The following is a 57,671-nucleotide window of genomic DNA, read 5'->3' on the forward strand; positions in this document are numbered from 1 at the left end:
GGCGTGGTCGACGAGGTCGGCTCGTCGGTGGAGAACCTCAGCGTCGGCGACACGGTGATGGTCCCCTTCGCCATCTACTGCGGCTCCTGCTGGTTCTGCTCCCGCGGCCTCTACTCCAACTGCCACAACGTGAATCCGAACGCCACCGCGATCGGCGGCATCTACGGCTACTCGCACTCGGCGGGCGGCTACGACGGCGGGCAGGCGGAGTACGTGCGCGTCCCGTTCGCCGACGTGGGTCCGACGAGGATCCCCGAGTGGCTGCCGCACGAGGACGCCCTGATGCTCACCGACGCCTTCTCGACCGGCTACTTCGGCGCGCAGCTCGGCGACATCGTCGAGGGCGACACGGTCGTGGTGCTCGGAGCCGGACCGGTCGGCCTGGCCGCCGCGCGGTCCGCCTGGCTGATGGGCGCCGGCCGCGTCATCGTCGTCGACCAGATCGACTACCGCCTCGCCAAGGCCCGCGAGTTCGCCTTCGCGGAGACCATCGACTACACCGAGGAGGACGACCTCGTCGTCACCCTCAAGAAGACCACCGGCGGGCTCGGCGCCGACGTCGTGATCGACGCGGTCGGGGCGGAGGCCGACGGGAACCTCCTCCAGCACGTCACCGGCGCCAAGCTCACGCTGCAGGGCGGCTCGCCGATCGCGCTCAACTGGGCGATCGACGGCGTCCGCAAGGGCGGGACCGTCTCGGTGATGGGCGCCTACGGTCCGCTCGCGAGCGCCGTCAAGTTCGGCGACGCCGTCAACAAGGGCCTCACCCTGCGGATGAACCAGGCCCCCGTCACCCGGCAGTGGCCGCGCCTGTTCGAGCACATCCGGGCCGGGCACATCACGCCCAGCGACCTGATCACGCACCGCATCCCGCTCGAGCACATCGCCGAGGGGTACCACCTGTTCTCGTCCAAGCTCGACGGCTGCATCAAGACCGTCGTCGTCCCGTAGGAGGATCCCGTGCCGTACACCGCCGACCGCCCCGTCCGCGTGCCGACCGCCGAGGAGCTGCGTGCCCGCATCCCGGGCTGGGGCGCCGACCTCGATCCCGCCGACCGGCCCGCCTTCCCCCGCGAGCGCAGCGACCTCGTCTCGGGCGCGCACTGGGAGCGTCCGGAGAGGATGCGGACGCACGGCCGTCGCGAGAAGAGCATCGAGCACCTCGAGCTGCCCGCCGTCTTCGGCACGGCGCAGCCCCTCCACGGGATCTCGGGCGCGATCCGCCGCTACGCCTACGACCGGTTCAGCGAGGGGCGCCACGCGCACTGGCTGCTGCTCGTGCTGGGCGACCGGGTGGAGTCGACCGGGGCGCACCTCCGCTCGCTGCTCACGACACGGCCGGACGATCCGATCACCGAGACCGGTGTGCTGGCCGAGGCGCACGCGCACCCGATCGCCTCGCGCCGTGGCCGGTCCGACGTGCGCCACCAGATCCTCGACCCGCTGCTCGTCGGCGGTCCCTGGGTCCTCGCGGCCCTCGGCGCCGTGGCCGTCGCCCGCCGCCTCCTGCGCTGACGCCCGTTCCCCTCTCGCGAGAGGCCGCTCCGGTACGCCTCCGTCGGCGTGTCGCGGACCGGAGCGGCGTCGCGCGGAGGAGGACGGGGGTCAGCGGCTGCGGGGCGCGGCGCCCGCGGTCGGCGCGGTGCGGGTGTCGACGCTCGCCGTGAGTGCCGCGGAGTAGCCGGACGCCGGGCTGCCGGACATCGTCGCGAGCTGCAGGGCTCCGCCGTCGTCGCCGAAGACGGAGTCCGAGTCCAGGCCGACCCGGGCGAGGTTCGCGGCCGAGCCCGCATACGACTCGAGGGCGTAGACCGCGGTGCACGCCTCCTCCTGCAGGGCGACCTGCGAGGTCGCGATCGCGTTCGACGCGTCGGTGATCGAGTCCACTCCCGGGTACACCTCGAAGTGGATGTGCGGCCATCGGCCGGAGTAGCAGGCCGGGACGATCGAGGCGAAGGAGACGACGCCCGACGCGTCGGCGACCTGCACGCCGCGGAGGTACGTCTCGTCCTCGACGCCGCTGGAGTACATCGAGTAGTCCCCGTGCGCGTCGCAGTGCCAGACGTACACGGCGGCTCCGGCGAACGGCACGTCCCCGTTCGCCGCGTCGAGGATCGTCAGAGTGAGGGTCAGGGGGACCCCGTCGGCCGTCGCGCCGCCGCCGATGCTGGTCCGCAGGTCGCTGCGGACGATCCCGGAGTGCTCGAGGACGTCGACCCCGTTCGAGCCGTCGCCCGGGTAGGGGCCGGCCGTCTCGTCGGGGATCTCGCCGGCGACCGCGGTGCGGGCCCCGGCCGTGGCGGTCGCGGTGGGAGTCGAGGTGGCGGTCGCGGCGGCGGAGGGGGCGGATCCCGATGCTCCGGTGGCGCACGCCGCGAGCCCGAGGGTCGCCGCCCCCGCGCCGACCAGCGTCAGCACGCCGCGCCGCGAGAAGAGGGTGCCCACGTCGAACGGGAGGCCCTGGTCGACCACCTCCTCCTCGGGGCGGTCGAGCCGGCGGCCCTCGTAGGCCGGTCCGTCGGGCGTGCTGCGAGACTCCGGGATGCGGGTCATGGTCGTGCTCCTCGTCGGTCGTGGTGTCCGTCGCGAGCAACCCTGGCGGCCGGGGCTCTGCGCCTCCGATGACCGTCCTACGACCCTCCTATGACCGACCCGCCGACCGTCCTGCCGACCGCCCTGCAGGCCTACTCCGACGCCGCGACGCCTCTCACGGCGCTCCGAACCCGGCCGCCGCGAGCGCCGCGCGTCCGGCGTCGGAGGCGACGTACGCGACGAAGGCCGCCGCCGTGGCCGGGTCGCCCGCTCCAGTCAGCGCCGCGATCGGGTAGGTGTTCACCGCCTCCGAGGCCTCGGCGAAGGGGATGCCGGTGACCGAGCCCGCGGCCCCGCGGACGTCGGTCGCGTAGACGAGCCCGGCGTCCGCTTCGCCCGAGGACACCTTGCCGAGCACGTCGGTGACCGACGACTCCTCGCTCACGGGGGCGATGTCGACCCCGGCGGCCTGCTCGACCGCGGCGGCCGCTGCTCCGCACGGCACCTGCGGCGCGCAGACGACGGTGGCGGTCCCGGGCCGGGCGAGGTCGGCGAGCGAGGCGACCTGCGCCGGGTTGCCGGGGGGCACGGCGATCTCGAGCGTGTTCGTGGCGATGTCGACCGGGTCCCCGTCGACGAGCCCGGCCTCGGCGACGGTGGACATCGTGCGCTCGTCGGCGGAGGCGAAGACGTCGGCCGGGGCGCCGTTGACGATCTGCGTCGCGAGGTCGGAGGAGCCGGCGAAGGAGAGCTCGACCTGCGCGCCGGGCTCGGCGGCCTCGAACCCCGTGGCGAGCTCGGTGAACGCGCCCTTCAGCGAGGCGGCGGCGAAGACCGTGAGGGAGCCGCCGACCGAGGACGTCGCGCCGCCGGTGGCCGCATCGCCGGCGGGGGTCGACGGAGCGGAGCAGCCCGCGAGCAGGAGGAGCGCGGCAGCGGCCGGGACGAGGGGGAGCAGTCGACGACGCACGGGGACCTCCGGATGTGGGCTCCGCAGATGCGGCGGACAGCTGATCCTAGGACCTCAGGTGCGGAGGCGGGCTGGAAGGAGGGCCTCACGTGCGGCGGAGAGACGATCCGAGGACCGGACCGGCCGGGCGACGCACCTGCGCGGGGAAGGACCGCCCGCGCGACGCACAGAGGCGGGCGGACCGCAGCCCTCCGGCTCCGGCCCGCCCGCCGCTCGTCGCGGCCGCCTCGACGGCGGCCCTCCGCTCAGCCCTGCGGCGGCGAGTAGAACTGGAGGTCGTTGCCCTCCGAGTCCTTGAAGGGGAGGATGCGGCCCCACTCGTGGTCGCTGATCTCGCCCTCGATCGACGCGCCCCGCGCCGTGAGGCGCTCCAGCTCGTCCTCGATCGAGCCCTCGGGCTGGAACGAGATGACCGCCCCGCCCTGCTCCGCGACCGTCGCCGACTCGCGGGCGTTCAGGCCGATCATCAGCCCGCCGGCGTCCAGCTCCGACCAGTCGTCCGAGGTGTCCTTGACCTCGAGGCCGAGCGTGTCGCGGTAGAACGCGACCGCCCGCTCCATGTCCGTGACGGGGACCCAGACCGTTGCGACTCCTGATGCCATGTCGTGCTCCTTCGCTCGATGATGCCGATCCTCCGACGCTAGGTCGGGGACGCCCGGAGCGGGGGCCCTTGCGCCGACGCGCGGAGGCTGCTCTCGCGCGGCGCCTCTCCGCCGAGCTGCCGCGCTCACGCGCCCGGCAGCGGTGAGGCGCCGGCTTCCCGCTGCCCGTCAGTGCCGAGACACCGCCCCTCGCCGAGACACCGCCCCTCGCCGGCGTCTCGGCGCGCAGCGGGACGTCTCGGCCCGGCCTCCGCGCGCGAGCGCTCCCCGCCGACGTCACCGACGACGCGGCCGCCGAGGCGGGCGTCGCCTGGATCGAGGAGGCGGTGGGCCCGCTGCGCATCCTGGTCAACAACGCCGGCGTCCAGCACCGCGTGCCCCTGCTCGAGCTCGAGGTCGCCGACTGGGAGCGGGTGCTGCGCACGAACCTCACCAGCGCCTTCGTGGTCGGCCGGGCGGCGGCGAAGCGGATGATCCCGCGCGGCGCCGGGAAGATCGTCAACGTCGCCTCGGTGCAGGCCGATCTCGCGCGGCCGACGATCGCGCCCTACACCGCCTCGAAGGGCGGGATCCGCAACCTCACCCGCGCGATGACGGCGGAGTGGGCGCAGCACGGCATCCAGGTCAATGCGATCGCTCCGGGGTACATCCACACCGAGATGACGCAGGGCCTCGTCGACGACGAGGCGTTCGACAGCTGGATCCTCGGGCGCACGCCCGCCGCGCGCTGGGGCCGCGTCGAGGACCTGATCGGCCCCGCCGTCTGGCTCGCCTCCGACGGCTCGGACTACGTCAACGGGCAGGTCGTCTTCATCGACGGCGGCATGACCGTCGTCGTCTGAGCCACCCCTCGACCCACCGAACGGAACCCGCATGACCGCGCTCGTCCCCGACTCCACCACCCGCGTCGTCGTCCACGCCGCCGGCGACCTCCGCGTCGAGGAGGCGCCGCTCGCGCCGCGCGGCTCCGGCGAGGCCCTCGTCGCCGTCGCGTACGGCGGGATCTGCGGCTCCGATCTGCACTACTGGACGCACGGCGCCGCGGGCGAGTCGATCCTCCGCGAGCCGCTGACGCTCGGCCACGAGGTGGTCGGCACGGTCGTCGAGGCAGCGGCGGACGGCTCGGGACCCCCGGTCGGCGCGGCCGTCGCCGTGCACCCCGCGACCGCTCGCGGCGAGTGGCCCGACGGGCGCCCCAACCTCGCGACCGAGGGCACCTATCTGGGCAGCGCCGCGCGGATGCCGCACACCCAGGGCGCGTTCGCCCGCCACGCGGTGCTGCCGGCGCGCATGCTCCGCGAGCTGCCCGCCGGCCTCGGGCTCCGGGAGGCGGCGCTCGCGGAGCCGGCGAGCGTCGCCTGGCACGCGGTCTCGCGCGCGGGGGAGGTGGCGGGACGGCGCGCGCTGGTGATCGGCAGCGGCCCGATCGGGGCGCTGATCGTCGCCGTGCTGAAGCGGGCGGGGGCGGCCGAGATCGTCGCGGTCGACCTGGCCGAGGAGCCGCTCGCGATCGCCCGCGCGGTCGGCGCGACCCGGACGATCCGCGCGACCGACGCAGCCGCGATCGCCGAGGTCGCCGCCGACGTCGTCTTCGAGTCCTCGGGCAGCCCGCGCGGCCTCGGCTCGGCCGTCCGGGGCGCCGCCCGCGGCGGCACCGTCGTGATGGTGGGACTCCTCCCCTCGGGCGAGCAGCCGGCCCTGATCTCGCTCGCGATCACCCGGGAGCTGCGCCTGATCGGCTCCTTCCGCTTCGTCGACGAGATCGACGAGGTGCTGGCGGCGCTCGCCTACGGGAGCCTCGCGGTGGCGCCGGTGGTCACGCAGGTGGTGCCGCTGGAGCGCGCGCTCGAGGCCTTCGAGCTCGCCCGCGACGCCTCGCGCTCGAGCAAGGTGCTGCTCGACTTCACCCCGTGACGGGCGCTCGAGGCGCCTCCGGAGGGTCGGGATCGCCCGAGCGTTCGGGGTTCCCTCGGACGGCGGCGCCGCCGGAGCACTACCGTTGCACCATGGCGTCCACCGATACCCCCGATTCCGCCCCCGAAGCCGACACCGCTTCCGAGAGCGCCCCCACGCTCACCTTCTCCGACCTCGGTCTCTCCGACCCGGTCCTCAAGGCCCTCAAGGAGGTCGGCTACGAGACGCCCTCGGCCATCCAGGCCGCGACGATCCCGTCCCTCCTCTCCGGCCGCGACGTCCTCGGCGTCGCCCAGACCGGCACCGGCAAGACCGCGGCGTTCGCGCTGCCGATCCTCTCGCGCCTCGACGTCTCGCAGAAGACGCCGCAGGCCCTCGTGCTGGCCCCGACCCGCGAGCTCGCGCTGCAGGTGTGCGAGGCGTTCGAGCGCTACGCGTCCGGCCTCCGCGGCGTCCACGTCCTCCCCGTCTACGGCGGCCAGGGCTACGGCACCCAGCTCTCCGCGCTCCGCCGCGGCGTCCACGTCGTCGTCGGCACGCCCGGCCGCATCATGGACCACCTCGAGAAGGGCACCCTCGACCTCTCGCAGCTGAAGTTCCTGGTTCTCGACGAGGCCGACGAGATGCTCAAGATGGGCTTCGCGGAGGACGTCGAGACGATCCTCGCCGACACCCCCGTCGAGAAGCAGATCGCGCTGTTCTCGGCGACGATGCCCGCGCAGATCCGCCGCATCTCCGGCAAGTACCTGAAGGAGCCGGAGGAGATCACGGTCAAGAACAAGACCACGACCTCCGTCAACACCACCCAGCGCTATTTGATGGTGTCGTACCCGCAGAAGGTCGACGCCCTCACCCGCATCCTCGAGGTCGAGAACTTCGAGGGCATGATCGTGTTCGTCCGCACGAAGAGCGAGACGGAGACGCTGGCCGAGAAGCTGCGCGCCCGCGGCTACACCGCGGCGGCGATCAGCGGAGACGTGGCCCAGGCCCAGCGCGAGCGCACCGTCGAGCAGCTGAAGTCCGGCAAGCTCGACATCCTCGTCGCGACCGACGTCGCCGCCCGCGGCCTCGACGTCGAGCGCATCAGCCACGTCGTCAACTACGACATCCCGATCGACACCGAGTCGTACGTCCACCGCATCGGCCGCACCGGCCGCGCGGGGCGCAGCGGAGCGGCGATCAGCTTCGTCACGCCGCGCGAGCGCCGCCTCCTCGCCGCCATCGAGAAGGCCACCCGCCAGCCGCTGACCGAGATGCGGATGCCGAGCGTCGAGGACGTCAACGTCACCCGCCTCTCGCGCTTCGACGACGCGATCACCGCGGCGCTCGCCGACACCGAGCGCCTGCAGCGCTTCCGCGACATCATCGGCCACTACGTCGAGCACCACGACGTGGTCGAGTCGGACGTCGCCGCCGCGCTGGCCATCGTCGCGCAGGGCGAGGAGCCGCTGCTGCTCTCGCCCGACGACCCCCGCTTCGCCCGTCGCGAGCGCGAGGACCGCGACTCCCGGCCCGACCGCGGCGACCGACCCGAGCGCGGCGACCGCTTCGACCGCGGCGGCGACCGGGGCGAGCGTCCCGAGCGCCGTCAGCGCCCGGCGAACAGCAACCTCGCCTCGTACCGGATCGAGGTCGGCCGCCGCCAGCGCGTCGAGCCCCGCCAGATCGTGGGCGCGCTCGCGAACGAGGGCGGCCTCAACCGCGGCGACTTCGGGCACATCGACATCCGCCCGGACTTCTCGATCGTGGAGCTGCCGGCCGACCTGCCCCAGGACGTGCTCGACCGCCTCGCCGACACCCGCATCAGCGGGCAGCTGATCGAGCTGAAGCCGGACCGCCGTCCGAGCCGCGCCGGCGCCGACCGCGGCGCACGCCCCAGCGGCCCGAGCCGCTCGAGCGAGCGCCCGGAGCGCAAGCCGCGCTACTGACGCCTCCCGCCCCGGCGGACGGGCCTCCACGAGACGCCACTCCGGTACAGCGACCCTCGCGTGTCGCGTACCGGAGTGGCGTCTCGCGTCCGTGCGGGGGCGGCCTCAGCGGCGCAGGACGCGCCGGGCCAGCACGTTGCCGAGCAGCTGCACCAGCTGCACGATCACGATGATCACGAGCACCGCGGCCCAGGTGACGACCGGCTCGAACTGCCGGTAGCCGTACTGGATCGCGAAGTTGCCGAGCCCGCCGGCGCCGATGTATCCGGCGACCGCCGACATGTCGATCACGGCGACGAACACGAACGTGTAGCCGAGGATCAGCGGACCGAGCGCCTCCGGCAGCAGTACCGTGCGGACGATCCGGAACCGGCTCGCTCCGACCGACCGCGCCGCCTCGATCACGCCGGGCTGCACGGTCAGCAGGTTCTGCTCCACGATCCGCCCGATGCCGAAGGCGGCGCCGAGCGAGAGGGTGAAGACGATGGCGTCCGTGCCGATGCCGGAGCCGACCACCAGCCGGGCCAGCGGCTGGGCCGCGGCGATGAAGATGATGAACGGGATCGGCCGGAACACGTTCACGATCACGTTGAGCAGTCCGTAGACCATCCGGTTCGCGTAGAGGGCGCCGCCGCGGGTGAGCGCCAGGCCCAGTCCGATCAGCAGTCCGCCGAGCCCGCCGAAGAGGAGGCTCAGCGCGACGATGTAGAGCGTCTCGCCGGTCGCCTGGACGAGCTTGGGCAGGAGCGGGATCAGCTCGTTCATCGGGGCACCTCCGTGAGGGCGACGCGTCCGCCGAGGCGGGCGAGGAGGGGGTCGACGACGCCGTCCGGCGCGTCGAGGGCGACCGTGAGGTGGCCGAAGGCCCGTCCGCGGACGTCGGTGATGCCGCCGTAGACGAGCTCGAGCGGCACGCCGGCGGCCGCGACCTCGGCGAAGACGTCGCCCTGGGAGGCGGAGTCGTCCGAGAACGAGAGCGTGACCAGCCGGCCGCGGTGGCGCGTACGCAGCACGGCCGCCTCCGCGGGCGAGGGCACCGAGCGGACGACCGTGGAGACGAAGCGGCGGGTGACCGGCTCGCGCGGGGCCGAGAACACGTCGAAGACGGGCCCGCGCTCCACGATGCGGCCCGACTCCATCACCGCGACCTTGGTCGCGAGCTGCTGGACCACGTCCATCTCGTGGGTGATCACGACGATGGTGACGCCCAGCTCCTCGTTGATGCGGCGGAGGAGGGCGAGCACCTCGCCGGTGGTGTCCGGGTCGAGCGCGCTAGTGGCCTCGTCGGCCAGCAGGATGCGCGGGGAGGCGGCGAGGGCGCGGGCGATGCCGACGCGCTGCTTCTGCCCGCCCGAGAGCTGCTCCGGGTGGCTGCGCGCCTTGTCGCTCAGGCCGACGAAGCGGAGCATCTCGTCGACGCGGGCGCGCTGCTCCGTGCGCGGGACGCCCGCGACCTGCAGCGGGTAGGCGACGTTCTGCCCCACGGTCTTCGAGCCGAACAGGTTGAACTGCTGGAAGATCATCCCGATCCCCAGGCGCAGCCGGCGCAGCTCGCGCTCGGGCAGGCCCACGGTCTCGCGGCCGTCGATCTCGATGCTGCCGCTGGTCGCGGGCTCGAGGGCGTTGACGAGGCGCGCGAGCGTGCTCTTGCCGGCGCCGGAGTAGCCGATCACGCCGTAGACGTCGCCCGCGTCGATCTCGAGGCTCACGCCGTCGACGGCCGCGGTCGGGGCGGCGCCGCGCCCTGCGCCGGGGTACACCTTGCGCACGTCGGTCATGCGGATGAGCGGCACGGGGCGCCCTTTCTGTTGCGGGGGAGGCGCGGGACCGCGCCGGAGGGGAGCTCCGCGAGCGGAGGACCCGACCGGCGCGGTGCCGCGGGTGCCGGAGTCAGGAGGCGGCGGAGATGTCGGTCTCGGCGGACTCGAGCGAGGTCTCCAGCTCGGAGGCGGGGGTCTTCAGGAAGACCGCGGTGCCGCCGGACTGCTCCGAGACGCCGTCGAGCACGTCCTGGCTGTCCTGGTAGATCGAGACGAGCTTCGTGTAGGTCTCGTTCTCGGCGTCGTCGGCCCGGGCGGCGAAGATGTTCGTGTAGAGCAGGGAGGCGGGGTCGCTCGGGTCGTCCTGGGCGATCGCGTCCGAGGCCTTGAGGCCCGCGTTCTCGATGAAGTCGTTGTTGATGATCGCGGCGGCCACGTCCGGGAGCGACGTCGGGGTGAGGGAGGCCTCCAGTGCCGTGACCTCCACCTTCGAGGAGGATTCGACGTCGTCGACGTTCGAGAGCACTCCGCCGCCGTCCTTCAGCTCGACGAGCCCGGCCGACTGCAGCACCAGCAGCGCGCGCGCCTGGTTGGTCTCGTCGTTGGGGATCGCGACGGTGGAGCCGGCGGGGATGTCCGCGAGGTCGTCGTACTGCGAGGAGTAGAGGCCGAGCGGGTAGATCGCGGTCGCGCCGATCGGCACGAGGTCGGCGTCGGCCGAGGTGTTGTACTGCGCCAGGTAGGCGATGTGCTGGAACTGGTTGAGGTCGATCTCGCCCTCGGTGAGCGCCGGGTTGGGCTGGTTGTAGTCGCTGAAGTCGACGATCTCGACGTCGATCCCGGCGTCGGCGGCGGCCTTCTCGTAGGTGGCCCAGTAGGGGTCGCTCGCGCCGACCACGCCGATGCGGACGGTGTCGTCGCCGCCGCCCGCGCCGGAGCAGCCGGCGAGGAGGAGGGCGGCGGAGGCGGCGATCGCGGAGGTCGCGAGGAGTCGGGTGCGCAGGGTCATGGCTGTGGGGATCCTTCCGTGGAGAGGATCCGGGCACTCGGCGCCGACCGAGCGGTGCTGGTCACCGCCGGCGCTGCGACCGGCCTCCGGTCGCTCGGCGCCGCGACTGCGCGGATCCCGGGGATCGCCTTACGAAGGCGTTCGGACCCGCGCGGAACCCGCGCGTAACACGGCGACTCGGAGGCAGAGGAGGTGCCCGCTCACCGCCTGAGCGCGCCGTGGCGGCCGCTCAGCGCGGGATCGCGCCGTGCCGCGCGCACGAGCTCTCGAGAGCGCTGGGGCTGCTGCTCAGCGCCAGACCGCGCCGCGCCGGCCGCTCAGCTCGCGAGCGCGCCGTCCTCGCCCGCCGACGCCTCGTGCTTGGCGATCCGCTTCGCGATCGCGTCGCGCTCGGCCCGGAGCGACGCGATGGTCGGCTTGTCCAGGCGGGGGTCGGCCAGGTCGGCGAAGGGGCTCGCGGCGCCGGTGCGCGCGGACACGAGCACGGCGTACGCCTTCGTCGCGGCGCGGAGCTCGGCTCCCGCCCGTTCGACCTTCCGCGGCTTCGACTCCTTGTCCGAGACGAGTCGGGCGTGCTTGTCGAGGGCGTCTACCAGCGCGCGATGCGCGGCGTCAATCTTCTTGCTCATAGGCGCATTATGGCGCAGGATCGGCGCACGGCGCCGAACGCGTCCCGCACCAGCCCTCCGTCCCCCTCCGCGAGAGGCCGCTCGGGTACGCGACACGCAGGGGAGGCGTACCGGAGCGGCATCTCGCGGGGAGGGGACGGGCGGGTCAGCGGGCGACCGGCGTGGAGACGGACGACGCGCCGGCGCTGGTGGCCACCGCGTCGAGGACGCGCTGCACGTCGAGGGCGTCGGCGAACGTGGGCGTGACCGCCGTGCCGCCGGCGATCGCCTCGACGAGGTCGACGACCTGGTGGGTGAAGAGGTGCTCGTAGCCGATGCCGTGCCCGGTCGGCCACCAGGCCGACATGTACGGGTGCGCCGGCTCGGTGACCTGGATGCGCCGGAAGCCCTGCGCCTCCTCGGGGTCGCGGGCGTCGTAGTACTCGAGCTCGTTCATCCGCTCGAAGTCGAACGCGATCGAGCCGAGCTCGCCGTTCACCTCGATCCGGTTGGCGTTGCGGCGGCCGGTCGCGACGCGGGTCGCCTCGAAGACGCCCAGGGCGCCGCCCTCGAAGGAGGCGGTGAAGGCCGCGGCGTCGTCGACGGTCACGGCGCCGCGCGGGGCGTCGGCACCGGCACGGCCGCCGAGGCCGACCTGCTCGCTGAGCACGGGGCGCTCGGTGGTGAAGGTGCGCAGCGTCGCCGAGACCGAGGTGATGCCGCGGCCGGTCAGCCACTGAGCGGTGTCGATGCTGTGCGCGCCGATGTCGCCGAGGGCGCCCGAGCCCGCGCGCTCCTTCTGCAGGCGCCAGGTCAGCGGCGCCTCGGAGTCGGACAGCCAGTCCTGCAGGTACTGGGCGCGCACGTGGCGGATGTCGCCGAGGCGGCCCTCCTCGATGAAGCGCTTCGCGAGGGCGAGGGCCGGGGTGCGGCGGTAGCTGAAGCCGCACATCGCCACCTTCCCGGAGGCGGCGGCCGCGGCGACCATCCGCTCCGCCTCCTCGACGGAGTTGGCGAGGGGCTTCTCGCACAGCACGTGCTTGCCGGCCTCGAGGGCCGCGATGGCGATCTCGGCGTGGGTGTCGCCCGGGGTGCAGATGTCGACGAGGTCGATGTCGTCGCGGGCGATGACGGCCCGCCAGTCGGTGGAGGCCTCGCTCCAGCCCAGCCGCTCGGCGCGCTCGGCGGTCGAGTCGGGGTTGCTCCCCACGAGCACGGCGAGCTCGGGGCGGAGGGGGAGGGGGAAGAAGCGGGAGGCGGTGCGCCAGGCGTGCGAGTGGGTGCGGCCCATGAAGGCGGTCCCCACCATCGCGACGCGCAGGGCTCGGTCGTTCGACATCGTCGTCCTTTCGTCGGCCGTACGACCCTGCCACGGGTCGGGGCGCGGGCGCTACCGCGCTCGGCGAGGCCGCCTCCGGGGCGACGCGCCCGGGCTGCACGGACGTGAGCGCGTTCATAGAGTTCGGAGAGCGCTCTATCACGGACGGAATGTCTCAACCGCCGCCGTCAGATGTCGCGTAATCCCGCGGATCCCAGCCCTGACGCGGTAGCAGGAAGCCCTCGGGGCGACTGGGCGATCACCCGAACCGCCTTCGAATCGGTTCAGAACTTTTGCTTGACCCGCGACGTAAGTGGAAGTAGCTTCATCCGCATGGTCACCGCAGACCCCCGCAGCACTGCTGCACAGCCTCTTCCCCGCACCTCCGACGAGTCTCAGCAGCTGCTTCTGCAGATGCGCGGCATCGTGAAGGTCTTCCCCGGCGCCCGTGCTCTCGACGGCGTCGACCTCGATGTCCGACCCGGTGAGGTGCACTGCCTCCTCGGCCAGAACGGCGCCGGCAAGTCCACCCTCATCAAGACCCTCGCCGGGGCCCACCAGCCCACCGAGGGCGAGATCCTCGTCGACGGGAACGTCGTCACGATCCCGTCCCCGACGGCGGCCCTCGCCCTGGGCATCGCGACGATGTACCAGGAGCTCGACGTCGTCGACGGCCTCTCCGTCGCCGAGAACATCTTCCTCGGCCACGAGCTCTCCCGCGGTGGCTTCACCGCCCGGGCGAAGGCCACGAGGATCACCCGCGAGCTGATGGAGCGCCTCGGCCACTCCGAGATCTCGCCGAACCGCGAGGTCGGCACGCTCTCCGCCGCCGGCAAGCAGATCGTGCAGATGGCCCGCGCCCTCTCGCACGACGCGCGGGTCATCATCATGGACGAGCCCTCCGCGGTGCTCGACTCCGAGGAGGTGGAGAACCTCTTCCACGTGGTGCGCCAGCTCACCGCCTCCGGCGTCGCCATCGTCTACATCTCGCACCGCCTCGACGAGATCCGCGCCATCGGCGACCGGATCACCGTGATCAAGGACGGCGCCACCGTCGCGCAGAACCTCGCGGTCGCCGACACCCCCACCTCGCAGCTCATCACCCTGATGACCGGCCGCGCCGTCGAGTACGTGTTCCCGGACCGCCAGGAGCTCGACGTCGAGGCCGAGACGCTGCTGAAGGTCGAGAAGCTGGGCCTGCAGGGCTCCTTCTCGGACGTCTCCCTCGAGATCCGCGCCGGCGAGGTCGTCGGCCTCGCGGGGCTGGTCGGCTCCGGCCGCTCCGAGATCCTCGAGACCATCTACGGGGCGCGCCGCGCCAGCACCGGGACGGTCAGCGTGGCGGGCAAGCGCCTGCGCGCCGGATCCGTCACCTCGGCGGTCGACGCCGGCATCGGCCTCTGCCCGGAGGAGCGCAAGAGCCAGGGCCTGCTCCTGGACGAGCCGGTCTACCGCAACATCACCCTCTCGACCTTCGACCGCTTCGCCAAGCGCGGCTTCCTCGACGAGCGCTCCGAGCGCGCGGCGGCGGCCGAGCAGGCGGTCTCCCTCGACCTGCGGCCCTCCGGGGTCGACCGCGACGCCCGCACCCTCTCCGGAGGCAACCAGCAGAAGGCGCTCCTCGCCCGCTGGCTCGTGCGCGGCTGCCGCGTCCTGCTGCTCGACGAGCCGACCCGCGGGGTCGACGTCGGCGCACGGGCCGAGATCTACACCCTGATCAGGGACCTCGCGACCAACGGCGCCGCCGTGCTCGTGGTCTCCAGCGAGATCGGCGAGGTCCTCGGACTCTCCGACCGAGTGCTCGTGATCTCCGACGGCGCCGTGGTCCACGAGGGCCCGGCCGATTCGATCGACGAGCACCGCGTGCTCGATCTCGTCATGGAAGGAAGTGCAGCGTGAGCGGACAGCTCGACACCGCGTCGCCGTCGATCGGCGGTCCGCAGGAGGACGCCGCCCGTCACGCGTCGGCCGCGACGGGAGGCTCCTCCGGGGGCGTGCCCTCGAAGGACTCCCGCTCCGGGATGGCCCGCCTCATGCAGGGCTCCCTCGGCCGCAACGTCGGGCTGCTGCTCGCGCTGGTGATCCTCTGCATCGTCGGATTCGCGACCGCGGGGGAGCGCTTCGCCAGCGTCGACAACGTGCTCACGATCCTCCGCCTCGCCGCCGTCATCGGCGTGCTGAGCATCGGCATGACCTTCGTCATCACGTCCGGCGGCATCGACCTCTCGGTCGGCTCCGTGATGGGGCTCGCGACGGTCTGGGCGAGCACGGTCTCGACCCAGTACTACGCGGCGAACACCTCCTGGCTGGTGATCGTGCTCACCGCGGTCGTCGTCGGCCTCGTCTGCGGCCTCATCAACGGCGCGCTGATCGCCTACGGCCGGGTCGTCGCCTTCATGGCGACCCTGGCGATGCTCGTCGCCGCCCGCGGCTTCGCCGAGCTGATCTCGAACCGCCAGACGCAGGTCGTCACGGTCACGCCGTTCCTCGACTTCTTCCGCGCCGACGTGCTCGGCATCCCGGTGCTCGTGCTGATCTTCGTGGTCGTCGCCGTCGCCGGCTGGATCCTGCTCAACCGCACCACCTTCGGCCGCCGCACCATCGCGGTCGGCGGCAACCCGGAGGCGGCCCGCCTCGCCGGCATCAAGGTCCGCCGCCACACCATGTACGTCTACGGCCTCGCCGGGCTCACCGCCGGCATCGCCGCCGTCATGATGCTCGCCCGCACCACCGCCGGCAGCTCGACCAACGGCCTCCTCTACGAGCTCGACGCCATCGCGGCGGTCGTCGTCGGAGGCACGCTGCTGGCCGGCGGCCGCGGCACCATCGTCGGCACCGTGTTCGGCGTCCTCATCTTCACGACCCTGACCAACGTGTTCACGCAGAACAACATGTCGACCTCGACTCAGGCCGTCGCGAAGGGCGCGATCATCGTCGCCGCCGTCCTGCTGCAGCAGCGGTTCGCCGCCCGCGGCAGGAAGTCCTGACCCCGGGGCTCCGGCCCCGCTCCTCCACACACAGCAACCCACCCGACCACTCAGGTCACCTCTCCGCAGGACACGTGTGCCCTCGGACCCCTCGGATCGATCGAAGGAGATCACTTCCATGCCCGCACGCCCCTTCACCCGCAGCCGCCTCTCCCGCACCGCCCGACTCGGCTCGGCCGGCGTCGCCTTCGGCGCCGTCGCGCTGATGCTCACCGGCTGCATCTCGAACGCCCCGGTCGAGACCGGCAACGCCGCCTCCGGCGGGACCGCCGCCGCCGTGGCCGCCTCGGACAACGACGCCTCCGGCGACAACGTCGTCATCGGCTTCACCGCTCCCGCCGCCGACCACGGCTGGATGGGCGCGGTCAGCCGCGCCGCCATCGCCGAGGCCGAGAAGTACGACGACGTGGAGCTCCGCACCGCGGAGGGCACCAACGACGTCAACCTCCAGATCAGCCAGGTCGAGACCTTCATCAACGACGGCGTCGACGCGATCGTGCTCCTGCCGATCGACGGAGCGGCGCTCACGCAGGTCGCCACCCAGGCGATGGAGGCGGGCATCACCGTCATCAACGTGGACCGCGAGTTCTCCAGCCCCTTCGCCGCCCGGTCGACCATCCTCGGCGACAACTACGGCATGGGCGTCAGCGCCGGCACCTACATCTGCGAGGAGCTCGGCGACAACCCCGACGCCGTCGTCGCCGAGATCGCCGGCATCGACTCCCTCCCGCTGACCCAGGAGCGCAGCCAGGGCTTCTCGGACGCGCTCGAGGGCTGCGGACTCGACGTGGACAACCGCGTCGCCGCCGACTTCACCGTCCAGGGCGGAGAGCAGGCCGCGGCCAACCTCCTCCAGGCCGCGCCGAAGATCGACGCCATCTGGAACCACGACGACGACCAGGGCGTCGGCGTCCTCGCGGCGATCGACACCGCCGGACGCGACGAGTTCCTCTTCGTCGGCGGCGCCGGCTCGGCCAACGTGATGCGCGCGATCGAGGCCGACGACTCCGTCGTCAAGGCCACGGTCGTCTACCCCTCGACCCAGGCCGCGGACGGCATCAAGCTCGCCCGCCTCGTCGAGCAGAACAAGTCGATGGCCGACACCAGCTCGCTCGGCGTCCCGCGCCAGATCCAGCTCTTCGCGCCGGTCGTCACCAAGGACAACGTCTCCGAGTACCTGCCCTCGGCCTTCGAGTCCTGATCGGCCCCACCAGCCCGGGTCGGCGCGGGAACCATCCCGCGCCGGCCCCCACCTCGGCGCCGCCCCGGGATCACTGACGACCCGCAGCGCAGCGCCACCGGCATCCGCGAGAGGAGGAGGAGTGCAAGACACCGGCCCCAGGGCCGGACAGGAGGAGACCGGATCCGCTCAGTCGTGCGGACAGCGACGGACCCGGCCTCTGCGATGAACACCTCATTGAAGGAATCACATCACGCATGAATGGTAAGCGATCCTCGAGAAGAAGCATCAGGCGTCTTCTCGCACTCGGCATCGCCGGGATGGTGACGGTCTCCGGACTCACCGCCCTCGGCCTGCCCGCCTCGGCCCACGACGGAGTGGACCACGGTTCCGAGGGCGGAGCATCCGCTCTCGACTGGAGCAACTACGAGAAGGTCCTGCTGACGAAGAACGTCGGCGAGCCCCTCGACCTGGCCGTCCTCCCGGACAAGTCGGTCCTCCACACCGCTCGGAACGGCGAGATCCGCCACACCGACCCCAAGACCGGCACCACCCGTGTCGTCAACACGATCCCCGTGTACCAGAACTCGGAGGACGGGCTGCAGTCCGTCGGCATCGACCCCGACTTCGCCGAGAACAAGTGGGTCTACCTCGTCTACGCGCCCCCCGGGAACACCCCGACCGGTGCGGCTCCGAACATGCTGCCCGAGGGCGCGACCGACAGCTACTGGGACCAGTGGAAGGGCATCAACCGCCTCTCCCGGTTCAAGTGGACCGGCTCGGGCCTCGATCTCGCGAGCGAGCAGAAGATCATCGACATCGAGACCCAGCGCGGGCAGTGCTGCCACGTGGGTGCCGACTTCGACTGGGACGCCGACGGCAACCTGTACCTCTCCACCGGCGACAACACGCCGGCGAGCGCTCCGGGTGCCGCGGGCTTCGCGCCGAACAACGACGCGCCCCGCATGAACCCGGGCTTCGACTCGCGTCGCGGCGCCGGCAACACGAACGACCTCCGCGGCAAGATCCTCCGGATCACCGTGCAGGAGGACGGCTCGTACACGATCCCCGACGGCAACCTCTTCCCGGTGGGAACCGAGAAGACCCGCCCCGAGATCTTCGTGATGGGCGTCCGCAACCCGTTCAAGATCGACGTCGACGCCGAGACGAACACCCTCTCCTGGGGCGACTACGGCCCCGACGCCACGAAGGCCGCTGCGGCCGACGGCGTCCGCGGCCCGATGGGCCTCGTCGAGTGGAACGCGACCGGACTGGACGAGCCGCACAACTCCGGCTGGCCCTACGTCCACGGACCGAACGCGCCGTACAACGAGTGGAACTTCGAGACGTCGACGCCCCGCGGCTTCTTCGACCCGGAGAACCTGAAGAACAACTCGCGCTGGAACACCGGCCTCGTCGACATCCCGGACGCCAAGGCGGCGACCCTGTACTACGGCGACAACCCCGGCGACCAGCCGTTCGACGAGCTCGTCAACTTCGGCACCAGCACCGGCCAGGGCCCCATGGGCGGACCGGTGTACCACTTCGACGCGGACAACACCTCGACGTCGAAGTTCCCGGAGTACTGGGACAAGAAGACCTTCTTCGGCGAGTTCTCGCAGGACTACATCGCGGCGTTCACGCTCGATGAGGACCGCGCGGTCACGCACATCGAGGACTTCCTCCCCAACGCGGCGCTCAGCCAGGCCGCGCAGCCGATCCACGACAACCCGATGGACATGGAGTTCGGCCCCGACGGGTCGATGTACGTGATCGAGTACGGCGACGGATTCTTCCGCGCCAACCCCGACGCGGGCCTGTACCGGATCGACTACGCCGAGGGCAACAAGGCGCCGCAGGCCCGCTTCACCGCGACCCCCCTGTCCGCCTCGCAGACCCCGCTCGAGGTCACGTTCGACGCCAAGGGATCGACCGACCCCGAGGGCGACGCGCTCACCTACGACTGGGACTTCGACGGCGACGGCACCTTCGACGCCACCGGAGTGACCGTCAAGAAGACCTACACCGAGCTCGGACAGTTCACGGCCCGTCTGCGCGTCACCGACGCCAAGGGCAAGTTCAGCCTGACCTCGCGGGTCATCTCGGTCGGCAACCAGGCGCCGCAGATCCAGATCCAGACGCCCGGCAACGGCTCGTTCTTCAGCTGGGGCGACGCGATCCCCTACCAGGTGACCGGCAAGGACGCTGAGGACGGCGACCAGATCGTCAGCAGCCGCGTGGGCTGGACCTACGGCCTCGGCCACGACGAGCACGCCCACCCCGAGGTCACCGGCACCGGTGCCAAGGGAGCGTTCCCGACGTCCAAGGACTCGCCCGAGCACGGCCCCGGCGCGCTGCTGTACGGCACCGTCGTCGTGACCTACACGGACGGCGGCTTCAACGGCCTGCCCCCGGCTGCGGCCGAGGCGACGCTGCGGCTGAACCCGAAGACGCAGGAGGCGGAGCACGCCGCCCGTGAGGGCGTCCTGCCCTACGCGGACACCACCGCCAGCGGCGGCAACGCCGTCAGCGGACTCGGTGCGGGATCCTTCCTGCGCTGGGACCCGGTGAACTTCGCCAACCTGACCGGCGTCGTGGTCCGCGCCACCGGTGAGGGCACCGTCGACCTCCGCTGGAACGCTGCCGACGCAGCGCCCTTCGGAACGGCGACCATCCCCGCGGGAGCCGGCTGGAAGGACGTCCTCGTCCCCTTCGGCACCAACGTCCCCCGCGGCACCGGCTCGCTCTACGTGACCTCGCCCAGCGGCCTGTCGCTCGACTCCCTCACCTTCCAGGGTGTCGGCGCCGGTGACAAGACGGCTCCGACCGTCGCGGCGACCCTCGACCCGGCAGCGCCTGCGGGCGTCGGCGGCGTCTACAACAAGCCCGTGACCCTCGGCCTCACCGCCACGGACAACGGAGCGCTCTCCACCGTCCAGTACTCCGCCGACAACGGCACGACGTGGACCACGGTCCGCGCCGTCAACGGCGCGTACACGGTCCCGTTCACCACGAACGGCGCCCGGACGATCCAGTACCGCGCCACCGACACCGGCGGCAACGTCTCGGCGGTCGGCACGGTGAAGTTCACGATCGACCTGGCCGCGGCGAACGCCCCGACCGCCGCGTCGACCACCACCGTGGCGCTCTCGGCTCCCCGCGTGACCTTCGGGGCACCGGGCGAGGCGACCGTCACGGTCACCGGTCAGGGTGGGAACCCCGGCGGAGAGGTCGTCCTCTACGAGGGCGCCACCGAGCTGGGCCGCGCGACGCTGAAGGACGGCAAGGCGACCTTCGCCCTGCCGAAGACCCTCGGCGCCGGCACCCACACCCTCCGTGCGGCGTACGGCTCGGACGCCACCTTCAAGGCCTCGGAGGGCACCGCCCGCCTGATCGTCTCGAAGGCCGCCTCGGAGCTCACCGCGACCGTCTCGCCCAACCCGATCAAGCCGGGCGCCAGCGCGCAGGTCACGGTCGACGCGAAGTCCTCGACGGGTGTCGCCGGCACCGGTCAGGTGAGCGTGATGGTGAAGAGGAACCTCTCCACCGTCGCGATGCTCACCGGGACCCTCGACGAGAACGGGCACGTCGTGGTGACGCTCCCGAAGCTCGCGGCGGGCAGCTACAAGCTGACCGTCACCCACACCGCCACGGCGGACACCAACGCCGCGTCGGCGCTGCTGAACCTCACCGTCCAGCAGTAGCCCCCGCGCAGGGGCCGGCCGGCTCGACCGGGCCGGCCGGCCCCCCACCCCCTGCACCATCTGCCATTTCGAAGGAGAAATGATGCACCACCACCACGCATCCATCACGGCCAAGCCGATGAGCCGGCGCTCGCTGATGACGGCCCTGGCCGCATCGACCGTCGCGGTCGGCGTCGGAGCGGGAGCCCTCGCGGCACCCGCCACGGCCGCCCCCGCGCCCTCGTCCGGATCCACGCGCCTGGTCCCGATCAACCGCATCGGCATCCAGCTCTACAGCGTCCGCGACAAGGTCTCGTCGCTCGGCTTCCGGGCCGTCTTCGAGGAGCTCGGCCGCATCGGCTACAGCGAGATCGAGTTCGCCGGGTACACCCAGGGCAACGTCGGGGCGATCACGCCGCAGCAGATCCGCCAGCTGCTCGACGACAACGGCCTCCGCGCCGTCGGCTCGCACGTCGGCACCAACCTCCTCCGCTCGGAGCTGGGCAAGCAGATCGAGATCGCGCAGATCCTCGGCACGCCGCACCTCGGCACCGGCAACGCGCCCACCAACGTCAACACCAAGGCGGGCTACCTCGCCGCGGCGGAGGAGTGGAACAAGTGGGGCCAGCAGGTCTCGGCCGCGGGCATGAAGCTCTACCAGCACAACCACGCCGGTGAGTTCGGGTTCGCCACGGACGACCCCAAGACCCGCCTGTACGACCTCTTCTACGACAACACCGACCCGCGTCACGTGTACCTCGAGATGGACGTCTACTGGGCGTACGTCGGCAAGAAGCTCTACCCGGGCTTCGAGCCGCTCGACTACATCAAGCGCAACCCGCGCCGCTACCCGATCCTGCACCTCAAGGACGGCAAGACGAACAACGCCAACACCAACGGCTACGACATCGTCGAGTTCGGCGCGGGCAACCTGCCCTACCAGGCGTTCCTCTCGGAGCTGCGCGACCGCGGCCAGCGCTTCGGCGTCTGGGAGCAGGACACCGCTCCCACGCTGGCGACGCCGCCGAGCACGGGGAACTCCCTCGAGGCCGCTTCCCGCAGCTACTCCGCGATCGCTGCGCTCCGTGGCTGAGCGCACCTCGCGCCGCGCGCGCCGCACCGACAGCACCACCACCAGCACGACGCGCACGAGCGCACCGAGGAGAACCCCCATGAAGTGGAAGACGCCCACGGCGGTCCTCGCGGCCGCCTCCCTCGCGATGGTCGCCGCACCGTCCGCCTTCGCGGCGACGACGGACTGCACCACCGAGCTCGGGAACCAGACGATCACCGGAGATCTCAACGTCGGCGCGGGCCAGACCTGCGTGCTCGGCAACGTGACCGTCACCGGCAACGTCATCGTCGGCGACGACGCCTGGCTGGACGCCACCTCGGCGACCATCGGCGGCGACGTGATCGGCACCGACGCGTACGGCATCTCGATCGACGGCACCAGCGTCGGCGGAGACGTCGTGTCGTTCTCGGACGGCAGCCGCAACGGCTTCCTCTACCTGCGCGACCTCACGGTCGGCGGCATGGTCGAGGCCGGCGGGATCGACGTCGAGTTCAGCGACCTCTCGGTCGACGGCTCGGTCAGCACCGACGCGGCGAACTACGTCGACGTCGACCGCACCAGCGTCGGCGGCGACGCCACCTTCGCCGGCAGCGACTTCGGCGTGAACGTGCAGGGCGCCATCGTCGGCGGCTCGCTCGCCGTCACCGGCTCCTCGCGCGGCGTCCTCCTGGGCGCGAACGAGGACGGCACGGCCTCGGCCCTCGGCAACACGGTGGGCGGGAACCTCACGCTCTCGGGCAACTCCGGCAACGTCCAGCTCGCGGGCTCGACGGTCGGCGGGCGCATCGCGCTCGCCGACAACGCGCCGGCGGTCAACTTCGGCGCGGGCAACACCGCCGCCGGAGTCGACGGCACCTTCACGGGAACGGCGGCGGGCGCTGCGGCGGCCGGCGACCAGGCCGTGGCCGTCATCGTCCCCGAGGCCAACAAGGGCGAGCTGACCTGGACGCTCGAGGGCACCAGCAACCTGGTGAACCTCGGCGTCGCCGAGGAGCAGGGCGACCACTTCGCCGCCTCCGGTGAGCTCGTGCCGGTCCGCGTGACCGACACCCGCCTCAACGGCCCGGCCTGGTCGGTCACCGGCCAGCTGAGCGACTTCCGCTCCGGCGAGAAGACGTTCTCGGGCAAGCACCTCGGCTGGACCCCCGAGGTCCTGGAGAACACGGGCGGTGCCGTCGCCGGCGCAGCCGTCCCCTCCGGGTTCGACTCGGGCAACGGCCTCGCCACGCCCCGCGTCCTCGGCTCCGCCGCGGCGCAGCACCCGACCGGATCCTCGGTCCTGGGCGCCGACCTCGACCTGAAGCTCCCGCTCTCGGTCGGAACCGGCACCTACACCGCGACGCTGACGCTCACCGCGCTCGGCTAGCACCGGTGGGGCGGCCTCCGGGCCGCCCCACCCTCCCCCCGTCTCCCCGCGAGACGCCACTCCGGTCCGCCCCGCTCGGCGTGCCGCGTACCGGAGCGGCGTCCCGCGGGGAGGCATCCCCCCTTGCAACGGAAGCCTGATCGATGTCGCTCATGCCACGCACCTCCCGCACCACCGCCGCCCTGCTGCTGATGACGCTCCTCGCAGCCGGCGGCCTCTCGGCTCAGGCGGGTGCCCAGGAGGCGGACCCCGCCTCCACGCCGGTCACCTGGGGGGTGCGCCCCGCCGACACCGAGCAGGGCAGCGAGCGGCCGAACTACGCGTACGCCCTCGATCCCGGCGGCCGCCTCAGCGACGCCCTGATCGTCTCCAACTACGACGACGAGGAGCAGACGTTCCGCGTCTACGGCTCCGACGGCTTCATCACCGAGGCCGGCCAGCTCGACCTGCTCCCCGCCGCGGAGCCCTCGACGCAGCTCGGCAGCTGGATCGCGTTCCCCGAGCCCGAGGTCACCGTGCCCGCCGGCGAGAGCGTGCAGGTCCCGTTCGAGGTCGTCGTCCCCGACGACGTGACCCCGGGCGACTACGCCGCGGGCGTCGTCTCCTCGATCCTGGTGCAGGGCGAGACCGGAGTCTCGGTCGACCGGCGCCTGGGCTCGCGCATGTACCTCCGCGTCGGCGGCGAGCTCGCCCCGCGCCTGTCGATCGACGGCCTCGCCGTCTCGTACCAGGGCGGCTGGAACCCCTTCGCCCCCGGCTCCGCGACCGTCGACTACACCGTGACCAACGCGGGCAACACCCGTATCGCGCCGGGCGCCGAGATCAGCGTCGCCGGCCTCTTCGGCCTCGCGCCGGTGTCCGCGACCGACCCGGAGCCGCTGCCCGAGCTCCTCCCCGGAACCTCCGTCTCGCGCACCGTGACCGTCGCCGGAGTCTGGCCGCTCTTCGTCGCGACCGCCCGCGCCGCGCTCTCGGGCACCGTCGTCACCGCCGACCAGGCCGCGCAGGCCGACTCCGCCGTCGTCGTCCCCGACGTGCCGGTCGCCACCGCCGAGACCTCGGCCGCGGCCGTGCCGTGGAGCGCCGTGCTCCTTCTCGCCCTGCTCATCGGGCTCATCGTGCTGACCGTCGTCCGCCGCCGCCGCCGGGCCGCGGGGGAGCAGGCGCGCATCGACGCCGCCGTCGCCGCCGCTCTCGGCGCCCAGCCGGAGGACGCCGACCGCGCGGAGGTCCGCTCCTGACCGGGTGCGGCCGACGCGGTCCGCGGGGGATCGCGCCGGCGCGGCCCGCCGTCTCCGGGCGCGCGGCCGCCGCTCTAGCGGACCGCCCGCCCCTCGGCGCGCAGCTGCTCGAGGAAGCCGTCCACCACGGCGGGGCTGAGCAGGTGCCCGCGCAGCATCAGCGCGGCACCGCGCACGCCCCCGCTGCCGCCCAGCTCGGCGGTCACCACGTCGAGCCGCTGCGTCGCGAGGGGGAGGGAGCGCTCGTCGATCACCGAGCGCACGGCCGTCAGGATCTCCGGGCTGGCGAGGGCGACCGCGCCGCCCAGCACGATGACGGACGGGTTGAGCAGGCTCACGCAGGTGGCCAGCACCTCGCCGAGCTGGAGGCCCGCGATCCGCGCCGCCTCGACGGCCTCGGGATCGCGCGCCTTCAGCAGGTCGATCAGCTCGCGCACCGACTGCACGTCGCGGCCCGCCCGGGCGAGCCCGGCGGCCAGAGCGGAGCCGCCCGCGACCGCCTCGAGGTCCCCCTCCTGACCGCCCGCCGCGGCCGGGGCCGTGCGCGGCACCTGGACGTGGCCGAGATCACCCGCGGAGCCGAGGGCTCCGCGCTGGAGCAGCCCGGACGAGACGATGCCCGCGCCGATGCCCGTGCCGACCTTCACGAACATCAGGTCGAGGGCGTGCGGGAAGCGCGAGGCCCGCTCGCCGAGCGCCAGCAGGTTCACGTCGTTGTCGACGAGCACCGTGGTGTCGTAGCGCCGGCGCACGAAGGCGGGGATGTCGAAGCCGTCCCAGCCGGGCATGATCGGCGGGCGCACCGGGCGGCCGCTCGCGTGCTCCACCGGGCCGGGCACGCCGACCCCGATGCCCGCGAGGGCGGTGCGGTCGACCCCGGCCGCGGCGAGGATCCCGTCGCAGACGTCGAGCGCGTGCCCGAGCACCGCCACGGGGCCCTGCGCGATGTCGAGCTCCTCGCGGCGCTCGGCGATGATGCGGCCGTCGAAGTCGGTCAGCGCGATTGTCGAGTGCGCCGCGCCCAGGTCGATGGCCAGGAGCGAGCGGACGGCCGGGTCGAAGACGAGGCGCGCGGACGGGCGGCCCCCGGTCGACGGAGCGCGGTCGAGGTGCGCGATCAGTCCGAGCTCGAAGAACTGCTCCAGGCGCGTCATCACTGCGGTCCGCGCGAGACCCGTCTCCTCGACCAGCTCGGCGCGGGTGCGCGGTCGACCGTCGGCGAACAGCCTCAGCATGTCGCCGGTCGCGGTACCGGCGCGCTCGGCCACGCTCAGCTCCTTCTCTCGGCCCGGAGGACGGGTTCGGGGGACAGCACACCTGAGGAAACCAGTCGACGCTCGGTCGCGCAATCTCGGCGGGCCCTGCGTGCGGGTCCTGCGCAACACGGCCGGCCGGAGGCGCGACGCGCGCCCGGCCGCGGCCCCTCCCCACTCCGATCGCCCGGGTGCGCCCCGACGATCGCCGCTCAGCCAGCCCTTCCAGACAGGAGAGAACGATGACCTCGTCCGACACCACCACCACCGGCGCCCCCCGATCGAGCGGGCGCATCGGCCTCTGGCTGATCGGGGCCCGGGGCAGCGTCGCCACCACGGCCGCCGTGGGCCTGCACGCCATCGCCGCCGGAGCCGCGCCCAGCTCGGGCTGCGCCACCGCGACCCCCGCCTTCGAGGACGTCCCGCTCGCCGGGTTCGCCGACATCGTCATCGGCGGCCACGACGTCTCGCCGACCCCGCTGCTCGAGAAGGCCACGGGCCTCGCGGCCGGTGGCATGTTCCCGACCTCGGTCGTCGCCGAGGTGGCCGACCGGATCGACGCGACCGACGCCGAGATCCGCCTCGCCCCCGCCGACGCCGCGTCGCAGCAGGAGGAGATCGACCGCCGGGCCGCCGACATCGTCGCCTTCCGCGAGCGCCACGGCCTCGCCCGGGTCGTCGTGATCGACGTCGCCTCGACCGAGGTGCTGCCGGCCGACCGTCCCGAGTTCCACGACCTCGCCGCTCTGCGCGCCGCCCTGGCGCGTCCGGGCGAGCGCCTCCTGCCACCGAGCTCGATCGCCGCCCTCTCGGCCGTCGTCGCGGGCGCGGCCTACGCCTGCTTCACTCCCTCGACCGCGCTGGCTCTGCCGGCCCTGGAGGAGTGGGCCGCCGAGGCCGGGATCCCGATCGCCGGCCAGGACGGCAAGACGGGGGAGACCCTGCTCCGCAGCGTGCTCGCGCCGATGTTCACGGCGCGCGGGATGCGCGTGCTCTCGTGGGCGGGCGCGAACCTCCTCGGCGGCGGCGACGGGCAGACCCTCGCCGACCCGGAGGCGGTGCGCTCGAAGCTCGTCTCGAAGAACCGCGGACTCCGCAGCCTCCTCGGCGACGACGTCGTCACTCCGCTCCACATCGACAACGTCCCGGACCTCGGCGACGTCAAGACCGCCTGGGACCACGTGCACGCGGAGGGCTTCCTCGGCTCGCGGATCACGGTGCAGACGATCTGGTCGGCGTACGACTCGGCCCTCGCGGCGCCGCTGATCCTCGACCTCGCCCGCCTGCTGGCGCTCGCGGACGAGGCCGGCGTCTCGGGCCCGGTCGGCGAGCTCGGCTTCTTCTTCAAGGACCCGTGGGGCAGCGATGTGCACGGCTTCGCCGAGCAGACCGCGGAGCTGGTGGCCTGGTCCGCCCGCACCGGCGCGCTCGTCGCCGAGCGCCGCACCCCGGTGACGAGCGGGACGCGGAGCGATGGCTGAGCTGCGCGACTACCTCGAGCTCGTCCGCGCGAAGGCCGCGCTGACCGTGATCGGCGACACCGTCGCCGGCGGAGCGTGGGCGGGCCGCGGCGTGGGAGCGCGCACGGTCGCGCTCCCGCTGTCCTCGGCGCTGCTCTACTCGGCGGGCATGGCGCTCAACGACTACGCGGACGCCGAACTCGACGCCCGGGAGCGGCCCGAGCGGCCGATCCCCTCGGGGCGGATCCGGCGCTCGGCGGCGCTGGGCACGGCGGCCGCGCTGACCGCGGCGGGGATCGCCGTGGCGGCCGTCGTGGACGGGCGGCGCTCGCTCGCACTCTCGCTGCCGCTCGCGGCCGGGATCTGGTCGTACGACCTGCTCGCGAAGCCGACTCCGCTGGGCCCGGTCGTGATGGCGGCCTGCCGCGGTCTCGACGTGCTGCTCGGCGCGGGCGTCGACGGCGTGCGCGCGGCGGCCCCCGCCTCCGCCGCCGTGGCCGCGCACACGCTCGGCGTCACCGTGCTCTCGCGCGGCGAGGTGCACGGCACCACCCCGGTCGCGGCGGGAGCGGTCTCGGCCGGGACCGTGGCCATCGCGCTGTCCACCGCGGCCGGCGCTCTGGCCGAGCGCCGGGCCGCCCCCGCCGCGGTCGTCGCCGCGGGCCTCGGGCGCTGGCTCCTGCTCGTGCTCACCGCGCAGCTGCAGGCCGTGCGGACGCCGACGGCCGCGGCCGCGCGGACGGCGACCCGCGCAGGCATCACCGGGATGATCCCGCTGCAGGCCGCGCTCGCCGGTCTGAAGCGTCCCGAGCTGGGGGCGGCGCTGCTCGCGCTCGACGCGCTCGGCTCCCTCTTGCTCCGCCGCCCGCGGACGGCGGACATCACATGAGCGCCACCGGACCCGTCCTCGGCTACGGCACCAACGGCTTCGCCGACCACACCCTCGACGACGCGCTCACGGTGATCCACGCCGCGGGGTACCGCGCCGTCGCGCTCACCCTCGGGCACCCGCACCTCGATCCCTTCGCGGCCGACTGGCGCGAGCGGACGCTGGCGCTCCGGTCGCGGCTCGACGAGCTGGGCCTGCGCGTGGTCGTCGAGACGGGCGCGCGGTACCTGCTCGACCCGTTCGCGAAGCACCGCCCCACGCTGGTCGACGAGGAGGCCGGCCCCCGGGTCCGCTTCCTCGAGCGCGCGATCGAGATCGCCGCGCTGCTGGGCGCCGACGCCGTCTCCCTCTGGTCGGGGGTCGTGCCGGCGGGCGCGGATGCGGCCGCGGCCTGGCGGCTGCTCGTCGAGCGGATGCGCGGCGTCGTCGCGACGGCCGAGCGCCACGGCGTGCGGCTGGCCGTCGAGCCCGAGCCGGGGATGCTGGTGGAGACGGTGGCCGACGCGCTGCTGCTGCGCCGCGAGCTCGGCGACCCGGAGTCGGTCGGGCTGACGGTCGACCTCGGCCACTGCGTCGTGGTGGAGCCGGACGGCGTGGTCGGAGCCCTCCGCAGCGCCGGGGACCTGCTGCTGAACGTGCAGGTCGACGACATGCTCCCGGAGCGGCACGAGCACCTCGAGCTCGGCACCGGATCGCTCGACCTCGCGGCCGCCTTCGCGACCCTCGCCGAGATCGGCTACCGCGGGATCGCCGCCGTCGAGCTGCCCCGGCACTCGCACGACGCGCCCCGCCTGGCCGTGGCGAGCCTCGCGGCGATGGAGGAGGCGCTCGGCGGCGCCTCCTCGCACGCCGAGCACCCGTGGACCGCGGCCGCCCGCTCCGCCGTCCTCGAGCGCCCGTCGCGGATCGAGCGCTTCTTCCCCGCCGCGGGCCGCGAGGCCGGACGCGAGCCGCTCCGGCCCGCCGAGGACCCGCACGGCCTCGTCCACGGCACGCACGACGACGCGGCCCGCGCCGCCCTGGTGCAGGCCGCGGCGCAGGCGCTCGGCGACGACGACCTGGCCGCTCTCCTCCTCCGCCTCTACCGCGGCGGGGACGGCGCCGAGCGCCGCGGAGTGCTGGCCGGGCTGAACGCCCTCGGCGACCCGGGACCGGCGACGACCCTCGCCGGTCTCGAGCTGACCGCCGACGCCCTGCGCGCCAACGACACCCGGCTCGTCGCCGCGGCGATGGGCTCCTTCGCCCGCCGCCACCTCGACGCGCACGCCTGGCGGCACGGGGTGCTCAAGCTCGTCTTCCTCGGCGTCCCGCTCGCGGCGGTCGCCGGGCTGGAGGAGCGCAGCGACGCCGAGCTGCGCGCGATGGCCGGCCGCTTCGCGGACGAGCGCCGCGCGGCCGGGCGCCCGCTCCCGGACGATCTGGCGGTGCTCCTGCCGAGCTGACCGCCCCCGAACGCCGCCCCGACCGCGGGGCACCACCACCGATGAGAAAGGCGCGACGATGCGCATCTTCGACCCGCACATCCACATGACCTCCCGCACCACCGACGACTACCAGGCGATGTTCGACGCCGGCGTCCGCGCGGTCGTCGAACCCTCCTTCTGGCTCGGCCAGCCGCGCACGAACGTCGGCTCGTTCACGGACTACTTCGACGCCCTGATCGGCTGGGAGCGCTTCCGCGCCGCGCAGTTCGGCATCCGCCACCACTGCACCATCGGGCTCAACCCGAAGGAGGCGAACGACCCGCGCTGCCGGGCCGTCCTGCCCGAGCTCGACCGCTACCTCGCCAAGGACGGCGTCGTCGCGGTCGGCGAGACCGGCTACGACTCGCTCACCCCCGAGGAGGACCAGGTCTTCCGCCAGCAGCTCGAGCTCGCCGGCGAGCACGGCCTCCCCGCGATGGTGCACACCCCGCACCGCGACAAGGAGTCGGGCACCCGCCGGACCCTCGAGGTCGTCGCCGACTCGGGGCTCGAGCCCGGGCGGGTCCTCGTCGACCACCTCAACGAGGTCACCGTCGACGCGGTCCGCGACTCCGGCTGCTGGATGGGCTTCTCCATCTACCCCGACACGAAGATGGACGAGACCCGCCTGGTGACGCTGGTCGAGCGGATCGGGCTGGACCGCGTCCTGGTCAACTCCGCCGCCGACTGGGGCCGCTCCGACCCGCTCACGACCGCGAAGACCGGCCGCCTCCTCCTCGTCGCCGGCTTCAGCGCGGGCGACGTGGACCGGCTGCTCTGGCAGAACCCGGTCGAGTTCTACGGGCAGAGCGGACGCCTGGACCTCTCGCCCGTCGCGGGCTTCGACGTGCAGGAGTCGGCCGGCCGCACCTTCGAGGGCAACTCCGTGCTCCGGGGCGCGCCGCGCGTGGCGGAGGTCGTGTGATGCACCTCTCCTACTGCACCAACGTCCATCCCGCCGAGGACCTGGCCGGAGTCGTCCGCCAGCTCGACGTGTACGCCGGACCCGCGCGCGTGGCCGCAGGGCTCGCCCTGGTCGGAGTCGGCCTGTGGATCCCGCGCGACCTCGCGGCCCGCCTGGTCGCCAGCGCCGAGGACCGCGCCGTCCTCCGCGCGGCCCTGCAGCGCAACGGCCTGGAGGTGCGCACGCTCAACGCCTTCCCGTACGCCGCGTTCCACGCCGAGGTCGTGAAGCTCGACGTCTACCGCCCCGACTGGACCACGCCGGAGCGCCTGCAGTACACGATCGACTGCGCGCGGATCCTGGCCGACCTGCTGCCCGCCGGCGCCGACGGCAGCATCTCGACGCTGCCGCTGGGCTGGCGCGAGGGCTGGGGACGGGAGCAGGACGAGGCCGCCTGCCGGAACCTCGCCCGGCTCGTCGAGGAGCTGCGCGACCTGCGCCGCTCCACGGGCCACGCGATCCGCCTGGCGATCGAGCCCGAGCCCGGCTGCATCCTCGACACCGTGGACGACGTCGTCGACTGGCTGCACCCGCGGATCGGAGTGGTCGACCCGGCGTACGTGGGCGTGTGCCTGGACACCTGCCACCTCGCCGTCTCCTTCGCCGACCCGGTCTCGGCCGTCCGCCGCATCCGCGACGCGGGCCTGCGCGTGGTCAAGGTGCAGGCCTCGGCCGCGCTCCACCTGGAGGACCCCTCGGGCCGCGCCGCGCTCACCCCGTTCGTCGAGAAGCGCTACCTGCACCAGACCCGCGAGAACGGGATCGACGGAGTGCTCCGCGTCGACGACCTGCCCGAGGCGCTGGACACGCTCCCCGGCACCGGCCCGTGGCGCGTGCACTTCCACGTGCCGCTGCACCACCGGCCGGAGGCGCCGCTCTCGGCGACCACGGCCGTCCTGGCGGAGGCGGTCTCGGCGGTCGACGCCGCCTGGCCGTACGACGAGATCCACCTCGACGTCGAGACCTACACCTGGTCGGTGCTCGCCGACGCCCCGAGCGACCTCTCGACGGGCATCGGCGCCGAGCTCGCCTGGGCGGCCGCGCACCTGCTCACGCCCGCCTCCCGAGAGGCGCTGCTGGCGCCCCTCCTCCCGCAGGCGGCGGCGCTGTGAGGCCCGTGCTGCTGCTCGACGTAGTCGGGCTGACCTCGACGGCGCTCGCCGACATGCCCCGCCTCTCGCGGCTGGCCCGCGGGGGCGGGCGCCTGCCGCTGGACACGGTCCTGCCCGCGGTCACCTGCAGCGTGCAGTCGACCATGCTCACCGGCTCGATGCCCGCGCAGCACGGGATCGTCGGCAACGGCTGGTACTTCCGCGACCTCGGCGAGGTGCACCTGTGGCGCCAGCACAACCGCCTGGTCACGGGGGAGAAGGTCTGGGAGACCGCGCGCCGGCTGAGCGGGGAGCCGTACCGCGCGGCCAACATCGGCTGGTGGTACGCGATGGGGGCGACGACCGACGTCACCGTCACTCCGCGCCCGATCTACCACGCCGACGGCCGCAAGTCGCCGGACGCGTACGTGCGCCCGCCGGCGCTGCACGACGAGCTGGTCTCGCGCTTCGGCGCCTTCCCGCTGTTCCAGTACTGGGGGCCGACCGCGTCGCTCCGCTCGACCCAGTGGATGGTCGACGCGACCCGGCACGTGCTGGCGGGCGACGGCTCCGGCCCGCCCGAGCTGACCACGGCGTACCTGCCGCACCTCGACTACGACCTCCAGCGCTTCGGACCGGACTCGCCCGAGGCGCGCCGGGCCGCGTCGGAGCTCGACGTGGTGCTCGCTCCGCTGCTCGACGACGCGGAGGCGCTGGGCGCGTCGGTGATCGTGGTCGCCGAGTACGGGATCGCCGACGCCGACACTCCGGTCGACGTGAACCGGGCGCTCCGCCGCGAGGGCCTGCTCGAGGTCTACGTGCAGGACGGCCGGGAGCAGCTGGACCCGTGGACGTCGCGCGCGTTCGCCGTCGCCGACCACCAGGTCGCCCACGTCTACGTGCAGGACGCGGCGGACCTGCCGCGGGTGCGCTCGATCCTCGAGGGGCTCGACGGCGTCGACGAGGTGCTCGACCGGGAGGCGCAGGCCCGCTACGGCCTCGACCACGAGCGCTCGGGCGAGTTCGTCGTGGTCGCCCGGCCGGGGGCGTGGTTCACCTACTACTACTGGCTCGACGACGACCGCGCGCCCGACTTCGCCCGCGGCGTCGACATCCACCGCAAGCCCGGCTACGACCCGGCCGAGCTCTTCTTCGACCCGGCCGACCCGCTGGTGAAGGCGAAGGCGGCGGGCAACCTCGCCAAGAAGGCGCTGGGGCTGCGCTACGCGATGAACCTGGTGCCCCTGGACGCGTCGCTCGTGCGCGGCACGCACGGGAGGCTGCCGTCCTCATCGGCCGACACCCCGCTCGTGCTGGCCTCGGACGCGGACCTGCTGCCGGCCGGAGCCGCGTCGCTCCCGGCCACCGCGGTGCGCGACCTGGTGCTCGCGGCGCACGGCCCGGCCCTCGCGAAGGAGGCGTCGGCGCTCGCGCGCTGAGGGAGAGGACGCCCGGCGGCCCGTGCGCGGGCCGTCGGGTGCCGGGGGCTCAGCCGGGGTCGCCGCGGTCCGACGCGGGCTCAGGCGAGCTCGCCGCGGTCCGACGCGAGCTCAGGCGAGCTCGCCGCGGACCGCAGCGGGCTCAGGTCCTCGCCGCGGACCCAGCCGGGCGGCCGGGCGGCTCAGCGCGGCACGAGCCCGGTGAGCCGCGCCGTCAGCCGCTCGACGGGACCCGCACCGAGGAACCGCCACCACAGCACGGCGGCCGCGCACAGCCCGAGCACGAGGGCGAGAGCGGCGAGCGGAGTGTCGGCGGAGTAGCCGAGGCCCGCCCGCGCGAGCGCCGCGACGAGAGCCACCTGCAGCACGTAGACCGAGAGCGCGAGCGTGCCGATCGCCCGGAGCGGCACCAGCAGCCGCTGGACAGCGGTGGAGCGCGACGTGGTCAGCAGCACCACCGCGACGTAGGCCAGGAGCACGAGCCCGAGGTCGTGCAGGGTGTCCGGGAGGCTGCCGGAGGGCGACTCCACGCCGAGCAGGAGCGCGACCAGCGGCCGCACCGGGTACGCGACGACCGCGACCGCCGCGAGCACCGGCAGCAGCCGGTCGCGCTGCGCGCCGTGCCGCAGTAGCAGGGCTCCGAGGAGGAAGAAGGGGAGCAGGTTGGTCGCGCGGTAGCTCGGCCCGGTGAAGAGCCAGAGGGCGAGCGGAGAGCTGGATGCGGCGGCGGCGACCGCGGCGTTCACGGGCCCCGCGGCGAGCGCGAGCACAGCGGCCAGCGCGGCGATCGTCCGGGAGCGGACGAGCAGCAGCGGCGTGCCGAGCACGAGCACGACGCCGAGGTACTGCAGCACGATCGCGATCCAGCTGCCCCAGGTCTCGAGCCAGACGCCGAGCGCCACGAGCACCGCGCCGCGGATCGCGTTCCGCAGCAGCACCCGCCCGGGGGAGGCACCGGGCCGCGCGAGCACCAGGGCCGCCGACATCCCCATCACCAGCGCGAACAGCGGTGACGCGAGATCGTTGACGTTCCACGCCAGGAACCCGACGACCCCCGTGCGCGCGCTCGGCACGAGCGGCATCGCGTGCGCGACGAGCATGGCCGCCACCGCCACTCCGCGCAGCACATCGGGGGCGACCAGTCGGTCGTGCCGGAGTCGCGGAGCCGTCGCAGTCATTCCGCGAGAGTAGGCGCGCCCCCGCCGCCGCGCCCCGCGCGAGCGCACCTCGCGCCACCGGCCGTCCGCCGGGCCGTCCGCCGGGCCGTCGGCCGGGGCGCCACCCGCTCCGCCGACGTGCGCTGCTGTCCGCTCCCCTCCGTCGGCCGGGGCCTCCGGCCGCCCGCTCCCAGCCGTCGCTGACCGGCCGCGGCGCCGCCCGCCCCGCCCACGTGCGCTGCTGTCCGCTCCGCTCCGTCGGTCCGGGCCTCCGGCGGCCCGCTCCCACCCGTCGCTGACCGGCCGCGGCGCCGCCCGCTCCGCCGACGGGCGCTGCTGTCCGCTCCGCTCCGTCGGCCCGGCCTCCGGCCGCCCGCTCCGATCCGTCGCTGACGGCCCGTTCCGTCCTCCCGCACGGGCCGTTCGTGACGGATCGACGCCCGGCGCCCTCCGGCAGGCCCGCGCTCGCTCCGCATGCGGCGCCCAGTCGCGCCCGGCCCGCTCCGATCCGTCGCGGACGGCCCGTCCTGCGCTCCTCCGCAGGCCGTGAGCGACGGATCAGCGCCCGCCCGCGCCGCCGCCTCGCGCGGATCCCCGCCGCAATGCCCCGTCCGTGCCCTCGGCCTGCTCCGATGCGTCACGAACGGCTCCTTCCGTCCTCCCGAAGCGACCGTTCGTGACCCCTCGGCGCCCGTTCGTCCGTACGCGCGCCCGCGCCGCCGCCTCGCGCTCGGCGCCGCCGCGACGTCCCGGCCTGCTCCGATGCGTCGCGAACGGCTCCTTCCATCCTCCCGAAGCAACCGTTCGTGACCCCTCGACGCCCGCTCGTCCGCACGCGCGCCCGCGCCGCCGCCTCGCGCTCGGCGCCGCCGCGACGTCCCGGCCTCGCCGCGGCCTGCTCCGATGCGTCACGAACGGTCCCTTCCTCCCTTCCGAAGCGACCGTTCGTGACCCCTCGGCGCCCGCTCGTCCGCAGGCGCGCCCGCGCCGCCGCCTCGCGCTCGGCGCCGCCGCGACGTCCCGGCCTCGCATCGGCCTGCTCCGATGCGTCACGAACGGTCCCTTCCTCCCTCCCGAAGCGACCGTTCGTGACCCCTCGGCGCCCGCCCGCCCGCGAGCGGCCCGCACTCGGCCCGCACCGAGCACGACCGGGCATGCTGGACGGATGACCGACGCCGCCCCGTCCCCCGACCGCCCGCGCCGCGCCCGCAGCCAGCACGTGCTCACCGTGCTGCGGACCGAGCGCCTCACCGGTCACCTGGTCCGCGTGCACCTCGGCGGCGACGGGCTCGACGCGTTCCTCGCCGAGTCCGACCCCGAGCGCCTCGCCGCGACCGACCGCTACGTGAAGCTCCTGCTCCCGCCGCGCGGCTCCGACCTCCAGCCGCCCTTCGACCTCGACGCGCTCCGGGCGAGCGTCGCCCCCGAGCAGCTGCCCGTGCGCCGCACCTACACCGTCCGCTCGGTCGACCTCGAGCGGCGCTCGATCGCCGTCGACTTCGTCGTGCACGGCGACGAAGGGGTGGCGGGACCGTGGGCGCTCGCCGCGGCTCCCGGCGACCGGATCGCCCTCTCCGCGCCCGGCGGCGCCTGGTCGCCGAGCGCCGACCCCGAGGCCGTGCACCTGCTGCTCGGCGACGACTCCGCTCTGCCGGCGATCGCCTCCGCCCTCGAGGGGATGTCCGCGCACGCGCGCGGCCTGGTCCTGATCGAGGTCGACTCGGCCGCCGACGAGCTCGATCTTCCCGCTCCGGCCGGAGTGGAGGTGCGCTGGCTGCACCGCGGCGGTCTCGAGGCCGGCCGGGCGCTGGTCGCGGCCGTCCGGGCCGAGCGGAGGCCCGAGGGCGTGCTCGAGGGCGTGCTCGAGGTCTTCGCGCACGGCGAGCGCACCGCGATGAAGCAGCTGCGCGCCCTCCTGCAGGACGAGTGGGGCGTGGAGCGCCGGGCGCTCTCGCTCTCGGCCTACTGGGCTCTCGGCCGCGCCGAGGACCGCTTCCAGGCCGAGAAGCGCGAGCCGGTCGGCGCGATCTTCGCCGACTGACGCGGGAGCGCACTCCGTCCGCACACCTCCGGGAAGGGACCAGCCTCGGACCCACCTCTACTCCGGTCCCCACGACCGGACCGTCCGATGGCGGTCCGGCCCTGCGAGCCTCGCGCCCGCCGCCCCCGCCGTTGTGCGGGCTGCTCGACCGACACGATGAGGAGAGCCCCCGTGGGAGTGCTGATCTTCGGCGCCTGGCGGCGCCGGATCGAGTTCGAGGACCGGACGCTCGCGCACGTGCGGATCGCGGTGCGCGCGCGGATGGAGCAGGGACAGCCGTTCCGCTTGACCTGGAGGACACTGCAGGAGTCGGAGCCGCGCTCGCACGCGATCCTCGTGCAGCCGAACGCGGTGCTGGAGTACCGATTCGATCGTCCCCGGCTGCACGCCGTGAACCGCCTCTGGCTGCGCGAGCTCCTCACCCCCGCGTCCGGGCGCGACATGGTCGTCGCCGCCGAGCCCGAGCAGGCGCCGCTCCTCGGTGACGACCGTCCGTCCCCGGTTCCCGAGGGAGGGCTCGCGGCCTAGTCGGAGCGGAGCCCCTCACTGCTGGGCGAGGCCGACCGGGAGCCCGCCCGCAAGGGCGGCGGCGGATCCGAAGAGCAGCGCCCCCACCCCGCCCAGGGCGGTGGCGACGACGGTGTTCAGCACGGCTCCGACGAGCGCGAAGCCCAGCATGTTCGGCAGCGAGAGGATCGCGTCGAGGTCGATCTGATCGCCGGCGACCTGCCCGAGGAGCGTGTCGGCCTGGGTGAAGAGCTCCGAGTGCACGAGCAGCGGATGGGCGACCAGGACGGCGACGAGGCCGAGTACCGCGAGCGCGAGGCCGAGCAGGAACGAGAGCTTCACGGCCGACCAGAAGTCGACGTGCACGAGCGTGAGGCGGAGCGGAGCCTGATCGCCGGCCGGCTTCCCGGAGCCGGTCATCGGGCGTCAGCGGCGCGCTGGACGACGTCGACGACGACGAGGGCTGAGGCGGCGGCGAGGGCGAGGGCGCGGTTCACGAGGGTCTCCTGGGGCGGGACGGGCGCCGGGAGCAGAGGCTCGGCGGCGTTCTGCCAGAGTCCCGGGCCGGAGGAGTCCGGTGCGTCGTCCGGGAGTCGCGTCCGGTGCGCCTCGGGGATGACCGCGCGTCCGCTGCTCCCTCCGACAGCCCGCCACCCGCCGAGGGTCCCTCCTCTCCGGCGTGCGGTCGATGCGGATCGCCGCCTGCCGCTAGCAGGACTTGCCCCGCGCGGTGGATCCTGCCCGGACACGGAGCGCCGCGCAGGACGCCGCGGCCACCGCCCCATCGGGACTCCCGCCGACACGGATGTTGCATCGCCGCCGCAGCCGGACATGTACCTGTGACTCCGCGAAAGGGGAACGATGAGCATCCGCTCCCGAGACGACTTCTCCGAGCTGTACCGCGCCCACTACGACGACCTCCTCCGCTTCGTCCGACGCCGAGCGCCCGCCGCGACGGTCGACGACATCGTCGGCGAGACCTTCCTCGCCGCCTGGCGTCGCCGGCAGGACCTGCCGGAGAACGTGCGGCCCTGGCTGTTCGGCACCGCCCGGCACGCGATCCTCAACGCCGCCCGCGGCGAGAACCGCCGGCAGGCGCTGGCCGTGCGGATCGGGACCCTCGCCCCGGAGGAGCAGGCCGACCCGTCGGTCGGCGACCGCCTCGACCTGGCGAGCGCGTGGAAGCGGCTGCCCCTCGCCGAGCAGGAGGCTCTGGCCCTCCACGTGTGGGAGGACCTCCCGCAGGCCGAGGCGGCGCAGGTGCTCGGCTGCTCCCGGGCCGCCTACGCGATGCGGCTCAGCCGCGCGAAGCGGCGGCTGGCGGCGCTGCTCGCCCCCCTCGACTCCACCCTCCTCTCCTGGCACGGCAGAACGGACCCTCTCATGACCGACCAGCTCCTCGACCTGCTCCGCGCCCACGACGCCGAGCCCCGCACCCCCCTCACCGCTGGCGAGGCCGCACGTCGGGACGCGCTCCTCGGCGAGATCCTGGTCAGCGAGGACGCGGCCGCTCCCCGTTTCTTCCGCCCCCGCGACTGGGCCGTCGCCGGCGCGGCGACCGTGCTCCTGGCCGCCGCAGCCGCAGCCGCGGTGATCGTCGTGGTCCCGGGTCTCATCCCCGGCACCGGCTCCGTCGGGCTGAACCGCGCGGTGCTCGCCTCCTGGACCGCGATCCCCGAGCGCATCCTGCCGAGCTCCGAGCTCGGGCAGTCGGCGACGCAGTGGTGCGCGACGAACCTGCAGAGCCCCAACGGCGAGGCCGGGCCGGCGGAGGTCTCGCACCTCGACGCGCGCGGCGACGCCGCCTCGATGATCTACCGCTTCGACGACTCCCTCTACTACTGCCTCAGCGCCGGGAACGGCGCGGGGATGTGGGAGGTGGCGGACGCCGCACCGGTCGGCCCCCTCGCCGCGGACGCCGTCCAGCTCAGCTCGGCCGGAACCTTCGGAGAAGGGGACGCCGCTCTGATCTACGCGGTCGGCTTCGCGGGCGCGGACGTGGAATCGGTGGTGCTGAACGAGGCCGGTGTCGAGCCGGTCGTCGCGACCCTCGAGGGCGGCTCCTGGACCGCCTGGTGGCCCTCGTCCGACGGTCTCGCCGCCGGGCCCGCCGGCACGGTCACGATCACCACCCGGGACGGCTCGAGCCGCGAGGTCCCCGTCGACTCCCTCTACCGCCCGTGAGCGGGCCGCGGCACTCCCGTTCGGACGGGCCGGAGCGGGAGGGGACGGGTGCGCGCGTCCTGTCCACGCACTTCACCGACGTCCACTACCTCGACGAGGGACCGGAGGACGGCACTCCGCTCGTGCTCGTGCACGGCTTCCCCGACGTCCCCGCCACCTGGGACGGCGTCCTGGAGCTGCTTCCCCCCGGGCTCCGGGTGGTGCGCCCCTTCCTGCGCACCCGCGCCTCCCGTGACGCGCTAGAGCGTCTGCGGCCGCGGACGGTCCGTGCCCACCCCGCGGACGCTCCTGCTGGAGGCCGCGAGGAGCGAGGCGACGAGGACGACCGCGGCGCAGCCGAGCAGGGTGCGGTCGAGCCCGACGAGGTCGGCGAGCGGGCCCACGAGCGCCTCCCCGAGCGGCACGGCGAGGAAGGAGCCGACCATGTCGTAGGAGTAGACCCGGGCGAGCGCCTCGCGGGGGACGTGGGTCTGCAGCGACTGGTCCCAGGCGATGGCGAAGATCTCGAGCGCGACTCCGCCGAGGGCGAAGGCGAGGAGGAGGGCGGGGAGCGCCGGGAGGATCCCGAGGGCGGCGACCGGGACGGCCGTCACCGACATGAGGGCGACGCCCGCCCCCAGCGCACGGCGGGGCCGCCAGCGCAGCGCGATCACGGCCCCGATCACCAGGCCGACGGTCTGCGCGGCGATCACGAGTCCCCATGCCGCTCGGCCGAAGGACCGGTCGGCGACGACCGGGCCGAGGACCGTGGTCGCGCCGACGAACGCGGCGTTGACGGCGGTGAACTGCGCCACGACGATCCACACCCAGCGCCGGCTCGTGAACTCCCGCCACCCCTCGCGGAGGTCGGCGAGGACGGAGGCGCCCGGGCCCGAGCGGACCGTCCGCGGCAGCCGCACACGGGAGTAGAGGACCGCGGCCAGGGCGAAGCCCGCGGCGTCGACCGCCAGCCCCCACCCGGGACCCACCAGTGCGACGAGCGCGGCCCCGGCCGAGGCGCCGACGATGCTCCCGGCGTTCAGGCCCAGGCGGAGCAGGGCGTTCGCCGGGCGGAGCTCGCCGACCGGCACCGTCTCGGGGACGAGGGCGGCCGCGGCGGGCAGGCTCATCGCCGCGACGGCGCCGTTGAGCACGCTGAGCACGACCAGGGCCGCGACGGTCGCCGTCCCCGTGATCACCGTCACGGCGACCGCGGCCTGAGTGGCCGCCGCCGCGAGCGAGGTGCCGACGAGGATCACGGAGCGGGGGAGCCGGTCGGCGAGGACACCGCCGAGCAGCAGGACGGCGACGTTGGCGAGGGAGCGCGCGGCGGCGACGAGTCCGAGGTCCGTCGGCGAGCCCGTCAGGTCGAGCACGGCGAAGGCCAGGGCGATCGGAGCGACGGCGTTGCCGAGGACTCCGGTCGTGCGGGCGGCGAGGAGCCAGCGGAAGGGGCCGTGCGCGAGAGGACCGTGCGCGAGCGGCCCGCGCCCGTCGCGGGTCACGGCCGGCGGAGCGGGAACATCGCGGTCGTCATCGACACCGGCGCGGTCCCGGGCGTCCTCGGCGGCCGGGCGGCCGCGTGCAGCAGCGCGGACGCCTCCCCGACGTGCCGCACCACCCGCCGCCAGACCTCGGGGTCGACCCAGAGCTCCGCGTCCGTCGAGAGCTGAGGACCGTCCGCCCGGCTCGACGAGCGCCGCCGGAGCTCCTCGATCAGGGCCTCGAGGTGCAGGTCCCGCTCCTCCTCCGGCCCGGCGTCCACGGACACCGTCACGTCGAAGGGCCTTCCGGAGGCCTCGTGCCGGTACCTCTTCGCCTCGCCGCCCCGCAGGCGCACGGTCTCGACGACGGCCACGAGCCCGGCGCGCTCCAGCACGCGGAAGTGGTAGCTCGCCGTCGCCTGCGACAGCTGCAGCTCGCGGGCGGCCTCCGCGGCGCTCATCGCCGCTCCCGTCACCAGGGACAGCAGGCGGAGGCGGATCGGATGCGCGGTGGCGCGCAGCTCGTCGAGAGAGGACATGCGGCCATGGTCACCGACGGCTCCCGCACCGTCAAACAGGGCTTTGGGGGTGGGGCGGCGCTCACCGGGCCGCTCCGGTGCACATCGGGCGGCGCTCGCCGGGCCGCTCCGGTGCACATCGGGCGGCGCTCGCCGGGCCGCTCCGGTGCACATCGGGCGGCGCTCGCCGGGCCGCTCTGACGAGCGATCCGGAGGGCCCACCGCTCTCCCCAGCGATCAGGGAGCGGAGCCCGGAGTCGTCCTCCGGGCCCCGTCGCTCAGACCTGGGCGGTGCCGCTGTCCTCGACCGGGCCGGTCGCGTCCGACTCCTCGGTGATCTCGGTGTCGGTCTCGTCGGCGCGGTCGCGGAGCGCGTCGGCCATCGCGCCGGCGCCCTCGGCTCCGTGGTCGTGCTCGACCTGGTCGATCAGGCCGCCGAGCTTCTCGTCGTTGCTGGCGTCCTCGGCTCCGTCCATCACGGGGCTGTTCTGCTCGTTGTCGCTCATGGCGCTCCTCCTGGGTCGACCGGCCTCTGCGCCGGTGGTCCGACGCTACGCGCGCGGCCCGTGCGGTGCAGGTGATCGACGGGAATCGGCCAGTCCGGTATCGAGCGCTCGATGGGCGTTCCCGGTCATCCCCGAATCGAGCGGATATCGCTCTCCACCCTCCGGAGAAGTGAGCGGATATCGCCTGTCGAATGAGCCCCTATCGCTTTCCGGTGAGGTGAACAGTTCTCTCAGAGAAGTGCCCCTCGGAGACCCTCCCTGCTATGATCGGGCGACTTCTGCACCAGGGACCGGGGGGTCGTTCTCGGCGGACGATCGATCATCCACACGCCTGTTATCTCGATCATCACCAGTGAAGGCGCGTATGGCTTCGTATCTCTTCGTCTGCTCCGGCGGCGGGCATCTCAAGGAGATGTTCGCCCTCTCGGGGCTCCTCGGAGTCGACCCGGAGGAGCAGCACTGGGCGACCGTCGACAGCGCCCTCAGCCGTACCCTCCTCGCCGACCGGCGCGTGACCCACCTCGCCGATCCGCCGCCCCGCGCCGTGGTGCCGGTGCTCCGCAACGCGATGATCGGCCGCTCCCTGCTGGCCCGCGGGTCCTTCGACGCCGTCTTCAGCACCGGCGCCAGCCCCGCCCTCTCCTTCCTGCCGCTCGCGGCCTCGCGCGGCATCCCCGCGCACTACATCGAGAGCGCCGCCCGCGTGCTCGGCCCGTCGATGACCGGTCGGATCCTCGCCCGGGTCCCCGCCGTCTCGACCTACACCCAGTACCGCTCCTGGGCCGACGACCGCTGGAGCTTCGGCGGCTCGATCTTCGACACCTACCGCGTCGAGGACGTCGTCCCGCAGCCGATCCGCCGCGCCGTGGTCTCGGTCGGCACGCAGGACGGCTACCCGTTCCCCCGCTTCTTCGCCGCGCTCGCGCCGCTGCTCGAGGGCGTGGAGGTGCTCTGGCAGACCGGAGCGAACGACGTCTCCGGGCTCGGGATCGACGGCCGCCACTCCGTGCCGCACGACGAGCTCAACGCCGCGATGAAGGCGGCCGACGTCGTCATCGCGCACGGGGGAGTGGGCACCGCGCTCAGCGCCATCGAGCAGGGCCGGGTGCCGATCCTGGTCCCGCGCCGCGCCTCGTTCGGCGAGCACGTCGACGACCACCAGGTGCAGATCGCCACGCGCCTGGCCGACTCCGGCCTCGCGGTCACCGTCGACATCGAGGGCCTCTCCCGCGAGACGCTCGAACTCGCCGCGGCGAGGCGGGTCGTCTCCGCCGATTCCGCCGTGCCCTTCGTGGTGCACGAGACGGCCGAGAAGTCCTCGAGCCTCTCCCGCCGACTCTTCCCCTCCTCCCGCTGATCCCCGCCCGAGCGACCAGACGTGATGAGAACGACATCCACGCGTCATCCGCGGCCCGTACACTCTCGAATGGGTTGGGGGGCCGGACGTCACTTCATGTGCGTCGAATTCGGAATGGTCGGCCGACTCGACACTGATGGCGAAAGCTCCGAAGGATTCTCGATATGACTGACACCCCGCGCGGCCTCTCGCGCCGCCTCCTGCTCGCCGCCTCCGCTGTCGGAGCCGCCGCGACCGCCTCCGCTCTCGTAGCGACCCCGGCGCTCGCCGCGCCGAACTACAGCGTGATCCCGAGGCTCCCGGGCGAGGTCTCGCGCCTCGACACCAAGTTCTCGAGGAACGGCAAAAAGCCGTACGAGGTCATCGACGTGAAGATCGGCAACGACCTCACTCAGCTCTTCGTCCCGCACTCGGCGAAGCCGGGATCCGGCTCCCCGGTTCCGGTGGCGTGGTTCTACCACGCCAGTGGCAGCGCCTACACGGCGCTCTACAATGCGTACAACTACTCGGCCGACCCGCTCGTCGATCTGGGCTTCGTCAGCATCTGCCCGAACTTCGGCGGCCCGAGCAACTACACCAACCCCACGGCGCTCGCCGTGCAGACGGCCGCCACGGCCTGGGTGCAGAGTCTTTGGAACGTCCGCGGGAGCTTCCTCCGCTCGAACTCCGGCGGCGGAGCGATGATGTGCTGGGCCTACGCGAAGAAGATGGTGCCGAACATCTACGGGGCGTACCACGCCAGCAGCGTCTTCGACGTCGAGGACCTCGCGGCGCGCGACGACAGCCAGCCGAACCGCGTCCTCGCGGTGTACGGCGGAGACCGGGCGCTGATGCGCGCGACCAACCCCGCCCGGCTGCCGCAGTCCGCCTGGCAGGGCATGCGTCTGCGCGTCAGCGCCGGCACGGCCGACCAGCTCGCTCCTGCCGAGCTGCACGGCGGACGCCTCCGCCGCCTCGCGCTCCCCGTCGCCAAGGAGGCGACGATCGCGTATCACAGCAGCGACGGCTCCAAGGGTGGCCACACCGTCCCGCCCTTCACCAACAAGGACTCGGTCGAGACCTTCCGCCGCTGGCTCCAGGAGGGCCCCGCCTGATCCGCGGCAGGACCGACGCGACCCCTCCTCCCCGGGGGTCGGCGCCAGGGTCGAGCAGTGGAGGAGGAGGGCACGGCATCGCAGGCGTCCCAGCCGCCGAGAGGCGGCTCGCGAGGGCATCGCGATCCTCATCGAGGCCGACGGGACCACTCCCGTGAGCGCCGCACCGCCCGCCCCCTCCTCCACCACTCCGCTCCGACGCCAGAAGGACTCCCTGACGTGATCGACATCCTCCCGCGACGACTCCTCGTCGGCGCGCTCTTCTCGGTCGCCCTGGTGATCGTCCTCGGGATGGGGTACATCTTCTCGACCCGGGAGCCGGCCACCGGCCTCCTGGTGATCGCCGCCGGAGTCGGCGGCATCGTCGGCGCCTACGTGCTGCTGCGGGTCCCCGCGCACTGGCTGCCGGCGATGGCGCTCGCGTTCTTCGCGCTCGTCCCGACGCCGCTCACCCCCTCGACCCTGACGTTCCGCATGACGCTCTGGGCCGTCATCCTCGTGATCTGGGCGATCCGGCGCGGGCTCGCTCCCGAGCTGTGGCGCGCCCCCGTCAAGGCGTGGACCCGCGAGCTCGTGCTCTCCCCGTGGCGGGCCGTGGTGATCCTCGCGTTCATCGCCCTCATGCTCTGGTCGGCCGTCGCGACGGTGCGCAGCTCCTTCGCGAGCGAGGGCGTCTCATGGCTGTTCAGCTTCGCGATCTGCGTGGGCGTGCCGATGCTCGTCTTCGACGCCCAGCGCGAGGCCGTGCTGCTGCGCAAGACGTGGGTGATCCTCTCCGGGCTGCTCGCCCTCTACGCCGCCCTCGAGCTGGTCGCGCAGAGCTCCCCGATCCTCGGTGCCGTCTACGGCGCCCTCGGCTACGAGCAGGACCAGCACTGGTCGCTCTACCGCGCCGAGATCACCTTCGGCCACCCGCTGCTCGCCGGCACCTTCCTCACGGTGGGCGCCGGTCTCGCGTTCGGCTCCTGGCTCCAGGGCTCCCGCAAGTCGGACCTGCTGCTGGGCATCCTGGCCTCGGGCGGCGTCGTCGCGACCGTCTCGCGCGGACCGATGGCGGCCATCGCCGTCGCGGTCGTCGTCGCGCTCGTCGCCGTGGGCTTCCTCAACCCGAACCGCTCGCTGCTCCGGCCCGGCTCGATCCTGATCGCCGGGCTCGTCGCGGGTGTCGGAGTCCTGAACTTCGAGCCCGTCACCGCCCGCAACAACAACCTCGACGCCTCCATCTCGGCCGGCGCCCGCGACCTCGCGGTGACCGTGTCGCTGAAGGCGGCCGAGCTCACGCACTGGCTCGGCTCCGGAGCGGCGACGTCCGGCATCAGCGGCAGGCGGTTCTCGGACGTCGTCATCGAGAACTCGTTCCTGCAGCTGCTGATCAGCGTCGGCATCCCCGGCCTGCTGCTCTTCGTGATCATGGTGGCCGCGATGTTCGGCGCCACGCTCAGCCGTCGCGACGTCGGTCCTGCGGCGGGCCTGCTCGGCTTCATGGTCTGCCTCGCCGGCTACAACGCCATCGACGCGGTCCGCCCCAGCCACCTGCTCCTGGGATTCCTCGTCATCATCTGCCTCAACCCGGTGCACGTCCCCGACTTCTCGAAGGGCATCCGGATGCGCCAGCCCCTCGGGGCGAGGATCTTCGACGCGCCGATGGCCGTCGGGATGCGGGGCGACCGGTGAGCCGCCGCTCCCGCAGGAACGACTCGTCGCCGGCCGCGCTCGTCGTCCAGCAGTCGCTCGCGCCGCCGGACTCGACGACGCAGTACGTCGACTCGATCGTCGACGGCCTGGCGCCCGGCGTCGAGCTGCTGTTCTTCTCCTGGCGCAGCGCCCTGCTCGCCGACTACGACGTGCTGCACGTGCACTGGCCCGAGCTGATGATCCGCGGCCGCAGCCCGCTGCACCGCTTCCTCCGCCGCCGCGCCCTCGACGTGCTGCTGGTGCGCCTGGCGCTCCAGCGCATCCCGCTCGTGCGGACGGTGCACAACCTGCACCCGCACGAGCTCGGTCCCGCCGCCGAGCGCCGCTCGCTGGCCCGGGTCGACCGCGCGACCGACCTGTTCGTCCGCCTGAACCCGACGACCGTCGCTCCCGGCCGGGCGCCCGCCGTCACCGTGCTGCACGGCCACTACCGCGACCAGTTCGCGCAGCACCCGCTGCCCGAGCGCGAGCACGGCCGCGTCCTCTACTTCGGCATCATCCGCCCGTACAAGGGCGTCGTCGAGCTGATGGACGTGTTCCGCGGCGTGGAGGACGACTCCCTCTCCCTGCACGTGGTCGGCAGCCCCAGCGCGGGCCAGCGCGAGCTGGTCGAGGAGCGGGCCGCCCGCGACACCCGGGTGCGCACCACGCTCCGCCGGGTCGACGACGCCGAGATGGTCGACGAGATCGGCCGGGCCGAGCTGATCGTCCTTCCCTACCGCGAGATGCACAACTCCGGCTCGATCCTGGTCGCCCTGTCGCTCGGCCGGCCGATCCTGGTGCCTCGCACGCCCACCAACACGGCCCTGGCCGAGGAGGTCGGCAGCGACTGGGTGATCGAGTACGACGGCGAGCTCACCCCCGAGCTGATCACCGCCGCTCTCGAGCGCACGCGCACCCGGCCGCCGGAGGGGCTCCCCGCCCTCTCCGGACGGGACTGGGACGTGCTCGGACTCCAGCTCAAGAAGGCCTACGAGGGCGCGATCGCCACCAAGAAGGGCTCGACCCGATGACCGGGACCACGCAGAAGCCGTCACCGAGCCTCAGCCGCTCGGCGAGCCGCGGCGCCGCCGTCACCATCGGCGGGCAGGCGATCCGCATCGCCGTCCAGCTGGGCGGCATCGTCATCCTCGCGCGCCTGCTCTCGCCGGCCGACTACGGCCTGCTCGCGATGGTCACGGCGATCATCGGCATCGGCGAGATCTTCCGCGACTTCGGCCTCTCCTCCGCCGCCATCCAGGCGAAGGAGATCACGCCGGGCCAGAAGAGCAACCTGTTCTGGATGAACTCGGGCATCGGCCTCACCCTCACCCTGGTGGTCATCGCGGCCTCCTGGCCGATCGCCGCCCTCTACGGCGACGACCGGCTCCAGCTGCTGACCGTCGTGCTCTCCTCGACGTTCCTCCTCAACGGGATCTCGACGCAGTTCCGCGCCGACCTCGCCCGTCACCTCCGCTTCGTGAAGATCACCCTGGTCGACATCGTCGCCCAGGTGCTGGGCCTCGTGGTCGGCGTGCTGATGGCGCTCGGCGGCGCCGGCTACTGGGCGCTGGCCGGGAGCCAGATCGTGCAGCCGCTCATCAGCGTGCTGATGCTGGTCTTCATCACGGGCTGGCGTCCCGGCCGCTACCGCCGCGGCGAGGCGATGGGCCACTTCCTCCGCTACGGAGGCGGGGTCTTCGCGACCCAGGCGCTGACCTACGTGAGCAAGAACGTCGACTCCGTCATCATCGGCGCGCGCTTCGGCCCGGTCGACCTCGGCCTCTACAACCGCGCGTTCCAGCTGATGATGCTGCCGCTGCAGCAGTTGAACTCTCCGGTGCAGCGCGTGGCACTGCCCGTGCTGTCCAAGCTGCAGGACGAGCGCGAGCGGTTCCGCACGTTCATCCTCTTCGGCCAGTCGGCGATGCTGACGGCGATGGGCCTCGTGCTCGCCGTCCTCGGCTCCCAGTCCGACTCGGTCATCCGGATCCTGGTGGGGGAGCGCTGGCTCGCCTCGGTCCCGATCTTCCAGATCCTGCTCGTGGCCGGGTTCTTCCAGGCCACGGCGTACTGCTCCAACTGGGTGTTCCTCGCCAAGGGTCTCGTGCGCCAGAGCGTCTGGTACAGCCTGGCGACCCGCCCGCTGATGGTCGTCCTGATCCTGCTCGGCTCCAACTGGGGAGTGACGGGCGTCGCGGTCGCGTACGCCGGCTCGCTCGCCCTCACCTGGCCGACCGCGCTGATCTGGATCGGCCGCACCTCCGATGCCCCCGTCCGCGAGATGTTCACCAACGGCCTCCGCAGCGGCATCACGTTCGGATCGATCACGGTGGGCGCCTACTTCTCCACCGTCTGGATCGCCGCCGACCAGCCCGTCCTCCGCCTCCTCCTGGGCGGCGCCGCCGTCCTGGTCGGGGTCGGGCTCTGGATGCTGATCCTCCCCGCGTTCCGCCGCCAGATCCTCAGCCTCGCCGACCTGCGCCGCCACTTCCGCCGCAGCCGCCCGGCCGCCGCTCCCGCCCCGGCCACGGTCGACGCCATCAGCCCCAACGGCGACAGCGCGCTGGTCGACGGAGCCGTCACGGCCGGCATCCCCGACTCCGAGCGGCCTCCCGCCGCCGTTCCCCCCACCGAAAGAGATCGATGAAACTCAAGCTCGGCGTCGTCAAGTCCTGGAAGAAGGACTTCGTCACGACGACCCGCCTGCCCGCCCGACGCGACGCGGCGGTGCTCCGCGCCGCCCTCGCGGACCTCCGACCCGAGCCCGAGTCGCACCTCGTGATCGCCGCTCCCGGCAGCGGCAACATCGGCGACCAGGCGATGCTGGAGGCGTTCCTCGAGAACACCACCGGTCCTGTCGTGGTCGTCCAGCGCTACGCCGGCGACGTCGTGATCCCCGAGGAGCAGGCCGACCGGGTCGAGGTCGTCGAGCTCCCGCACCTGGTCTACGGAGTGGGCGACGCGCACGCCGCCGACCTCCGCGCCTACGCCGCGCTGATCCGCCGCGCCCGCTCGGTCTCGGTCGTCGGCGCCGACATGATGGACGGCAAGTACAGCCTCCGCGGCTCGGTCCGCCGCTCCCTGCTCGCGCAGGCGGCCGCCGAGGCAGGGGTGCCCACGCGCATCCTCGGCTTCTCCTGGAACGCGGCGGCCCGCCTCGCCGCCCGCCGCTCCCTGATCGCCGCCTCCCGCGCCGGCGTCGTCCCGATGCTCCGCGATCCGCTCTCGGCGGAGCGCGCCCGGAGCATCGGCGTGCAGCGCGTCGAGGAGGTCACGGACATCGTCTTCTCGGCGCGCACCCGCGACCGCAGCTTCCGCGAGGGGCTGGGGCTGCCCGAGGGCGTCCCCTTCGCGCTCGTGAACGCGAGCGCCCTTGTCGCCGGCATGGTCGACCAGGTGCCGGAGTACGAGCGCATCGTCGACCGCCTCCGCGCCGCCGGCGTGCACGTCGTGCTCCTCCCGCACGTCTCCCGCCCCATCGGCGACGACAAGGTGGCCGTCCGCGCGGTCGCCGAGCGCGTGGGATCCGAGGGCGTCACCGTCGTCGACCGCGTGCTCATGCCCGCCGAGATCCGCGGCCTCGCCGAGGACGCCCTGCTGACCGTCACCGGGCGGATGCACCTCGCGATCATGTCGCTCTCGCTCGGCGTCCCCGCGATCACCCTCGCCACCCAGGGCAAGGTCGAGGGCATCATGCGCCTCATCGGCCTGCCGCAGCTGTGCGTCGAGCCGGTCCCCGGCTTCGCCGACCGCGTCCTCCCGGTGATCGACCGCATCCTCGCGGAGCCGGGCGACGGCGGCGTGCGCGCCACCATCGACTCGGCCATGCCCGAGGTGCGCCGCCTCTCGGCGCTCAACACCCGCGGCCTCGGCGCGGAGGTCGTGCGATGAGCGCGGCGCAGGAGAAGGGACCGCGCATGCGGATCATGTTCGTCGTCACGTCGCTGCACGGCGGCGGGGCCGAGTTCGTCGCCCGCACCTGGATGGGCTGGCTCCTCGAGCAGGGCCACCACGTCGACGTCGTCACCACGTCGGTGAAGGGCACCGACGAGTACCTCCCCGAGGGCGCGGTGCTGCACCGCATCGGCGAGGGCAAGGGCCACGTCGGCAAGGCGCGGATGCTCAAGGAGCTGTTCCGCCGCCGCACCCCCGACGTCGCGGTCGCCCTGCAGGGCTACCCGAACATCGTGCTCCTGGCCTCGGCCGAGATGACCGCGAAAGCGGACCGCCCGAAGACCATCGTGAGCGAGCGCAACCTCGTCTCGCTCGGCATCCCGGGCTTCTCGCGGACCCAGAAGGTGCAGCTCGGGCTCGCCAAGACGCTCTACCGCCGCGCCGACCACGTCATCGCGATCTCGCACCCCGTCGCGGGCGAGCTCGTCGCCGGCTTCGGCGTCTCGGGCGAGCGCTGCACCGTCGTGCCGAACCCGGCGACCGCCAAGGTCGACCGCTCCCGCCAGGTCTCCCGCACCCCCGGCACTGCGGCGGGCCTGCAGATCGTGCTGCCCTGCCGCCTCGTCGTCCAGAAGCGCCCCGAGCTCGCGATCCTCGCGGCCGAGGAGCTGGAGCGCCGCGGCATCCCCGCGAAGGTCGTCTCCTTCGGTGGCGGCCCGCTGCTCGGCAGCATGAAGGCGGAGGCGACCGCGCGCGGCGTGGACTTCCAGGACATGGGCTGGGTCGAGGACTGGTTCCACCACTTCGACGAGAACGCCGTCGTGCTGCTCCCGTCGCTGCGCGAGGGCTTCGGCAACGTGCTGGTCGAGGCGGCCGCCGCCGGCGTCCCCTCGGTCGCCGTGTCCGGGGCGCTCGGAGTGGCGGACGCGATCGTCCCCGGCCTGACCGGCGAGCTCGCGCTCACCCCCTCCGCCTCCGACCTCGCCGACGCGCTGATCCGCGCGAGCGAGCTCGAGATCACCGGCATCGACCGCTGGCTCGACCGCTTCTCGCTGGAGTCCAGCGGCCGCGACCTCGAGACGGTGCTCCGCCGGGTCGTGGGGCAGAAGTGACCCTCGTCTCGGTGGTGGTCCCGGCGCACCAGGAGGAGGCGCACCTCGCCTCCGCCCTGGAGCGCCTGCTGCGGCAGACCCACGCCGAGCTCGAGATCCTCGTGGTCGACGACGCCTCGACCGACGGGACCGAGGCGATCGGCCGCGCGTTCGCCGAGGAGCACGAGCGGATCCGCTACCTCCGCCAGGACGAGAACCAGGGCGTCGCCGCCGCTCGCGAGCGCGCCGTCGGCGAGGCCGCCGGCGAGTGGGTCTGGCTGGTCGACGCCGACGACGAGTGGCCGGAGACCGCGGTCGAGGCCATGCTCTCGGCGGGGGAGGCGGGCCGCGCCGACGTGGTGGTCGCCCAGGCGGTCGCGGTCGACGCCACCGGATCCACGCCCGTCGGCTCCCTGCGCGGCCCGCTCGCGCTCTCGGGCCGGGGCGCCTTCACCGCGCTCCTGGTCGGGGAGCTGACCGGGCACCTCTGGAACAAGCTGTTCCGCCGCGAGCTGTTCGACGGCATCGAGTTCACGCGGATCCGCCAGCACTCGGACCAGGCGCAGGTCGCGCAGCTGCTCGCCGCGGCCGACGAGGTCGTCGTCGTCCCCGACTCCGTCTACGAGTACCGCCTCCGCTCGGGCTCGATCATCCGCTCGGGCGCGAAGCGCGCCGACTCGCTCGCCGGGCTCGCCGCCGTGATCGAGCGGACGGCCCGTGGGCTCGACCCGCGCCTCCTCGACTCGCAGGACTACTCCTACTACCGCGCGCGCTTCTCCCTGCTCTCCCGCTTCAAGGACGCCACCTCGGGCGCGCACAGTCCCGAGGAGGCGGACCGGCTCTGGCGGGCCGCGCACGACGAGGCGGGACTCCGGCACCTGGTCGCGCTCGTGCGCCGGCGCGACCTCAAGCGCTCCGTCCTCTTCGGGCTCGCCGCCGCGGCGCCCGCGCTCTACCGAGCGGCGATGAGCGCCGGGAACGGACGCCGGTGACCGTCGTCTCCCCGGTGCGCGGAGAGGCCGGAGTGCGCTTCCCGGCAATCGAGTCCTCGTCACTATTCCGTCGAATGTGCGGCGCGGACGATACACCCTTAGTCTTGATCCTCGGTCGCATTCTGCGACTGAGCCTGCGTCCTTCTCTGAGCCTTGTTCACCTCGGATGGAATTCACGAGCGGTACGACCGGGCACAAGGGGGAGAGAATGAAGCTGCTGAAGCCTGCGGGCGGGGCCCGACGCGAATGGGTGGATTTCGCCAAGGGTGCCGCCATCCTGATGGTCGTGTACTACCACACGTCGTTGTACCTCGGTGACATCGGGGTCGAGAACACTCTCGGCCGCATCAAGGTCGTGTTCGAGCTGTTCCCGATGCCCCTCTTCTTCCTGGTGTCCGGTCTCTTCGGCTCGCGCATCCGCACCTGGAGCTTCGGCGACCTCTGGCGCCGCAGGCTGTACCCGCTGCTCTGGCTCTACGTGGTCTGGTCCGTGATCCGCATGGCCTTCTACCTGGTCGTGCCGCTCGCGAACGGCGGACTCGGCGAGCTCCCCGCGACCGACCCGCTCAACCTGCTCCTGCTGTTCTTCTGGCCCAGCAGCAGCTACTGGTTCATCTACGGCCTCGTCCTCTTCACGCTCGGCGCGTGGCTCCTGCGCAAGGTCGACCACCGCGTGCAGGTCGCCCTCGCCGCGGTGATGGGGACGATGTTCACCACCGGTCTCCTCAACACGACCAACGTGGGCTGGAACCGCATCGGCGCCCTGTTCGTCTTCTTCCTGGTGGGCACGCTCTACTCGAAGAGGATCATCGACTTCGTCGAGCAGAAGGGGAGCCGCGCGTTCCTCTACGTCACTCCGGTCTTCGTCGTGCTGAGCGCGGTGCTCTTCCTCTTCCCGATCCGCTGGGTGCCGTTCCTCGCCCTCGCCGGCCAGATGGCCGCCGTCGCGATGGGCATCCTCGTGTCGCGGGCCCTCTCCCGAGTGCGATTCCTGAACTTCTTCACGATCTGCGGCGAGCGCAGCCTGCACATCTACCTGCTGCACCTCTACTTCATCGTGATCGCCATCACGATCCTGCGGGTGATCCTCCCCGAGGACCGCTCCGAGATCGGCGGCTTCGAGGTGCCGCTGCTGCTGGTCGTGATGGTGCTCGCGGTCGTCCTCTCGCTCTTCGTGACCCGCTACCTCTCGAAGGTCAAGTGGATCTACGTCCCCCCGGCCGCCCTCGGCGGCCCCGGCAAGCGGCGCAAGCCCGTGCCCGTCCCTGCGCGCGGCCCCGGAGTCGTCTCCGATCCCGTCGCGGTCCCGGCCGATGAGCCCGGCACCTCCCCCAGTTACGAGAAGAAGAGAGCGGAGTCCCACGAGTGAAGACGACACGAGCACGCAGAGCCGGAGTCCTGGCGGCCGTCGTGGCCGTCGCCCTCGGGCTGGCCGGCTGCTCCTCGCAGCCCGAGCCCGTCCGCACGCCCGACGGCTTCACGACGGAGAAGGCGATCGAGTACCGCTCGGTCGACGGCGTCTCGCTGAAGGCCGACGCCTGCCTCCCCACCGCGGGCGGCACCGACCGCCCCGCGCTGCTGATGCTGCACGGCGGAGGGTTCGTCGACGGCGCCCGCGACGAGGGCGGGATGACCGAGCTCTGCGAGTACTACGCCGAGCGCGGCTTCGTCTCGGTCTCCGTCGACTACCGCCTCCTCCAGGACAGCCGGTACCCCGGCCAGATCGAGGACGCGCAGGCCGCCGTGGAGTGGCTGCGCGAGCCCGCGCAGGTCACGCGCTTCGGCCTCGACCCCGCCCGCATCGGCGTGATGGGCAGCTCCGCCGGAGCGATCATCGGAGCGACCATGGGCACGCTCGGCGAGGGCTCCCTCACCGAGGGCTCGCGGGTCAAGACGGTCGTCGCCTTCTCGGCGGTGGCCGACATGACCGAGACCGGGATGTCGCTGGGCACGCCGCTGCCCGAGGCGAAGGAGCAGATCCTCTCCTACCTGGACTGCGACGAGATCGACTCGACGACCTGCCCGCAGAGCATCCCCGCGTCGCCGATCACCTCGGTCGACTCCACGGACGCCCCGCAGATCTGGCTGACCTCCGAGGACGAGCTCGTCCCGGTCGAGCAGGCCGACGCGATGCAGGTCGCCCTGCAGGACGCCGGAGTGGCGTCCGAGGTCGGCGTGGACGGCTCCGGCCACCACGGGCTCCAGAACAACACCCCGAACAACAAGAAGGCGATCCTCGCCTTCCTGCAGGCCCACCTCTGATCCACCGCTCCCGCGCGAAACCTCGCGGCCGGTTCCGCGCAACGCGGACGACACATCACGACGCTACAGTCAGACCCCCTGCACTCCGGTGCAGTCGACGAAAGGGACACCACACACCATGACCTTGAACGGACTGTTCGCCGGCATCGGCCGGAGGTGGGTCTACATCGTCGCCTTCGCTCTGCTCGGCGCCGTGGCGGCCCTGGTACTCAACGCCGTCCTCCTCCCGCAGTACAAGGCGGACGCACGCGTGTACGTCGCGGTCTCCTCGTCCGGAGTCCTCTCGACCGCGGACCGGGTCGCGGCCAACAGCGCCGCCTCCCAGGCCACGGTCACCTCCGTCGCCCTCGGCACCTCGGACACCGTCCTGCAGGGCGTCATCGACGGCCTCGGCATCGACGAGCCCATCGAGGAATTCGCCAAGCGCGTGACCGTCCTCGCCGAGCCGGAGTCCGTGGTCATCACGATCTCGGCCACCGACCCCTCGCCCGAGCAGGCCGCGGTCATCGCCAACGCGGTCGCCGCCCAGCTCGACGCGGCCGTGAAGGGCGCCGATCCGGCGACCACCACGAACGGCGTCGCCGTCCCGCAGATCCAGCTCCAGGTGCTCAGCCAGGCGCTCCCGCCGGAGCTGCCGGTCACCGGTGGCATCCTCGTCCTGCTCGCGCTCGGCATCCTCGGCGGCGCCGTGGTCGGCGTGGGAGTGGCGATCGTGATGACCGCCCTCGACCGCCGCCTCCGCAGCGGCGACGACGTCCGCTCCGCGATCGACCGGCCGCTGCTGGGCATCGTCCCGGTCAAGGCCACCAAGCTCGACGAGATGCTGAACTCGACCGAGATCCCGGCCCGCTACTCGGCCGTGGCGTTCGAGCTCTCCGCCATCGCGCGCACCCGCTCGTACTCCTCCTTCGCGATCGCCCCGGCGTCCGAGAAGACCCCGCACACCGCCAGCGCGGTGCTGCTCGCCAAGGCGCTGGCCGTGCTCGGCTCGTCCGTCGTGATCGTGGACGGCACCGCCGAGGGCTCGGCTCTCGCTTCCGCCTCGGGCGGACGCCCGGGCCTGCGCGAGGTGCTCGCCGGAGCCGCCTCGCTCGACGACGCGATCATCAAGCGCTCGACCGACCGCGTCGACCTGCTCCCCGCGGGCGGCGCCCAGGCCGGCACGCCGATGCCGACCGACGCCCTCCGTGCGCTGGTCGAGGAGCTCGAGAAGGTCTACGACATCGTCCTGATCGTCACCGGCACCCTCGGCGCGACCGAGCAGTCGCCGACCTTCCGCGGCGTGGCCGACGGCGCCGTCCTCGTCCTGATCGAGGGCAAGGTCGACTCGCCCCAGGCCGCCGCCGACGTGCACTGGATCGAGACCGCCGGCACCCCCGTGGTCGGCGCGGTCGTCCTGGCCCGCCACAAGCTGCAGAAGGCCCCCGCGATCGTCTGATCGCGTCCTCGCACGCTGCGGAAGAGCGCACCCCGGCCCCGGCCGCGGTGCGCTCTTCCGCGTTCGGGGACTGGGGGGCTCTCCGCGCGGGCCCGTGCGGGCTCTGCGGACCCCGGCCGGCCTCTCCGGTCCTTCAGCCTCTCCAACGCCCGCCGTGGCCGGACCGGGCCCTTCTCCGTCCCCCGCGAGCCCGCTCACCCCGCGAGTCCGCACGAGTCGCGGTAGTCGCGCGCGAGCACGCCGACTTCCGCGGACTCGAGAGGAGGCGGCGTCCCCGTCCTAGGCCAGCGGGCTCTCCGGGGCGGGCCCGTGCGGGCCCGTGCGGGCTCTCCAGGGCATGGCCGGCCCCTCCGGACCTCCTCCGGCCTCTCCAGCGCCCGCCGTGGCCGGACCAGGTGCCTCACCGGCTCCCGGGAGCCCGCTGACACCGCGAGGCCGCAGAAGTCGCGGTACTCGCGCGCGACTCCGCCCACTTCTGCGTGCTGGAGAGGCGCGGGCGCGTCAGCCGGGCACTGATCGCGTCACCGTCCGACCGGCCCACTCCTGCGGTCCCGGAGACGCCGAGCGCCCGCCCGCGCCCTCGCGAGTCCGCGGTGGTCGCGGTCGTCGCGCGCGACCCCGCCGTCCGCGCCTGGTCGGCGGGAGGCGGGCACACGCGGAACCGCCGCCGTCGAGGGGACGACGGCGGCGGTTCTGCGCGCGGGGAGCGGATCAGGTCACGGCGTGCAGGCCACGTTCCCGATCAGGTCCTTCCCGGAGTTGGAGCAGCTCAGCGTGTTTCCGCTGGTGGACCAGTTGGACGGCTGGTGGAGGTAGACCACCGCGTTGCTGGTCTTCAGCGCGAGGTTGCCGCTGATGGTGTTGTCGTTGCCCGAGCCGTCGGCGCGGGTGATCACCTGGTAGCCGTAGGTGGTGGTGCCCGCGGCGGAGTTGCCCGCGGCCAGCCAGCTGTTGCCCGAGACCAGGATCAGCGAGACGACGTCCGAGGCGAGCCGCGATCCGCCGAGGACCGTGTTCCCGATGATGTCGCCGTCGAGGGTGCCCTCCTTGGCCTCGATCGGCTCGGCGCCGGTGTCGCTGATCGCGTTGTCCACGACCGCGATGCGGGCCGTGCGGTCCGGGTCGCAGTCGTTGTACTCGCACCAGTTGCGGTCGGAGGTGCCGACGTAGACGCCCTCGCCGTACTTGGCGGAGACGAGGCCGGTGCGGCGGATGGTGCTGCCGACGATCAGGGAGTCGGTGGTCTGGCTGCGGAAGTGGACCGCCTCGTAGCCGATCTCGCTCACCGTCAGGCCGGCCATCTGGACGCCCTTGCTGGCGAGCACCTGGATGCCCTGGAAGGAGCTGCGGACCGAGAAGCCCACGAGGTGCACGTCGCTCACCGTGTTCAGGATGAGCGCGGTACCGCTCGAGGTGGATCCGGAGGTGAGGACCGCGTTGGGCGAGCCGCAGATCCAGATCGAGCCGGGCTGGGCGGCGGTGCCGCGGAGGGCGAACTTGCCGGTGTAGACGCCGTCGGCCAGGCGGATGACGTCGCCGGAGGAGGGGTTGGTCAGGGCCGTGACGAGCTGCGCCGAGGTCGACACCGTCTTGGTGGCGGCGGGGCAGTCGAAGGCCGCGAGCAGCGAGGCGCGGGAGGCGAGGATGTCGGCCGAGGTGGTGGCCGACTCCTTCAGCCGCGAGTCGCGGCCGGCGTCGTCGGTCGCCGTGACGGTGTACGTGTAGGCGCGTCCCGCCTCGGCGGTCTCGTCGCGGTACTGGCGCACCGGGTCGGCGACGGTGCCGACGACCGTGTCGCCGGAGCCGTCCTCGTTCGAGCGGTGCACGTCGTACGAGACGACCCGCGAGCTGAAGGGCGCGTCCCAGGCGACGGTGTAGCCGTCGGTCAGGGGGGAGAGCTCCACGGCGTCGGTCGCGAGGCCGTCCTCGGCGAGGACGAACGCGTCGATGATCAGGTTCTTGTCGGTCGACTGGGAGTTCTTCGTCCCCGTGTAGGAGATGGTCACGGTGTGCGTGCCCTCGGCGAGGTCGGTCGTCTCGTAGACCGGCACCTGGTACTGCGCGGTCGAGCTGTAGCGGTCGACCTTGGTGACGGGTCCGCCGTCGACCGAGACCGCGGCGATGCCGGAGGAGGAGGTCTTCCGGCTGATCCAGCGCCACGACGTGCCGACGAAGGTGAACTTCACCGATCCGGCGGAGGTCAGGTACTTCATCCCGCCGCCGCTGTCGCCGCCCGCCATCGATCTCCACGAGCCGGTGTACTGCAGCGCGGGGTCGGTCTCCTGCACGAGGAGGCTGGTCGCTCCGGAGGGATCGAGCACGGGGCCGTCGTCCTCGCCGCCGCCGGTCTCGTCGGTCGGCTCCTCGGTGGCGGGAGTCGCGCGGGTGATGTCGAACGCGTCGATGACCAGGTTCTTGTCGCTCGCGGAGCTGTTGGCCGTGCCGCTCCAGGCGATCTTGACCGTGTGGACGGTGTCGGCGAGGTCCTTCTTCGTGAACACCGGGACCTGGTACGCCGTGGTCTTCGTGTACCGGTCGACCGAGGTGCTCGCGCCGTCGACCGTGACGGTGGCGATGCCGGCGGAGGCGGTGGTGCGGCTGACCCAGCTGAAGCCGGTGCCGCGGAAGCTGAACGAGACGGAGCCGGTGCTGTTGAGGAACTTGATCCCGCCGCCGCTGTCGCCGCCCGTCATCGTGCGCCACGAGCCGCTGTAGGTCAGCGAGGAGTTCGTCTCCTGTATCCGCGTGCTCTGCCCGG

47 protein-coding genes (1 of these 47 running past the window's edge) are annotated in these 57,671 nt (G+C 73.1%); 32 read left to right on the top strand and 15 right to left on the bottom strand.

The genetic code is table 11. The features are described 5' to 3' along the window. On the top strand, positions 1-951 hold a 951-nt coding region (locus C5C74_RS06255; RefSeq protein WP_104351170.1), incomplete at its 5' end, for a zinc-binding dehydrogenase. 9 nt (positions 952-960) lie between these two features. Next, entirely contained in the window at positions 961-1,515 is a 555-nt protein-coding gene (locus C5C74_RS06260) for a hypothetical protein (protein WP_104260653.1), read from the top strand. Between the two features lie 90 nt (positions 1,516-1,605). Here the strand turns inward: C5C74_RS06260 and C5C74_RS06265 are convergent, their stop codons facing one another. From C5C74_RS06265 to C5C74_RS06275, 3 genes are all read right to left on the bottom strand, one after another. After that, entirely contained in the window at positions 1,606-2,553 is a 948-nt protein-coding gene (locus C5C74_RS06265; RefSeq protein WP_104351171.1) for an intradiol ring-cleavage dioxygenase, read from the bottom strand. Between the two features lie 154 nt (positions 2,554-2,707). Further along, a complete protein-coding gene (gene modA / locus C5C74_RS06270; protein ID WP_104351172.1) occupies positions 2,708-3,502 on the bottom strand; it encodes a molybdate ABC transporter substrate-binding protein in 795 nt (264 codons plus the stop codon). A gap of 245 nt (positions 3,503-3,747) precedes the next feature. Beyond that, positions 3,748-4,104, bottom strand: coding sequence for a VOC family protein (locus C5C74_RS06275; RefSeq protein WP_104233520.1), 357 nt, complete (start codon positions 4,102-4,104; stop codon positions 3,748-3,750). Positions 4,105-4,265: 161 nt separating this feature from the next. Here C5C74_RS06275 and C5C74_RS06280 point away from each other — a divergent pair, with 161 nt between their 5' ends. From C5C74_RS06280 to C5C74_RS06290, 3 genes are all read left to right on the top strand, one after another. Beyond that, positions 4,266-4,946, top strand: a complete 681-nt coding sequence (locus tag C5C74_RS06280; protein WP_104351173.1) for an SDR family oxidoreductase — start codon at positions 4,266-4,268, stop codon at positions 4,944-4,946. Between the two features lie 31 nt (positions 4,947-4,977). Further along, positions 4,978-6,018, top strand: a complete 1,041-nt coding sequence (locus tag C5C74_RS06285) for an L-idonate 5-dehydrogenase (protein WP_104351174.1) — start codon at positions 4,978-4,980, stop codon at positions 6,016-6,018. A gap of 92 nt (positions 6,019-6,110) precedes the next feature. Beyond that, the gene (locus tag C5C74_RS06290) at positions 6,111-7,946 is read left to right on the top strand and encodes a DEAD/DEAH box helicase (RefSeq protein ID WP_104237941.1); all 1,836 of its coding nucleotides are present in this window, start codon (positions 6,111-6,113) and stop codon (positions 7,944-7,946) included. Between the two features lie 105 nt (positions 7,947-8,051). Here the strand turns inward: C5C74_RS06290 and C5C74_RS06295 are convergent, their stop codons facing one another. From C5C74_RS06295 to C5C74_RS06315, 5 genes are all read right to left on the bottom strand, one after another. Then, on the bottom strand, positions 8,052-8,711 hold the full coding sequence (locus C5C74_RS06295) for a methionine ABC transporter permease (RefSeq protein WP_104351175.1): 660 nt from the start codon (positions 8,709-8,711) through the stop codon (positions 8,052-8,054). Continuing rightward, entirely contained in the window at positions 8,708-9,739 is a 1,032-nt protein-coding gene (locus tag C5C74_RS06300) for a methionine ABC transporter ATP-binding protein (RefSeq protein WP_258064106.1), read from the bottom strand. The genes C5C74_RS06295 and C5C74_RS06300 overlap by 4 nt, the downstream gene beginning before the upstream one ends. Before the next feature lie 97 nt (positions 9,740-9,836). Further along, positions 9,837-10,715: a MetQ/NlpA family ABC transporter substrate-binding protein gene (locus tag C5C74_RS06305; RefSeq protein WP_104351176.1), complete on the bottom strand. Its 879-nt coding sequence runs from the start codon at positions 10,713-10,715 to the stop codon at positions 9,837-9,839. Between the two features lie 317 nt (positions 10,716-11,032). Beyond that, positions 11,033-11,344 carry a hypothetical protein gene (locus C5C74_RS06310; protein ID WP_104351177.1) on the bottom strand — a complete coding sequence of 104 codons (312 nt, stop codon included), beginning with the start codon at positions 11,342-11,344 and terminating at the stop codon, positions 11,033-11,035. A gap of 145 nt (positions 11,345-11,489) precedes the next feature. Further along, entirely contained in the window at positions 11,490-12,662 is a 1,173-nt protein-coding gene (locus C5C74_RS06315; protein WP_104233530.1) for a Gfo/Idh/MocA family protein, read from the bottom strand. Positions 12,663-13,055: 393 nt separating this feature from the next. Here C5C74_RS06315 and C5C74_RS06320 point away from each other — a divergent pair, with 393 nt between their 5' ends. From C5C74_RS06320 to C5C74_RS06350, 7 genes are all read left to right on the top strand, one after another. After that, the gene (locus C5C74_RS06320) at positions 13,056-14,540 is read left to right on the top strand and encodes a sugar ABC transporter ATP-binding protein (protein WP_219812904.1); all 1,485 of its coding nucleotides are present in this window, start codon (positions 13,056-13,058) and stop codon (positions 14,538-14,540) included. Positions 14,541-14,662: 122 nt separating this feature from the next. Beyond that, entirely contained in the window at positions 14,663-15,628 is a 966-nt protein-coding gene (locus C5C74_RS06325; RefSeq protein WP_104222491.1) for an ABC transporter permease, read from the top strand. Between the two features lie 118 nt (positions 15,629-15,746). Next, positions 15,747-16,829, top strand: coding sequence for a substrate-binding domain-containing protein (locus C5C74_RS06330; RefSeq protein ID WP_104222461.1), 1,083 nt, complete (start codon positions 15,747-15,749; stop codon positions 16,827-16,829). A 236-nt stretch (positions 16,830-17,065) separates the two neighbouring features. Further along, positions 17,066-20,512, top strand: a complete 3,447-nt coding sequence (locus C5C74_RS06335) for a PQQ-dependent sugar dehydrogenase (protein ID WP_181134657.1) — start codon at positions 17,066-17,068, stop codon at positions 20,510-20,512. 82 nt (positions 20,513-20,594) lie between these two features. Beyond that, the gene (locus tag C5C74_RS06340) at positions 20,595-21,584 is read left to right on the top strand and encodes a sugar phosphate isomerase/epimerase (RefSeq protein WP_219813126.1); all 990 of its coding nucleotides are present in this window, start codon (positions 20,595-20,597) and stop codon (positions 21,582-21,584) included. A gap of 79 nt (positions 21,585-21,663) precedes the next feature. Next, complete coding sequence (locus C5C74_RS06345; protein WP_104351178.1) at positions 21,664-22,932, top strand: hypothetical protein; 1,269 nt, start codon at positions 21,664-21,666, stop codon at positions 22,930-22,932. Positions 22,933-23,084: 152 nt separating this feature from the next. After that, complete coding sequence (locus C5C74_RS06350; protein ID WP_146078976.1) at positions 23,085-24,173, top strand: hypothetical protein; 1,089 nt, start codon at positions 23,085-23,087, stop codon at positions 24,171-24,173. 74 nt (positions 24,174-24,247) lie between these two features. On the opposite strand, the gene C5C74_RS06355 is transcribed toward C5C74_RS06350, so the two are convergent. Next, positions 24,248-25,441: an ROK family protein gene (locus C5C74_RS06355; RefSeq protein WP_258062157.1), complete on the bottom strand. Its 1,194-nt coding sequence runs from the start codon at positions 25,439-25,441 to the stop codon at positions 24,248-24,250. Between the two features lie 227 nt (positions 25,442-25,668). Here C5C74_RS06355 and C5C74_RS06360 point away from each other — a divergent pair, with 227 nt between their 5' ends. The 6 genes from C5C74_RS06360 to C5C74_RS06385 are packed head-to-tail and all read left to right on the top strand — an operon-like array spanning position 25,669 to position 32,732. Then, complete coding sequence (locus tag C5C74_RS06360; RefSeq protein WP_104222464.1) at positions 25,669-26,907, top strand: inositol-3-phosphate synthase; 1,239 nt, start codon at positions 25,669-25,671, stop codon at positions 26,905-26,907. Further along, positions 26,900-27,775 carry an SCO3242 family prenyltransferase gene (locus C5C74_RS06365; RefSeq protein ID WP_219813445.1) on the top strand — a complete coding sequence of 292 codons (876 nt, stop codon included), beginning with the start codon at positions 26,900-26,902 and terminating at the stop codon, positions 27,773-27,775. The genes C5C74_RS06360 and C5C74_RS06365 overlap by 8 nt, the downstream gene beginning before the upstream one ends. Further along, entirely contained in the window at positions 27,772-29,217 is a 1,446-nt protein-coding gene (locus C5C74_RS17785; RefSeq protein WP_104222465.1) for an EboA domain-containing protein, read from the top strand. The genes C5C74_RS06365 and C5C74_RS17785 overlap by 4 nt, the downstream gene beginning before the upstream one ends. A 58-nt stretch (positions 29,218-29,275) precedes the next feature. Continuing rightward, the gene (locus C5C74_RS06375; RefSeq protein ID WP_104222466.1) at positions 29,276-30,163 is read left to right on the top strand and encodes a TatD family hydrolase; all 888 of its coding nucleotides are present in this window, start codon (positions 29,276-29,278) and stop codon (positions 30,161-30,163) included. Then, on the top strand, positions 30,163-31,314 hold the full coding sequence (gene eboE, locus C5C74_RS06380; RefSeq protein WP_104222467.1) for a metabolite traffic protein EboE: 1,152 nt from the start codon (positions 30,163-30,165) through the stop codon (positions 31,312-31,314). Before C5C74_RS06375 ends, eboE begins: the two co-directional genes overlap by 1 nt. Further along, positions 31,311-32,732, top strand: coding sequence for an alkaline phosphatase family protein (locus tag C5C74_RS06385; protein ID WP_104233534.1), 1,422 nt, complete (start codon positions 31,311-31,313; stop codon positions 32,730-32,732). Before eboE ends, C5C74_RS06385 begins: the two co-directional genes overlap by 4 nt. A 182-nt stretch (positions 32,733-32,914) precedes the next feature. Here C5C74_RS06385 and C5C74_RS06390 read toward each other — a convergent pair whose 3' ends face one another. After that, entirely contained in the window at positions 32,915-33,910 is a 996-nt protein-coding gene (locus C5C74_RS06390) for a DUF418 domain-containing protein (RefSeq protein ID WP_104327905.1), read from the bottom strand. A 1,144-nt stretch (positions 33,911-35,054) separates the two neighbouring features. On the opposite strand from C5C74_RS06390, the gene C5C74_RS06395 reads away from it, so the two are divergent. Beyond that, a complete protein-coding gene (locus C5C74_RS06395; RefSeq protein ID WP_104351179.1) occupies positions 35,055-35,930 on the top strand; it encodes a siderophore-interacting protein in 876 nt (291 codons plus the stop codon). Positions 35,931-36,101: 171 nt separating this feature from the next. Beyond that, positions 36,102-36,458: a hypothetical protein gene (locus C5C74_RS06400; RefSeq protein ID WP_104263227.1), complete on the top strand. Its 357-nt coding sequence runs from the start codon at positions 36,102-36,104 to the stop codon at positions 36,456-36,458. A gap of 15 nt (positions 36,459-36,473) precedes the next feature. Here the strand turns inward: C5C74_RS06400 and C5C74_RS06405 are convergent, their stop codons facing one another. Further along, complete coding sequence (locus C5C74_RS06405; RefSeq protein WP_104351180.1) at positions 36,474-36,857, bottom strand: DUF3566 domain-containing protein; 384 nt, start codon at positions 36,855-36,857, stop codon at positions 36,474-36,476. A 441-nt stretch (positions 36,858-37,298) separates the two neighbouring features. Here C5C74_RS06405 and C5C74_RS17320 point away from each other — a divergent pair, with 441 nt between their 5' ends. Further along, positions 37,299-38,621 (top strand): RNA polymerase sigma factor, encoded by a 1,323-nt coding sequence (locus C5C74_RS17320; RefSeq protein WP_181134658.1) that lies wholly within the window; start codon positions 37,299-37,301, stop codon positions 38,619-38,621. A gap of 239 nt (positions 38,622-38,860) precedes the next feature. Here the strand turns inward: C5C74_RS17320 and C5C74_RS06415 are convergent, their stop codons facing one another. The 3 genes from C5C74_RS06415 to C5C74_RS06425 all read right to left on the bottom strand — a co-directional run bounded on the left by C5C74_RS06415 (position 38,861) and on the right by C5C74_RS06425 (position 41,108). Further along, positions 38,861-40,105: an MFS transporter gene (locus C5C74_RS06415; protein ID WP_104351181.1), complete on the bottom strand. Its 1,245-nt coding sequence runs from the start codon at positions 40,103-40,105 to the stop codon at positions 38,861-38,863. Then, complete coding sequence (locus C5C74_RS06420; protein WP_104351182.1) at positions 40,102-40,623, bottom strand: helix-turn-helix domain-containing protein; 522 nt, start codon at positions 40,621-40,623, stop codon at positions 40,102-40,104. The genes C5C74_RS06415 and C5C74_RS06420 overlap by 4 nt, the downstream gene beginning before the upstream one ends. 257 nt (positions 40,624-40,880) lie before the next feature. Beyond that, the gene (locus C5C74_RS06425; RefSeq protein WP_104296016.1) at positions 40,881-41,108 is read right to left on the bottom strand and encodes a hypothetical protein; all 228 of its coding nucleotides are present in this window, start codon (positions 41,106-41,108) and stop codon (positions 40,881-40,883) included. Between the two features lie 364 nt (positions 41,109-41,472). Between C5C74_RS06425 and C5C74_RS06430 the strand changes: the two genes are divergently transcribed. The 11 genes from C5C74_RS06430 to C5C74_RS06480 all read left to right on the top strand — a co-directional run bounded on the left by C5C74_RS06430 (position 41,473) and on the right by C5C74_RS06480 (position 54,913). Beyond that, positions 41,473-42,465, top strand: coding sequence for a glycosyltransferase (locus C5C74_RS06430; protein ID WP_104324895.1), 993 nt, complete (start codon positions 41,473-41,475; stop codon positions 42,463-42,465). Positions 42,466-42,629: 164 nt separating this feature from the next. Beyond that, a complete protein-coding gene (locus C5C74_RS06435; RefSeq protein ID WP_104351184.1) occupies positions 42,630-43,559 on the top strand; it encodes a S9 family peptidase in 930 nt (309 codons plus the stop codon). A 219-nt stretch (positions 43,560-43,778) separates the two neighbouring features. Then, a complete protein-coding gene (locus tag C5C74_RS06440) occupies positions 43,779-45,233 on the top strand; it encodes an O-antigen ligase (RefSeq protein ID WP_104351185.1) in 1,455 nt (484 codons plus the stop codon). Next, complete coding sequence (locus tag C5C74_RS06445) at positions 45,230-46,267, top strand: glycosyltransferase (RefSeq protein WP_104351186.1); 1,038 nt, start codon at positions 45,230-45,232, stop codon at positions 46,265-46,267. Before C5C74_RS06440 ends, C5C74_RS06445 begins: the two co-directional genes overlap by 4 nt. Further along, entirely contained in the window at positions 46,264-47,883 is a 1,620-nt protein-coding gene (locus tag C5C74_RS06450; protein WP_104351187.1) for a lipopolysaccharide biosynthesis protein, read from the top strand. Before C5C74_RS06445 ends, C5C74_RS06450 begins: the two co-directional genes overlap by 4 nt. Beyond that, positions 47,880-49,127, top strand: coding sequence for a polysaccharide pyruvyl transferase family protein (locus C5C74_RS06455; RefSeq protein ID WP_104351188.1), 1,248 nt, complete (start codon positions 47,880-47,882; stop codon positions 49,125-49,127). The genes C5C74_RS06450 and C5C74_RS06455 overlap by 4 nt, the downstream gene beginning before the upstream one ends. After that, complete coding sequence (locus tag C5C74_RS06460; RefSeq protein WP_104222481.1) at positions 49,124-50,242, top strand: glycosyltransferase; 1,119 nt, start codon at positions 49,124-49,126, stop codon at positions 50,240-50,242. The genes C5C74_RS06455 and C5C74_RS06460 overlap by 4 nt, the downstream gene beginning before the upstream one ends. Continuing rightward, positions 50,239-51,213 (top strand): glycosyltransferase family 2 protein, encoded by a 975-nt coding sequence (locus tag C5C74_RS06465; protein ID WP_146083015.1) that lies wholly within the window; start codon positions 50,239-50,241, stop codon positions 51,211-51,213. The genes C5C74_RS06460 and C5C74_RS06465 overlap by 4 nt, the downstream gene beginning before the upstream one ends. A gap of 208 nt (positions 51,214-51,421) precedes the next feature. Further along, the gene (locus C5C74_RS06470; protein WP_181027202.1) at positions 51,422-52,582 is read left to right on the top strand and encodes an acyltransferase family protein; all 1,161 of its coding nucleotides are present in this window, start codon (positions 51,422-51,424) and stop codon (positions 52,580-52,582) included. Then, complete coding sequence (locus C5C74_RS06475; RefSeq protein WP_146076557.1) at positions 52,579-53,475, top strand: alpha/beta hydrolase; 897 nt, start codon at positions 52,579-52,581, stop codon at positions 53,473-53,475. Before C5C74_RS06470 ends, C5C74_RS06475 begins: the two co-directional genes overlap by 4 nt. 118 nt (positions 53,476-53,593) lie before the next feature. Then, on the top strand, positions 53,594-54,913 hold the full coding sequence (locus tag C5C74_RS06480) for a Wzz/FepE/Etk N-terminal domain-containing protein (RefSeq protein ID WP_104233544.1): 1,320 nt from the start codon (positions 53,594-53,596) through the stop codon (positions 54,911-54,913). A 716-nt stretch (positions 54,914-55,629) separates the two neighbouring features. On the opposite strand, the gene C5C74_RS06485 is transcribed toward C5C74_RS06480, so the two are convergent. Next, positions 55,630-57,671, bottom strand: partial view of a hypothetical protein gene (locus tag C5C74_RS06485; protein ID WP_104347132.1) — the 3' portion only. 148 nt of this gene lie beyond the right edge of the window; only the last 2,042 of its 2,190 coding nucleotides appear in the window; the start codon falls outside the window, past its right edge; its stop codon occupies positions 55,630-55,632.

The organism is Rathayibacter sp. AY1E8 (assembly GCF_002931415.1).
Taxonomy (GTDB): domain Bacteria; phylum Actinomycetota; class Actinomycetes; order Actinomycetales; family Microbacteriaceae; genus Rathayibacter.

What these genes read in the sequence shown, in the direction of transcription:
- C5C74_RS06265 (WP_104351171.1), bottom strand. Translation starts at nt 2,553, where the DNA reads ATGACCCGCATCCCGGAGTCTCGCAGCACGCCCGACGGACCGGCCTAC.
- C5C74_RS06275 (WP_104233520.1), bottom strand. Translation starts at nt 4,104, where the DNA reads ATGGCATCAGGAGTCGCAACGGTCTGGGTCCCCGTCACGGACATGGAG.
- C5C74_RS06285 (WP_104351174.1), top strand. Translation starts at nt 4,978, where the DNA reads ATGACCGCGCTCGTCCCCGACTCCACCACCCGCGTCGTCGTCCACGCC.
- C5C74_RS06290 (WP_104237941.1), top strand. Translation starts at nt 6,111, where the DNA reads ATGGCGTCCACCGATACCCCCGATTCCGCCCCCGAAGCCGACACCGCT.
- C5C74_RS06295 (WP_104351175.1), bottom strand. Translation starts at nt 8,711, where the DNA reads ATGAACGAGCTGATCCCGCTCCTGCCCAAGCTCGTCCAGGCGACCGGC.
- C5C74_RS06305 (WP_104351176.1), bottom strand. Translation starts at nt 10,715, where the DNA reads ATGACCCTGCGCACCCGACTCCTCGCGACCTCCGCGATCGCCGCCTCC.
- C5C74_RS06310 (WP_104351177.1), bottom strand. Translation starts at nt 11,344, where the DNA reads ATGAGCAAGAAGATTGACGCCGCGCATCGCGCGCTGGTAGACGCCCTC.
- C5C74_RS06315 (WP_104233530.1), bottom strand. Translation starts at nt 12,662, where the DNA reads ATGTCGAACGACCGAGCCCTGCGCGTCGCGATGGTGGGGACCGCCTTC.
- C5C74_RS06320 (WP_219812904.1), top strand. Translation starts at nt 13,056, where the DNA reads ATGCGCGGCATCGTGAAGGTCTTCCCCGGCGCCCGTGCTCTCGACGGC.
- C5C74_RS06325 (WP_104222491.1), top strand. Translation starts at nt 14,663, where the DNA reads ATGGCCCGCCTCATGCAGGGCTCCCTCGGCCGCAACGTCGGGCTGCTG.
- C5C74_RS06330 (WP_104222461.1), top strand. Translation starts at nt 15,747, where the DNA reads ATGCCCGCACGCCCCTTCACCCGCAGCCGCCTCTCCCGCACCGCCCGA.
- C5C74_RS06335 (WP_181134657.1), top strand. Translation starts at nt 17,066, where the DNA reads ATGAATGGTAAGCGATCCTCGAGAAGAAGCATCAGGCGTCTTCTCGCA.
- C5C74_RS06340 (WP_219813126.1), top strand. Translation starts at nt 20,595, where the DNA reads ATGCACCACCACCACGCATCCATCACGGCCAAGCCGATGAGCCGGCGC.
- C5C74_RS06345 (WP_104351178.1), top strand. Translation starts at nt 21,664, where the DNA reads ATGAAGTGGAAGACGCCCACGGCGGTCCTCGCGGCCGCCTCCCTCGCG.
- C5C74_RS06350 (WP_146078976.1), top strand. Translation starts at nt 23,085, where the DNA reads ATGCCACGCACCTCCCGCACCACCGCCGCCCTGCTGCTGATGACGCTC.
- C5C74_RS06360 (WP_104222464.1), top strand. Translation starts at nt 25,669, where the DNA reads ATGACCTCGTCCGACACCACCACCACCGGCGCCCCCCGATCGAGCGGG.
- C5C74_RS06365 (WP_219813445.1), top strand. Translation starts at nt 26,900, where the DNA reads ATGGCTGAGCTGCGCGACTACCTCGAGCTCGTCCGCGCGAAGGCCGCG.
- C5C74_RS17785 (WP_104222465.1), top strand. Translation starts at nt 27,772, where the DNA reads ATGAGCGCCACCGGACCCGTCCTCGGCTACGGCACCAACGGCTTCGCC.
- C5C74_RS06375 (WP_104222466.1), top strand. Translation starts at nt 29,276, where the DNA reads ATGCGCATCTTCGACCCGCACATCCACATGACCTCCCGCACCACCGAC.
- eboE (WP_104222467.1), top strand. Translation starts at nt 30,163, where the DNA reads ATGCACCTCTCCTACTGCACCAACGTCCATCCCGCCGAGGACCTGGCC.
- C5C74_RS06390 (WP_104327905.1), bottom strand. Translation starts at nt 33,910, where the DNA reads ATGACTGCGACGGCTCCGCGACTCCGGCACGACCGACTGGTCGCCCCC.
- C5C74_RS06395 (WP_104351179.1), top strand. Translation starts at nt 35,055, where the DNA reads ATGACCGACGCCGCCCCGTCCCCCGACCGCCCGCGCCGCGCCCGCAGC.
- C5C74_RS06405 (WP_104351180.1), bottom strand. Translation starts at nt 36,857, where the DNA reads ATGACCGGCTCCGGGAAGCCGGCCGGCGATCAGGCTCCGCTCCGCCTC.
- C5C74_RS17320 (WP_181134658.1), top strand. Translation starts at nt 37,299, where the DNA reads ATGAGCATCCGCTCCCGAGACGACTTCTCCGAGCTGTACCGCGCCCAC.
- C5C74_RS06420 (WP_104351182.1), bottom strand. Translation starts at nt 40,623, where the DNA reads ATGTCCTCTCTCGACGAGCTGCGCGCCACCGCGCATCCGATCCGCCTC.
- C5C74_RS06425 (WP_104296016.1), bottom strand. Translation starts at nt 41,108, where the DNA reads ATGAGCGACAACGAGCAGAACAGCCCCGTGATGGACGGAGCCGAGGAC.
- C5C74_RS06430 (WP_104324895.1), top strand. Translation starts at nt 41,473, where the DNA reads ATGGCTTCGTATCTCTTCGTCTGCTCCGGCGGCGGGCATCTCAAGGAG.
- C5C74_RS06435 (WP_104351184.1), top strand. Translation starts at nt 42,630, where the DNA reads ATGACTGACACCCCGCGCGGCCTCTCGCGCCGCCTCCTGCTCGCCGCC.
- C5C74_RS06450 (WP_104351187.1), top strand. Translation starts at nt 46,264, where the DNA reads ATGACCGGGACCACGCAGAAGCCGTCACCGAGCCTCAGCCGCTCGGCG.
- C5C74_RS06455 (WP_104351188.1), top strand. Translation starts at nt 47,880, where the DNA reads ATGAAACTCAAGCTCGGCGTCGTCAAGTCCTGGAAGAAGGACTTCGTC.
- C5C74_RS06460 (WP_104222481.1), top strand. Translation starts at nt 49,124, where the DNA reads ATGAGCGCGGCGCAGGAGAAGGGACCGCGCATGCGGATCATGTTCGTC.
- C5C74_RS06470 (WP_181027202.1), top strand. Translation starts at nt 51,422, where the DNA reads ATGAAGCTGCTGAAGCCTGCGGGCGGGGCCCGACGCGAATGGGTGGAT.
- C5C74_RS06480 (WP_104233544.1), top strand. Translation starts at nt 53,594, where the DNA reads ATGACCTTGAACGGACTGTTCGCCGGCATCGGCCGGAGGTGGGTCTAC.